This window comes from Pantoea sp. ANP04 (genome assembly GCF_041982285.1).
Classification (GTDB): Bacteria; Pseudomonadota; Gammaproteobacteria; order Enterobacterales; family Enterobacteriaceae; genus Pantoea; species Pantoea eucalypti.
Genome location: NZ_JAUTYS010000021.1, coordinates 1 through 42188, shown reverse-complemented (window position 1 = coordinate 42188; position 42188 = coordinate 1). Strand labels below are relative to the sequence as shown.

Annotated in this window: 37 protein-coding genes and 1 tRNA gene; 22 read left to right on the top strand and 16 right to left on the bottom strand. The window is 54.0% G+C overall.

All coding sequences use genetic code 11. The features are described 5' to 3' along the window. Window position 1 precedes the first annotated feature (1 nt). Window positions 2-77 (bottom strand) — tRNA-Gly (locus Q7C21_RS21420). 154 nt (window positions 78-231) lie between these two features. Next, on the bottom strand, window positions 232-780 hold the full coding sequence (orn, locus tag Q7C21_RS21415) for an oligoribonuclease (RefSeq protein ID WP_003855299.1): 549 nt from the start codon (window positions 778-780) through the stop codon (window positions 232-234). A 101-nt stretch (window positions 781-881) separates the two neighbouring features. On the opposite strand from orn, the gene rsgA reads away from it, so the two are divergent. The 3 genes from rsgA to mscM all read left to right on the top strand — a co-directional run bounded on the left by rsgA (window position 882) and on the right by mscM (window position 6346). Then, window positions 882-1931, top strand: a complete 1050-nt coding sequence (rsgA, locus tag Q7C21_RS21410) for a small ribosomal subunit biogenesis GTPase RsgA (protein WP_008925804.1) — start codon at window positions 882-884, stop codon at window positions 1929-1931. Window positions 1932-2102: 171 nt separating this feature from the next. Then, the gene (asd, locus tag Q7C21_RS21405) at window positions 2103-3002 is read left to right on the top strand and encodes an archaetidylserine decarboxylase (RefSeq protein ID WP_039659441.1); all 900 of its coding nucleotides are present in this window, start codon (window positions 2103-2105) and stop codon (window positions 3000-3002) included. A 14-nt stretch (window positions 3003-3016) separates the two neighbouring features. Beyond that, window positions 3017-6346, top strand: coding sequence for a miniconductance mechanosensitive channel MscM (mscM, locus tag Q7C21_RS21400; protein WP_039659456.1), 3330 nt, complete (start codon window positions 3017-3019; stop codon window positions 6344-6346). A 49-nt stretch (window positions 6347-6395) separates the two neighbouring features. Here the strand turns inward: mscM and mdh are convergent, their stop codons facing one another. Further along, on the bottom strand, window positions 6396-7334 hold the full coding sequence (mdh, locus tag Q7C21_RS21395; protein WP_003855294.1) for a malate dehydrogenase: 939 nt from the start codon (window positions 7332-7334) through the stop codon (window positions 6396-6398). A gap of 440 nt (window positions 7335-7774) precedes the next feature. Between mdh and argR the strand changes: the two genes are divergently transcribed. The 4 genes from argR to yhcN (Q7C21_RS21375) all read left to right on the top strand — a co-directional run bounded on the left by argR (window position 7775) and on the right by yhcN (Q7C21_RS21375) (window position 9691). Then, window positions 7775-8245, top strand: coding sequence for a transcriptional regulator ArgR (argR, locus tag Q7C21_RS21390; RefSeq protein ID WP_003855293.1), 471 nt, complete (start codon window positions 7775-7777; stop codon window positions 8243-8245). Between the two features lie 474 nt (window positions 8246-8719). Continuing rightward, window positions 8720-8983: a peroxide/acid stress response protein YhcN gene (yhcN, locus tag Q7C21_RS21385; protein ID WP_003855290.1), complete on the top strand. Its 264-nt coding sequence runs from the start codon at window positions 8720-8722 to the stop codon at window positions 8981-8983. 85 nt (window positions 8984-9068) lie between these two features. Further along, window positions 9069-9335, top strand: a complete 267-nt coding sequence (locus Q7C21_RS21380) for a YdgH/BhsA/McbA-like domain containing protein (protein ID WP_003855289.1) — start codon at window positions 9069-9071, stop codon at window positions 9333-9335. 92 nt (window positions 9336-9427) lie between these two features. Then, window positions 9428-9691, top strand: a complete 264-nt coding sequence (yhcN, locus tag Q7C21_RS21375) for a peroxide/acid stress response protein YhcN (protein ID WP_003855286.1) — start codon at window positions 9428-9430, stop codon at window positions 9689-9691. Between the two features lie 53 nt (window positions 9692-9744). On the opposite strand, the gene Q7C21_RS21370 is transcribed toward yhcN (Q7C21_RS21375), so the two are convergent. The 5 genes from Q7C21_RS21370 to aaeX all read right to left on the bottom strand — a co-directional run bounded on the left by Q7C21_RS21370 (window position 9745) and on the right by aaeX (window position 14742). Continuing rightward, window positions 9745-10014 carry a hypothetical protein gene (locus Q7C21_RS21370; RefSeq protein WP_003855285.1) on the bottom strand — a complete coding sequence of 90 codons (270 nt, stop codon included), beginning with the start codon at window positions 10012-10014 and terminating at the stop codon, window positions 9745-9747. A 57-nt stretch (window positions 10015-10071) separates the two neighbouring features. Then, window positions 10072-11523 carry an NAD-dependent succinate-semialdehyde dehydrogenase gene (locus tag Q7C21_RS21365; RefSeq protein WP_003855282.1) on the bottom strand — a complete coding sequence of 484 codons (1452 nt, stop codon included), beginning with the start codon at window positions 11521-11523 and terminating at the stop codon, window positions 10072-10074. Window positions 11524-11636: 113 nt separating this feature from the next. Further along, window positions 11637-13589 (bottom strand): p-hydroxybenzoic acid efflux pump subunit AaeB, encoded by a 1953-nt coding sequence (gene aaeB / locus Q7C21_RS21360; protein ID WP_039659442.1) that lies wholly within the window; start codon window positions 13587-13589, stop codon window positions 11637-11639. Between the two features lie 9 nt (window positions 13590-13598). Further along, window positions 13599-14531 carry a p-hydroxybenzoic acid efflux pump subunit AaeA gene (gene aaeA, locus Q7C21_RS21355; protein WP_008925808.1) on the bottom strand — a complete coding sequence of 311 codons (933 nt, stop codon included), beginning with the start codon at window positions 14529-14531 and terminating at the stop codon, window positions 13599-13601. A 7-nt stretch (window positions 14532-14538) separates the two neighbouring features. Further along, window positions 14539-14742, bottom strand: a complete 204-nt coding sequence (gene aaeX / locus Q7C21_RS21350) for a p-hydroxybenzoic acid efflux pump operon protein AaeX (protein WP_003855277.1) — start codon at window positions 14740-14742, stop codon at window positions 14539-14541. 232 nt (window positions 14743-14974) lie between these two features. On the opposite strand from aaeX, the gene aaeR reads away from it, so the two are divergent. Then, window positions 14975-15892 carry an HTH-type transcriptional activator AaeR gene (gene aaeR / locus Q7C21_RS21345; protein WP_003855274.1) on the top strand — a complete coding sequence of 306 codons (918 nt, stop codon included), beginning with the start codon at window positions 14975-14977 and terminating at the stop codon, window positions 15890-15892. Window positions 15893-15925: 33 nt separating this feature from the next. Here aaeR and tldD read toward each other — a convergent pair whose 3' ends face one another. The 8 genes from tldD to csrD all read right to left on the bottom strand — a co-directional run bounded on the left by tldD (window position 15926) and on the right by csrD (window position 28443). Beyond that, entirely contained in the window at window positions 15926-17371 is a 1446-nt protein-coding gene (gene tldD / locus Q7C21_RS21340) for a metalloprotease TldD (RefSeq protein ID WP_008925809.1), read from the bottom strand. Between the two features lie 64 nt (window positions 17372-17435). Beyond that, a complete protein-coding gene (yhdP, locus tag Q7C21_RS21335) occupies window positions 17436-21275 on the bottom strand; it encodes an AsmA2 domain-containing protein YhdP (RefSeq protein WP_375151082.1) in 3840 nt (1279 codons plus the stop codon). A 150-nt stretch (window positions 21276-21425) separates the two neighbouring features. Continuing rightward, window positions 21426-22895: a ribonuclease G gene (gene rng / locus Q7C21_RS21330; protein ID WP_008925811.1), complete on the bottom strand. Its 1470-nt coding sequence runs from the start codon at window positions 22893-22895 to the stop codon at window positions 21426-21428. Next, window positions 22885-23478, bottom strand: a complete 594-nt coding sequence (locus Q7C21_RS21325) for a nucleoside triphosphate pyrophosphatase (protein WP_003855266.1) — start codon at window positions 23476-23478, stop codon at window positions 22885-22887. The genes rng and Q7C21_RS21325 overlap by 11 nt, the downstream gene beginning before the upstream one ends. A gap of 8 nt (window positions 23479-23486) precedes the next feature. Next, entirely contained in the window at window positions 23487-23975 is a 489-nt protein-coding gene (mreD, locus tag Q7C21_RS21320) for a rod shape-determining protein MreD (protein ID WP_003855265.1), read from the bottom strand. Then, entirely contained in the window at window positions 23972-24991 is a 1020-nt protein-coding gene (gene mreC, locus Q7C21_RS21315; protein WP_003855263.1) for a rod shape-determining protein MreC, read from the bottom strand. Before mreC ends, mreD begins: the two co-directional genes overlap by 4 nt. Before the next feature lie 148 nt (window positions 24992-25139). Next, window positions 25140-26183: a rod shape-determining protein MreB gene (gene mreB, locus Q7C21_RS21310; protein ID WP_003855260.1), complete on the bottom strand. Its 1044-nt coding sequence runs from the start codon at window positions 26181-26183 to the stop codon at window positions 25140-25142. Between the two features lie 310 nt (window positions 26184-26493). Further along, complete coding sequence (csrD, locus tag Q7C21_RS21305) at window positions 26494-28443, bottom strand: RNase E specificity factor CsrD (protein WP_003855254.1); 1950 nt, start codon at window positions 28441-28443, stop codon at window positions 26494-26496. A gap of 284 nt (window positions 28444-28727) precedes the next feature. Between csrD and msrP the strand changes: the two genes are divergently transcribed. The 14 genes from msrP to Q7C21_RS21235 all read left to right on the top strand — a co-directional run bounded on the left by msrP (window position 28728) and on the right by Q7C21_RS21235 (window position 41875). Beyond that, complete coding sequence (gene msrP, locus Q7C21_RS21300; RefSeq protein WP_003855250.1) at window positions 28728-29732, top strand: protein-methionine-sulfoxide reductase catalytic subunit MsrP; 1005 nt, start codon at window positions 28728-28730, stop codon at window positions 29730-29732. Beyond that, a complete protein-coding gene (msrQ, locus tag Q7C21_RS21295; protein ID WP_003855248.1) occupies window positions 29733-30338 on the top strand; it encodes a protein-methionine-sulfoxide reductase heme-binding subunit MsrQ in 606 nt (201 codons plus the stop codon). 232 nt (window positions 30339-30570) lie between these two features. Beyond that, on the top strand, window positions 30571-31023 hold the full coding sequence (gene aroQ, locus Q7C21_RS21290) for a type II 3-dehydroquinate dehydratase (RefSeq protein ID WP_008925813.1): 453 nt from the start codon (window positions 30571-30573) through the stop codon (window positions 31021-31023). 25 nt (window positions 31024-31048) lie between these two features. Further along, window positions 31049-31510 carry an acetyl-CoA carboxylase biotin carboxyl carrier protein gene (gene accB, locus Q7C21_RS21285; protein ID WP_003855242.1) on the top strand — a complete coding sequence of 154 codons (462 nt, stop codon included), beginning with the start codon at window positions 31049-31051 and terminating at the stop codon, window positions 31508-31510. An 11-nt stretch (window positions 31511-31521) separates the two neighbouring features. Next, window positions 31522-32871 carry an acetyl-CoA carboxylase biotin carboxylase subunit gene (gene accC / locus Q7C21_RS21280; protein ID WP_003855240.1) on the top strand — a complete coding sequence of 450 codons (1350 nt, stop codon included), beginning with the start codon at window positions 31522-31524 and terminating at the stop codon, window positions 32869-32871. A gap of 71 nt (window positions 32872-32942) precedes the next feature. Further along, window positions 32943-33185, top strand: a complete 243-nt coding sequence (locus tag Q7C21_RS21275) for a YhdT family protein (RefSeq protein WP_003855238.1) — start codon at window positions 32943-32945, stop codon at window positions 33183-33185. Further along, entirely contained in the window at window positions 33175-34620 is a 1446-nt protein-coding gene (panF, locus tag Q7C21_RS21270; RefSeq protein WP_003855236.1) for a sodium/pantothenate symporter, read from the top strand. Before Q7C21_RS21275 ends, panF begins: the two co-directional genes overlap by 11 nt. Window positions 34621-34636: 16 nt before the next feature. Beyond that, entirely contained in the window at window positions 34637-35518 is an 882-nt protein-coding gene (gene prmA / locus Q7C21_RS21265) for a 50S ribosomal protein L11 methyltransferase (protein WP_003855234.1), read from the top strand. A gap of 367 nt (window positions 35519-35885) precedes the next feature. Then, window positions 35886-36851 (top strand): tRNA dihydrouridine synthase DusB, encoded by a 966-nt coding sequence (gene dusB, locus Q7C21_RS21260; protein ID WP_008925814.1) that lies wholly within the window; start codon window positions 35886-35888, stop codon window positions 36849-36851. Window positions 36852-36874: 23 nt separating this feature from the next. After that, complete coding sequence (gene fis, locus Q7C21_RS21255; protein ID WP_003855228.1) at window positions 36875-37171, top strand: DNA-binding transcriptional regulator Fis; 297 nt, start codon at window positions 36875-36877, stop codon at window positions 37169-37171. Between the two features lie 546 nt (window positions 37172-37717). Then, window positions 37718-38743 carry an amino acid ABC transporter substrate-binding protein gene (locus tag Q7C21_RS21250; protein ID WP_003855224.1) on the top strand — a complete coding sequence of 342 codons (1026 nt, stop codon included), beginning with the start codon at window positions 37718-37720 and terminating at the stop codon, window positions 38741-38743. Window positions 38744-38810: 67 nt separating this feature from the next. Then, window positions 38811-39989 carry an amino acid ABC transporter permease gene (locus tag Q7C21_RS21245; RefSeq protein WP_008925815.1) on the top strand — a complete coding sequence of 393 codons (1179 nt, stop codon included), beginning with the start codon at window positions 38811-38813 and terminating at the stop codon, window positions 39987-39989. A gap of 15 nt (window positions 39990-40004) precedes the next feature. After that, window positions 40005-41105, top strand: a complete 1101-nt coding sequence (locus Q7C21_RS21240; RefSeq protein ID WP_003855220.1) for an amino acid ABC transporter permease — start codon at window positions 40005-40007, stop codon at window positions 41103-41105. 8 nt (window positions 41106-41113) lie between these two features. Next, window positions 41114-41875, top strand: a complete 762-nt coding sequence (locus tag Q7C21_RS21235; protein ID WP_003855214.1) for an amino acid ABC transporter ATP-binding protein — start codon at window positions 41114-41116, stop codon at window positions 41873-41875. The last annotated feature ends 313 nt before the right edge of the window (window positions 41876-42188 follow it).

Here is a 42188-nt window from a genome sequence, read left to right as displayed (position 1 = left end):
CTGGAGCGGGAAACGAGACTCGAACTCGCGACCCCGACCTTGGCAAGGTCGTGCTCTACCAACTGAGCTATTCCCGCGCCTTGTACCGTTAATAAATTCTTCACCGGTACGGGGTGCGCATTATACGAGAAATCGTTGCTGCTGCAAGCGTCTGAAAGCAAATATTTTCGCTTTCAGCGCGTTTGATGATTAAAACAGCAAACTGGTGATTTCATGCGCACCCTCAGTGGATTAAAGCTGCAAAAAGTGTTCGCGGTAGTAAGCCAGCTCCGCGACAGACTCACGGATATCATCCAGCGCCTGGTGCGTACCGCCTTTTTTGAAGCCAGGCAGGATCTCCGGTTTCCAGCGACGTGCCAGCTCTTTCAACGTACTGACATCCAGATAGCGATAATGGAAATACGCTTCCAGTTCAGGCATGTACTTAAACAGGAAGCGACGATCCTGCCCGATACTGTTACCACAGATAGGCGACGTGTTCGCCGGAACCCACTGTTTCAGAAACTCAATGGTCGCCAGCTCTGCTGCGCGATCGTCAATCTGACTCTCCTTCACCCGCGCAACCAGACCGCTGTTGGTATGGGTGCGGACATTCCACTCATCCATCAGCGCCAGCTGCGCATCGGACTGATGGACCGCCATGACCGGCCCTTCTGCCAGAATGTTCAGGTTGGCGTCAGTCACCAGGGTTGCAATCTCAATAATGCGATCGTGCGTCGGATCCAGTCCGGTCATCTCAAGATCAATCCAGATCAGATTCTGTTCATTTCCAGTAGCCATGCTTTTTCCTGCGGTTGCTGTAGTCGTCATTCACGATGAATAAGGTGTATCATAGACGTTTTGCCCAGCCGGGCGAAATCTGGCTAACGCTGTGAGGGTGAGTGAGTAAAAATAAACTGTCGAAGGGCCAACAACGTCGCGTAAGCGCTAACCACGATCGCCGTCTCAACCAACGCAGAGAGCGTCCGGAAGCGGATGACAACATGTTTGGTGAAGCTGCAGATGGGGTCGTTGTCAGTCGTTTTGGCATGCATGCTGATGTTGAGGATAGCGCAGGCGTCACCCACCGCTGCAATATCCGCCGCACGATCCGTTCTCTGGTAACGGGCGACCGGGTGATGTGGCGTCCGGCCACCAGCGGCGGCAAAGGCATTGTTGAAGCGGTGCATGAGCGCACCAGCGTATTAACCCGCCCCGATTTCTACGACGGCGTGAAGCCCATGGCGGCGAATATCGATCAGATCATTATCGTCTCTGCGATCCTGCCGGAACTGTCGCTTAACATCATCGATCGCTATCTGGTCGCCAGCGAAACGCTGGACATCGAACCGTTACTGGTCCTGAACAAAACCGATCTGCTGGATGACAAGGCGCGCGCCTTTGTCGATCAACAGATGGATATCTATCGCAACATTGGCTACCGCGTAGTGATGGTCTCCAGCCGGGCAAAAAACGGCCTGGACGATCTGAAAGCGGCCCTGACCGACCGCGTGAGTATCTTTGCTGGTCAGTCCGGTGTGGGTAAATCGAGTCTGTTGAATGCCCTGCTCGGCTTCGACAAAGAAGAGCAGGTCGCGATTCTGACCAACGAAGTGTCGGATGGCTCTGGCTTAGGCCAGCACACCACGACCGCATCGCGGCTGTATCACTTCCCGCACGGCGGCGACGTGATCGATTCTCCTGGCGTCCGTGAGTTTGGTTTGTGGCATCTGGAGCCGGAACAGGTAACACGCGGCTTTGTCGAATTCCGACCCTTCCTGGGCTATTGCAAATTCCGCGATTGTAAACATGACAGCGATCCGGGATGTGCCATTCGTGAAGCGGTCGAACAGGGAAAAATCAACCGGTCCCGTTTCGCTAACTACCACCGCATCCTGGAGAGCATGGCGCAGGTAAAAACGCGTAAAAATTTCCCTGATAGCGAAAATTAATCGGTATAACCGCGTCTGAACGGATAAGCCGGCGCTTTTTGCGAAGTGCGTTCCAGTGGTGCGTTCAGGCCGTGCAGCGTGCCGGAAATCGCGTATAGTCGCCATCTGAACGGGGCGCTGCTACAATCCGTCCCCTTTTTTACAACGTCCTGAAATAGCCAGGAGGCTAAGGTGTTTGATCGTTTAAAACTCGGCTTGAATCATATTCTCCCGAAGAAATGGCTGACTGAACTTGCCGGTTGGGGCGCCAGTCGCCGCGGTGGTTGGTTGACCAAACTGGTCATTGACATCTTTGTCTGGTTTTACAAAGTCGATATGGCGGAAGCGCGTAAGCCTGATACCGCAAGCTATCGCACGTTTAATGACTTTTTCGTTCGTCCGCTCAAAGACGATGCGCGTCCGCTGGATGCTGACGCCAGCCTCATTGCCCTGCCTGCGGATGGTGCGATCAGTCAGCTCGGCCATATTCATGGCGATCAGATTTTCCAGGCTAAAGGTCATCACTACACCATTGATGCCCTGCTGGCCGGCGATGAGCGGATGGCCGCTCAATTTGTGGAGGGTGAGTTCGTCACTACCTATCTGGCTCCACGCGATTATCACCGCGTCCACATGCCGTGTAACGGTATCCTGCGTGAGATGATTTACGTGCCCGGAGACCTCTACTCTGTAAATCCGCTGACCGCGCGTAACATTCCTAACCTGTTTGCCCGTAACGAGCGCGTTATCTGCTACTTCGAAACCGATATCGGCCCGATGGTGCAGATCCTGGTGGGTGCCACCATTGTCGGCAGTATTGAGACCGTCTGGGCTGGCACGATAACGCCGCCTCGTGAAGGCGTAATTAAGCGCTGGCATTATCCGGCTGCGGACGACGAAGGCGCCGTGGTGTTGCTGAAAGGTCAGGAAATGGGCCGCTTTAAACTCGGCTCTACCGTCATCAACCTGTTCGCGCCCGGTCGCGTCAAGCTGGCGGAAAGCCTGGAAGCAGAAAGCAAAACCCGTCTGGGTCAACCGCTGGCGATTGCGCTGCCGGTCTCCACAGACATTTCCGACGTCATTGTCGATTAAATTGAGTGTCCTCTGTGCGTTCGATTCTCCTCCTGCTGCTGAGCCTGTGGCTCAGCAGCCCGGCCTTTGCGGCCAGCCTTCCTGACGCCAGCCAGCTCAAACAGCAGCTGGAAGAGATAAAATCGGCCAAAAGTTCTCCGGCTCAGGCCGAACAGATCCAGACAATTGAAGCCGCCTTAAACTTCCTCTCAGAACGTGATGATTCCCTGGAGCGCGCGGCGCAATATCAGCAGGTGATTGATGACTTCCCGCGTCTGGCGCGCGAATTGCGTCAGCAGATTGCTGCGCTGAGTGACAACGGAAAAACGGTGCGAAGCAACATGAGCAGCGCCGAGCTGGATCAGGAGATCCTGCAGGTTAGCAGCCAGTTGCTGGAAGAGGGCCGTCAGGCGCGCCAGGAGCAGGATCGTGCGCGGGAGATCAGTGATTCATTGTCGCAGCTTCCACAGCAGCAGACGGAAGCGCGTCGGGCGATGACGGAGAGTGAACGCCGGCTGCAGGGCGTCAGCAGCAGTTCACCGCAGGGCCAGTTGCAGCTGGCAGCGCGTCAGGCTGAAAGTGCCGCGAATAAAGCACTCGTCGATGAACTTGAGCTGGCACAGCTCTCTGCCAATAATCGCCAGGAACTGGCGCGGATGCGGGCTGAAGCCCACCAGCGCAAAGCCACTCAGCTCGACAACTATCTGCAGGCACTGCGTAACCAGCTCAACGATCAGCGGCAACGCGAAGCGGAAGTTGCACTGGCCCGTACCGAGCAACTGGCGGAAAACAGTGGCGATCTGCCCCCAGAGATTAGCGATCAGTTTCGGGTTAACCGTGAACTCTCGGTTGCCCTGAATCAACAGGCGCAGCGCATGGATCTGGTGGCATCGCAGCAGCGGCTGGCGACTAATCAGATTATTCAGGTCCGTCAGGCGCTCTCTACACTGCGCGAGCAGTCCCAGTGGCTGGGGGCTTCTAATCTGCTGGGCGAAGCGCTTCGGGCACAGGTTGCGCGCCTGCCGGAGATGCCTAAGTCGCAGCAGATTGACAATGAGATGGCACAGCTTCGCGTACAGCGTCTCTATTATGAAGATCTGCTGGAGCGCCAGGAGACGCTGCGCAAGGGACGACAGGCCGATGGTCAACCCTTTACTGCTGAACAGAAGCGTATTCTTGATGCACAGCTACGCACCCAGCGGGAGCTGCTTAATTCGCTGATATCTGGCTGTGACACGCTGATTCTGGAGATTACCAAGCTCAAAGTCGGCAACACCCAGTTGCAGGATGCGCTGACGGAAGTCAAAGACGCGACCCACCGCTATCTTTTCTGGACCGCCGATGTCAGTCCGATCGGTTTAAGTTATCCGCTGGATCTGGCCAAAGATCTTTCCCGTCTGCTGTCGCTGGATACGCTGGGTCAGCTTGGCAAAGCGATGGCGATGATGTTTACCAGCCGCAATTCGGTGATCCCCATTATGGGTGCCTTGCTGCTGGTCGGCTTCAGCATCAGTTCTCGTCGTCACTTCAATGCTTTCCTTGATCGCTCCGCCAGCAAAGTCGGCAAGGTCACCCAGGATCGTTTCCGCCTGACCATCCGCACCGTGTTCTGGTCGATCCTGGTGGCGCTACCGCTACCGGTATTGTGGGGGGCATTGGGTTATGGTCTGCAGAACGCCTGGCCCTACCCTATCGCCGTGGCAATTGGTGATGGTATTACCGCCACGCTGCCGCTGCTGTGGGCGTTTATGATCAGCGCCGCCTTTGCCCGTCCCAACGGACTCTTCATTGTGCATTTCCGCTGGCCGCAAAATCGGGTGGCGCGCGCCATGCGCTACTACTCGCTGAGTATCGGCCTGATTGTGCCGCTTATTATGCTGCTGATCGCCTTTGGCAATCTGGAGGATCGACAGTTCTCCTCGTCACTGGGCCGTCTCTGTTTCATCCTGATTTGCGGGGCAATCAGCATTGTTACCGTCAGCCTGAAACGTTCCGGCATTCCGCTTTATCTCGATAAAGAAGGAAATGGCGAGAACATGGTGAACCGGATGCTGTGGAACCTGATGATCGCCATGCCACTGATGGCTGCCCTCGCCTCTGCTGTGGGTTATCTGGCTACTGCGCAGGCGCTGCTGGCGCGACTGGAGACCTCCGTCGCCATCTGGTTCCTGCTTCTGGTTATCTATCACATCATCCGCCGCTGGATGCTGATTCAGCGCCGCCGTCTTGGCTTTGATCGCGCCCGTCAGCGCCGTGCCGATATGCTGGCTAATCGTGCGCGCAGCGAAGAAGAGAAGGAGCAAGGCTCTCTCAATACCGACGCGATTGAGATCGAAGAGCCTGTGATCGATCTGGATGCGATCAGTGCGCAGTCGCTGCGGCTGGTGCGCTCGATCCTGACGCTGATCGCTCTGGTCTCTGTGATTGTGCTGTGGTCAGAGATCCACTCGGCCTTCGGCTTCCTGGAGAATATTCAGCTGTGGGATGTCAGTACGTCCGTACAGGGCGTCGAGTCGATTCAACCCATCACGCTGGGGTCAGTCCTGATCGCTATTCTGGTGTTTATTATCACCACGCAGCTTGTGCGTAACATGCCCGCACTGCTTGAACTGGCGTTGTTGCAGCATCTCAATCTGACGCCTGGCACAGGTTATGCCATCACCACACTGACCAAATATCTGCTGCTGCTGATTGGCGGACTGATTGGTTTCTCAATGATCGGCATTGAGTGGTCGAAACTGCAGTGGCTGGTTGCCGCACTGGGTGTAGGACTGGGGTTTGGTCTGCAGGAGATTTTTGCCAACTTTATCTCTGGCCTGATTATCCTGTTCGAAAAGCCCATTCGTATCGGCGATACCGTGACGATCCGTGACCTGACCGGCAGTATCACGCGGATTAATACCCGTGCGACCACCATTACCGACTGGGACCGCAAAGAGATCATCGTGCCCAACAAGGCCTTTATCACCGAGCAGTTTATTAACTGGTCGCTGTCAGATTCCGTCACGCGCGTGGTACTGACTATTCCGGCACCGGCGAAAGTGAGTAGTGAACAGGTCACAACCATTCTGATTCAGGCGGCTGAGCGCTGCAGCTATGTGCTGGACACGCCGCAGCCAGAAGCCTTCCTGGTCGATCTGCAGCAGGGAATTCAGTTGTTTGAACTCCGTGTGCATGCTGCGGAGATGGGACACCGAATGCCGCTGCGCCACGAGCTGCATCAGTTGATTCTGAGCGGATTTGACCAGCACGGTATTGAGATGCCGTTCCCGCCATTCCAGATGCGTATGGAGACCCTGGGCAAGAAGGTGCCTGCCAGCAACGGGGCACCTGCAGCCCGCGCCTATAAATCTGGCGGCCTGTAATGCAAAACGCCCGGCAAAGCCGGGCGTTATTACAACTCTGAGCCGTCAGTTACTGCTTAACGAACTCTTCGCCCTGAGCGATATCTTTCTTCAGCGTGTCCAGCATGCCTGACAGCGCCTGCTGTTCGAACGCGCTGAGAGTACCAATTGGCATGCGTTCAGCAATGCCGTTTTTACCTAACAGCAATGGCTGAGAGAAGAAGCGGGCATGTTCACCCTCACCTTCCACGTAAGCACACTCCACCACATTCGCCTCACCCTTCAGTGCACGAACCAGTGATAAACCGAAACGTGCAGCTGCCTGGCCCATCGACAGCGTGGCCGAACCGCCACCCGCTTTGGCTTCCACCACTTCGGTACCGGCGTTCTGAATGCGTTTGGTCAGATCAGCCACTTCCTGATCGCTGAAGCTGACACCTTTGACCTGCGACAGGAGCGGCAGAATGGTTACACCAGAGTGACCGCCAATGACCGGTACTTCAATCTGATCTGGCTGTTTGCCTTTCAGCGCTGCCACGAAGGTATTGGCACGGATGATGTCCAGTGTGGTGACACCGAACAGGCGATTTTTGTCGTAAACGCCATGCTTTTTCAGCACTTCTGCCGCAATCGCAACGGTGGTGTTAACCGGATTGGTAATAACACCAATCAATGCTTCAGGCGCCGTGGTAGCGACCTGTTCGATCAGGTTCCGAACAATACCAGCGTTAACGTTAAACAGGTCTGCGCGATCCATACCAGGTTTACGTGCGACACCCGCGGAAATCAGTACCACATCTGCACCTTGTAAGGCGGGGGTGGCATCTTCTCCACTGAACCCCTGGATAGACACTGCAGTAGGAATATGGCTGAGATCGACGGCAACGCCCGGTGTAACCGGCGCGATGTCATACAGTGAGAGTTCTGAACCTGCGGGAAGCTGGGTTTTGAGCAGAAGTGCGAGCGCCTGGCCTATGCCGCCAGCGGCACCGAGAACGGCAACTTTCATTCTTAACTCCTTATTAAGGTGGGGCAGAGATGGGCCGAAATTCTATCTGTGTCAGACCTTAATCAACTGCTCAGGCGATGATAAATATCCGCTGTTAATTCTACGTGTTTTCACAGTTAATCGCCGGATTCAAAAGTTACTTATCATTGCGCCTGAATGACCGACAACTTTGCCGTCGTCAGACAGAGAACGGCTGTGAGCGTTTTCTGTTGCTATTTCTGTTACTACACCACCAATAATATAACAACTTTGCAACCTTCGCCTTCCGGGGCTGTGACGGGGGTTTTGGTCTGAGCGTATTTATTTGCTATTATCGCCGCCCGCTAGCCGCCCGAACCCTGCTCATCAATCGACCGATTGCATAAAAATGCATTAAAATGCATAATCACCACTCTGCCGCAGGCGGCTGCGCGGTTATTCTCTCTATTTATTGGTAACCTATGCGAAACCCATCGAAACAAGACGATCTGATCAAGGCTTTTAAAGCCTTATTAAAAGAAGAAAAATTCAGTTCCCAGGGCGAAATTGTTCAGGCGCTTCAGGATCAGGGCTTTGAAAATATCAATCAGTCCAAAGTCTCGCGCATGCTAACCAAGTTTGGCGCTGTGCGCACCCGCAATGCCAAGATGGAGATGGTCTATTGCCTGCCTGCTGAGCTGGGTGTGCCGACCACGACAAGTCCGTTAAAAAACCTGGTACTGGATATCGACTACAACGATGCCCTGGTGGTAATTCATACCAGCCCGGGCGCAGCACAGCTGATTGCACGCCTGCTGGATTCACTGGGTAAGTCGGAAGGAATTCTTGGCACCATTGCTGGCGATGACACGATCTTTATCACCCGTGCGCGCGACTTCACGGTTAAGCAACTGCACAGCGCAATCCTGAACCTGTTTGAACAGGAACTGTGATTGCTGACTGACGGCCTGCACTCCCGTGCCAGGTCGTCAGTTTGTTTTCTCTTCTCACCGTGTTACATCACACTGTTCCGCTGCTTAATATGTCATAAGCCCGCTTTCATGCGCCTGACCGTCAGACATATCGCTTACTCTGCTTCACTATTTGCGCTATTTTACACTGCTTTACATCACCGATCCGGTAACATTGCCCGGATCCAGATCAAACTCCAGTCCAATCCCCGCCAACTTTCGCACTAAACGTTAAAGTGATCTATCTCACTGTTTTTGTGATTATAAAACCCTCAAAGGCTACTTTTTAACCCGTTTTTATAACGTTAAGTTATTAAAAGTAGCCATAAGGATAAAGAATCACAAAAAAACATTATTAGCGGAGTATTAATTTCTGTCGTTATTAGTTCTATACTTCTTTTCGTGATGCAAATCACACTAACTAAAAAGATAAAAATAGACGACGAGGAAATATCTATGAACGTAAAAACTACCATCGCTGCCCTGAGCATTCTCTCTGCCCTTTCATTTGGTGCAGTTGCCGCAGAATCTATCGATGCCTCTCAGGCACAGGATCTGCAGGCAGTCGGCACCATCAGTGTCAGCGGCGTTGCCGGTTCACCGATGGATATTAAGCAGCAACTCAGTGACAAAGCCGATCAGCAGGGCGCAAAAGCCTATCGCGTGATTGAGGCTTACAACAACGGCAATTATCACGCTACCGCCGCACTATATAACTAAGGCGTAGCCCGATAATGCCAGTGGTTCTCCGTCTGACGCGCCCTTTGCGCTCCGGAGTGAAGCAAATAATTCAGGAGATTTGACCATGAAAACGAAATTAGCGATTGCCGCACTGAGTCTGGCTTCACTGTTCTCAGTAGGTGCCAGTGCTGCAAGCCTGGTGTCCAATGAGCAGGCACAGGGCCTGCAATCAATGAATCAGACCATCAGTATTGGTGGACGCAACGGTGACCAGACGCATGTCCGTCAGGTCCTGTCTGAGAAAGCGGACGCACAGGGTGCAAGCCACTATCGCATCATCGAAAACAACCAGGATAACACCTGGCATGTCACCGCTGAGCTTTATAAATAATTAACCGTGATGGCGCCTGAAGGCGCATGAAAATATCGACGACCCGCCTTTATGAGTAACCGCAGGTTGTTGATTGTATTGAGGAGATAATCATGAATATCAAAACAACCATCGCTACAGTCAGTCTGCTTTCCGTTATGGCGTTTGGCGCATCTGCTGCGCAGCTGGTAACCGGCGATCAGACGCAGAACCTGCAGCCTGCGGGCACCGTAAGCATCAGTGGAACCGCGGGTGCACCAATGGATTACCGTGCAGCGCTTTCACAGAAAGCGGATGAACAAGGTGCCAGCGCCTATAAAGTCATTGAAGCGCGCACGGGTGATAACTACCACATCACCGCACAGCTTTATAAGTAATTCCTCGTCAGATTTATGACGAACCCTTTGGCCCCGCTCGCCGGGGCCTTTTTTTATCTGACGTTAAAGTGCAGCCTGCCTTCCAGCTCCTCTTCCGCTTCATCAAATAACAGAATCAGCGCACCATAGCGACGCCGCTGTCCCCTGCCGAGATTTATAAATTCAATCTCCAGTGGCATGGGTAACAGATCGCTCGTCACGACATCCCATAATCCATCCAGGTCGCAGATGCGGCGTTCCTCCAGCGTAAAACGCTCGCTGAACTGGCGGAAAAAATGGGCCTGATCGACAATTTCATTAAAATCAAAACGCTCGATTTTCATGCTGACGGCTCCCATGCTCCGTCTGCGGGCGGCCTTTGCCGCCCCCGTTCATGTCCGCTAGTCCAAGCCGCCCAGATGCAGCGCTTTGACCTCCAGATACTCCTCCATGCCAAGTACCGAGCCTTCCCGACCCAGACCCGACTCTTTAACACCACCAAAGGGTGCCAGCTCGGTTGAAACAGCACATTCATTAATACCGATCATGCCACTTTCCAGCGCCGCTGAAACACGGAACACCCGTTGCAGATTTTGAGTGTAAAAGTAAGCGGCAAGACCAAACGGCGTATCGTTGGCCCGGCGGATGACATCCTCTTCGTCATCAAAGCGGAAACAGGCGGCCACCGGACCAAACGTCTCTTCCTGGGCGAGTTGCATACCTTCGTGTGCCTCGGTAATTACGGTCGGCTGCCAGAAGTTGCCGCCCAGTGCATGACGTTCGCCGCCCGCCAGTAATTTGCCACCTTTCGCTACCGCGTCTTTAACGTGTTGCTCAACCTTCTCCACTGCTGATGCTTCAATTAAGGGGCCGACAATGACGCCCTCTTCCATCCCGTTGCCCACCTTCAGCGCGTTCACTTCGGCGGCCAGTTGTTGTGTGAAGCGGTCATAGACGGCGTTGTGAATGTAAAAGCGATTAACGCTGACGCACACCTGGCCCGCATTGCGAAATTTGTTGGCAATCGCACCCTGAACGGCAGCCTCAATGTCGGCATCGTCGAACACGATATAAGGGGCATTCCCGCCAAGCTCCATCGATACTTTTTTCATGGTTTCGGCGGCATTGCGCATCAGCAGCTTGCCCACCTGGGTAGAGCCGGTAAACGAGATTTTGCGCACCCCTTTGCTGGCCATGATTGCATCGCTGATAGCATGAGTATCACCCGCGACCGCGTTCAGTACGCCATCTGGCACGCCTGCCTGCTTCGCCAGTGCCAGCAAGGCAAAGGCGGAAAGTGGCGTGTTGTTGGCGGGTTTAATAATGCCGGTACAGCCTGCTGCCAGAGCCGGGCCCAGTTTGCGGGTCAGCATTGCCATCGGAAAATTCCACGGCGTGATGGCAGCCACTACGCCAATCGGCTCGCGAGTGGCCAGAATACGGGAGCCTGGTTTTGCGGGTGGAATGATCTCTCCATTAGCTCGTTTCGCCTGCTCGGCAAACCACTGGATAAAACTGGCGGCATACTCGACTTCCCCTTCCGCCTCTTTCAGGGGCTTGCCTTGTTCGGTCGTCATTAGCTGTCCAAGCCAGCGCTTATTCTCAATGATCAACTGATACCAGCGAGTAAGAATGTCAGCGCGCTCTTTCGCCGTCTTCGCCCGCCAGGCAGGAAAGGCACGTTCTGCGGCGGCGATTGCCTGTTCCGTTTCAGCTTTCCCTGCTTTTGCAACCTGCGCAATCACCTCACCGGTTGCCGGGTTAGTGACGTCAAAAGTGGAGGCAGCCTGATGCCACTGACCGTCCGCTAAATAGCCGGTCCGGAACAGTTCGCTCTCTTGCAGTGATTTCATTGATTCGCTCCTGTCAGTTTTACGCTTCCGTCTGAAGAGTATAGTTGGCAAAAGCGACAGATTTTGTGTCGGGCGGGGATTGCGCCGGCCGCTGCAGGTGACAGCGGCCAGTTTCAGATTTGGATGAGCGTGTTCTGATACTTATCCAGCATCATCGCCAGTCGTTTTACGGGTTCTGTTACGCTGACGGGTGCATCGTAATGGACCAGTTTCTCCTGATAGACATCCAGCTCCTTCAGCAGACGCTCAAAGTAGTAACGGCGCTTGTCGTCGCTGCTGGCGGAGATCACCCGATCTGCGGTGTAACGCAGTTGTCGGTGATACGCAGAGAGGTCTGCGTTAACCGGCACGTCTGCATCACGTAAGCGCTGATGGCCAATGATCAGTGTCAGCGCGATGCGATATTTATTGATATCGCCTGGAAACAGATTCAGCAGCAAAAACAGTTGCTGATAGAGCGCTGGCAAATGGTTTTCACGTCGCCGCGCCTGATTGGTGGTCATGGCGGAGACGGCCGCATACATAAAGCGATTCAGCAGCTTGCGTCCGGTACGCGCCTTTGATTTATCACGAATTAACAGGATCACCATCATCGCCACAAAGCAGCCGATAACCTGTCCGAGCACGTTGTCCAGAAAGACATTGGTGTGAAATTGCATCGGATTATCAAGAACCACGACGTTGAGAGTACCAATTAAGGCGCCCAGCGTGCCGATCTGACGCCGCTGAATAAAGATGCCAGCGATAAAGCCCAGCACGCCAATTGCGATGCAGAGCAGCAATGCGCTCTGCTGAGTAGCAGGGAGAACATACATAAAGTAGAGCGCACCCAGCGGAACCGCGACTGTCATGCCGTAGAGAAAATCTTTGGCCATCATCAGTGGATTAGGCATACGCATTGCCAGTGCGGTGATTACCGCCAGCATCACCATACAGCCACTGCCTGAGGTCCAGCCGGTATAAAGCCAGAACAGTGAACCCAGCGCAGTCGCAACGAAGGTACGAATACCGTTGATCATCGCATGATGTGTTTCAGCGGAACGCGCCTGAATCACCACTTCCCGCTGTAAAATCTCCTCTTCCAGCGAGGTGATTCGGCTGTTGCTTTTGATACCATTGAGCAGCAGGAGATATTCGGTGGCAGTGCTAACCCAACTGGCCAGCGTGACCGGCGTCGATTTGCCACTGGCACCGATCACCCGCCGCATCACTTTCATCCGCTTGTGCACCTCTTCAACCGTCGACGCGGGCTTTTCAACCATCAAACGATATTGAGGCGGAATGTAGTCAGGGCGAGAATTCTGAATGAGGAAGGTTTCAGCAGCCTGCGTAATCAGCGTCAGCGACAACGTGTTCAGCATCTGCAAACGGCGGTGACTGTTCTTCCAGCGTGACGACTCCATCATCAGCTGGCTGCGCATGCTGTTCAGGGCTGAAGTGCGACGCACCAGGGCTCCCCATGCTTTGTCGACCTCTTCTTTATCACCATGTGCGACGCAGAGTTGCAGCAGGTGATAATGCGCCACCAGCAGCGAATCCACTTCGGCGTCGATCACTTTTTTGATTGAACGTGGCGAGAAGATCATGTCGGCCAGAATGGCACACAAAATACCGAGAACGATTTCACTGCAACGCTCAACGGCGTATTGCGGTACCAGTGTCAGACCGCCGCTGGCGTTGGCCGTGACCACAATAATGAGCGCCGTGTAGCCCGCCAGTCCCAGTGCGTAAGAGTTTTCAACTTTGATCAGCGACGAGAGCCAGACGCAGAGCCCTGCCCAGATGCAGCACAGCAGCAGCATCACGACCGGCGCACGAACGGTGGCAATCATGATGGTCAGCGCGGCAATACACCCAATGAATGTCCCGATAATACGCAAAACACCGCGATAACGCAGCGCCCCGGAATAGGGATCACCACCGGCCGCAAACGCGGTGCCGCCCGCCACGATCCCGGCGGTCATCACTGCCCAGCGTGGCGTTTCAAGGTTCAGGTGGAACCCCACCATCAGCGCTAATACCAGCGCAAAGGTGAGTTTTACCGGGAAACGCAGAAACTGGATCATATCGCCCTCTTAACCAAACTCACGCAGGCGATTAAACAGTCGGATCATCGGTGACACCTGTTCAGGCTGACGATCGACCTGGCCCGTTATCACCACCGTTGCCGTGGTTCCTGCCGGGAAGCGATTACCTGGCTGGTCATCCAGCCGAATTCGCACAGGCACACGCTGCGCCAAACGGACCCACTCCAGGTTGGAGTCCACTGTTGCCATACCTTTACTGTCGACCGAGCTGCTGCTATTGGTCACGCCAGCCGCCACACTATCGACCGTGCCACGCAATACAATGTTGCTGCCAAGCGGCGTAACTTCCGCGCGGTAACCCTTCTCAACACCGTGCAGTTTGGTCTCTTCCAGGTAAGCCAGTACATAGAAGGAGTGCTGCTGAACCAGCGCTACTGCCACAGAACCGCGGGTAATAAACTCACCCTGGTAGACATTAAGGTTAGTGACCCAGCCGTCGGATGGCGCTTTTACAGTGGTGCGTTCAAGGTCAATCGCCGCCAGATCGCGTGTTGCCACCGATTTCGCCAGCTGATGCTCGCTGGTTTGCAGATCGTTATTGGATTGCTCGATAGCCTCGCGCGACATCGCGGAGGTGCCAAGCTGATTTCGTCGTCCGGCTTCGCGACGTTTCTCACTCACCAGTGCCTGATAGTACTCAACATCCGCCTGTGCCTGATCAAGCGCTTTCTGATAGCGCGGCCGATCAACCACAAACAGCGTATCGCCCTTTTTAACCAGCTGATTGTCGTGTACCGGAACATCGGTAATGAGGCCGGTGACGTCAGGCGAAATCGCCACCACGTCTGCCGCGAAACGTGCATCCCGGGTCCAGGGCGATTCGGTGTAGAACACCCAGGCGCGGAAAATGATTACCACAGCGATGATGACCAGCAGAATAGTGATCGCGTAGCGCGCGATTTTTCTTATGAGTGCTTTCACTTCAACCTCAGACTAATAAACGGGAGACAAGGTAAAACACACAGCAGTAAAGCGCTGTATTAAAAAGTGCCGGATGCCAGACAAGATCGTAGATACCGCTCGGCGTGAGCACACGTTTCACTAACCAGAACAGCATCAGTGAAATAATAAGTTCGATGAAAACGGGCGGAAAAGAGAGCCCAAACATGACAAATACCGGAAGCACACTCATCAAAAATCCTTAGTTCGACCTTGCCGGGATACTCCTTTGCCTTTTCAGATTTCGCGGGAAACCCATCTGGCAGCGCTATCCGAACCGCAGCTGGCTTAATAATAGCGTATCATCGAAGGGTATCAGGCAATGAAGAATCACCGGGAAATACCCCGGCGCGCATATAGTAACGCGCCTGACTATACGTTTTCTACAGAATGTGATCTAAATCACTTTTAAGCCAGAGTAAATAATGGAACGACTGAAAGGCATGTCTGTCTTCGCCAGAGTGGTCGAACTGGGTTCGTTTACCGCCGCGGCACGCCAGCTTCATCTTAGCGTCTCATCAATTAGCCAGATTGTCGCGAAACTGGAAGATGCATTGCAGGTTAAGCTGCTGAATCGCAGCACCCGCAGTATCGGGCTGACCGAAGCGGGTAAAATCTATTATCAGGGTTGTCGCCGTATGCTGGCCGAAGCGACGCAGGTGCACGAGCAGCTCTACGCGTTTAACAACACGCCCATTGGCGAGCTGCGAATCGGCAGCTCCTCAACCATGGCGCAGAATGTGTTAGCCGGCATGACCAGCGACATGCTGCGGGAGTACCCGGGACTGAGTGTGAATCTGGTTACCGGTGTACCGGCGCCGGATTTGATTGCGGATGGTCTGGATCTGGTGATTCGGGTGGGCGCACTAAAAGACTCCAGCCTCTTTTCACGTCGTCTTGGTGCCATGCCAATGGTGGTGTGCGCTGCAAAAAGCTATCTGACGCAGCATGGCACGCCCGAGAAACCAGCTGACATCGATAATTTTTCCTGGCTGGAATATAGCGTACGGCCCGACAACAATTTCGAGCTGATTGCGCCGGAAGGCCTGGTGACCCGCCTGTCACCGCAGGGACGGTTCGTGACGAATGATTCACTGACGCTAATCCGCTGGCTGAAGTCGGGCAATGGCATCGCCTATGTGCCAATGATGTGGGTGATTAATGAGATCAACGCGGGTGAGATCGATATTCTTTTTCCGCAGTATCAGTCCGATCCGCGGCCGGTCTACGCACTCTATACCGAGAAAGATAAGTTGCCGCTTAAGGTGCAGGTTTGTATCGATTACCTGACCGGCTATTTTGAACAGGTGGCTGAACAGTATCAGCAGCACCGTAAAAGCTAACAACCCGCCAGGTGGCGGGTTGTTGAGGTCACATCAGGCGGTGCCGCCGATGGTCAGTTTATCCAGCTTCAGCGTAGGCTGACCGACACCGACCGGCAGGCTCTGGCCCTCTTTACCGCAGACGCCCACGCCTTTATCCAGCGCCAGGTCGTTACCCACCATCGAGATCTGCTGCATCGCTTCAATGCCGGAGCCAATCAGCGTGGCACCTTTGACCGGTTTGGTGATTTTGCCGTTCTCAATCAGATAAGCCTCTGAGGTTGAGAAGACAAATTTGCCGGAGGTGATATCCACCTGACCGCCCCCAAAGTTTGGCGCATAGATGCCGTACTCAACGCTTTCAATAATATCCTGCGGTGATGATTTGCCTGCCAGCATGTAGGTGTTGGTCATGCGCGGCATCGGCAGATGGGCGTAGGATTCGCGGCGTCCGTTACCGGTCGGGCTGACGCCCATCAGTCGCGCATTGAGCTTGTCCTGCATGTAGCCTTTCAGCACACCATTCTCAATCAGCATGTTGTACTGGCCGGGAACACCTTCATCATCCACCGCCAGTGAACCGCGCAGCCCTTCAAGGGTGCCGTCATCCACCACGGTACAGAGTTCAGACGCAACCTGCTGACCGATTTTACCGCTGAACACTGAGGTGCCACGGCGGTTAAAGTCGCCTTCCAGACCGTGACCAACTGCTTCATGCAACAGGACGCCAGGCCAGCCCGCACCCAGCACCACCGGCAATGCGCCGGCAGGTGCCGCTACAGCAGAGAGATTAACCAACGCCATGCGCACCGCTTCACGCGCCCAGGCATCAGCGCGCACTTCGCCATTTTCATCTTCAAGGAAGAACGTATAACCGGTACGCGCACCGCCGCCGCTTGCGCCGCGTTCACGCTTGCCCTGATCTTCAACCTGAACGCTGATAGAGAGGCGAACCAGCGGACGAACGTCAGCCGCCAGTGTGCCGTCAGTCGCGGCCACCAGCACCTGCTCGTAAACACCGGTCAGGCTGGCATTGACTTCCTGCACGCGCGGGTCAGCCGCACGGGCCACTTTATCAACGCGATGCAGCAGGGCAATTTTATCTTCACGTGTCAGGCTGCTCAGCGGATCGACCGCAGAATAGAGCGAACGGTTCATTACGGCAGAGAGCGTATGTGCCTTGCCATTTCCCTGTTCACGTACGATGCTACGTGCCGCTTCAGAGGAGAGACGCAGTGCATTCAGTGTGATCTGGTCTGCATAGGCGAAGCCGGTTTTCTCACCACTGACCGCGCGAACGCCCACACCCTGATCGATATGGTATGAGCCATCTTTAATAATTTTATCTTCCAGCACCCAGGATTCGTGAAAGCTGGATTGAAAATAGAGATCGGCATAATCCAGACGACGTTCTGAAAGCTGCCCTAACAGGGAAAATAGGTCCTGCTGATTAATGCCGTTAGCAGTCAGTAACTGCTCACTTACCAGGTTCAGAGTCATCGTTTCTCACTCATTATGTGCTCAGATAATCATAGCCTGCGGTAATTCCGGTACGGCGTCAAATTCACTTGTTGTCAGTTTCACGCGGTTTACGCAGTACTTCATTGATTTCCGGCTTATCCAGTGGGCCACTGATGTGATAACGCAGCAGCGATATCTTGTTCCAAAGGGGTCCCAGAACTTTACTGGCGGCAAACACCGCGGCACCAATCACCGGATTGATGGCAAAGGCGGTTGCCACGCCGACTGAAGCGGATATTTCCGGCGCCACCACCGCTTCCATGTCAATCTGACGTTTTACCAGGTCGAGATTGCCCTGCATGGCGATATCGGCTTCCAGCCCATCCACCAGCAGGTTATCGGTGCGCATCCTGCCGTTTTCGATCCAGGCGGTGCCGTTAATCGAATCGAAATAGAACGAGTTGGTAAAGGTGTCGCTGAAGTCGAAGCGCAGCTTGCGCAGCAGCGCATCAAAGCTCACCAGTCGCAGGATTTTTCCCGCTGTGCCTGTGTTGACATCCGCAATCTGGCCTTTGCCAAAGTGGGTCTTCAGGGTACCGCTCAGCGTCTCTGCGGAGGGCTGCCAGGGGGCAGAGCGCCAGTGCAGGTCGTAAGAAATATCAAATGGCGCATCGCGCAGCGGCGTGTTGACACCAAACCAGTTGGTCGCGTTATTGATATTCGGGCCTTTAAGCGTCCCCTTCAGAGAGGTACGCTGGTCATCGGGACGGTTAATCCACTCACCGTTAATTTTAAGCTGCGAACTGCCGGTATCCACTTTACCATTAGTAAGCGCTAACTTATCTCCTTCAGGTTGCAGCGCCGCGGATACCTGACCATATTTCTGGCCGAGCACCCAGCATTCTTTACAGCGTAATTGCAGGGCGGGCCACTGGCTGAAATTAATGTTTTTGGCTTGCTGAGGAGGCGCTTTGCTGCCTTTATCAGCATCACCTGCATCATTGCCCCACTGCGGATTGTAGTAGAGGTAATCCAGGTTCACTTGCCACGGCGCTTTAGGTGCCATTAGCAGCGCACCACGCAACTCTTTCGCCTTGACGCTGACCTGGCTATTGCCGCCTGAACCCTGCGCCAGCGTCGCCTCAACATCATGCCATTGCTGCCCGGCCAGCGTGACTGCCGGACTGCGCAGCGTGATGTTACCCGGCAGCGTGACGCCACCCGTCTGGAAATCGCTACCGCCGCCTGATGCACGTGTCCCGGAAGAACCTCCGGCAGCCATCATCGCCACCCAGGCCTCGCCATCCAGCGCAGGCAGGTTCAGCACCATGCCAGCATGATCGGGCAGAGCCGGCGTTTTCCGGGCATCATTCAGCCAGATGCCGCGGTCAACACGCAACGTCGGCTCCAGCAACCAGCGGCTGTTAAAACGGTGGTCTTCATCAATGCTGCCACTGAGATCGAAATGGTTCAGGTCACCGCTGGCCTGAATGGCAATCGGCATTGCCTCACCGGCATTTTTATCGAGCGGTGCAGGTAAGTGACTACTTACTTCTTTGGCATTACCGTTCAGTACCACGTCATAACGCGCCCCGCCATGATGGGGCAGCGTGATATTCACGTCGCCCTGCCAGGGGAGATGCCCGCCCAGTTGCTTACTGACAGCTGCCGGGACCTCGCTGATTTTAGCGGGTTGCCAGTCGCCCTGAAGTTTGACGTTCACGCCAAAGTCGTCCGGGTTCTCTTTGGTGCTGAAACGGACGCCCATCGGCTGACCAAACCAGTTTGCCCGCAGATCCTCACTCTCCAGATTGCCATTATCGTAACGGAAGCGGCCTGAAAGGTTGTTGATCGTGGTTTTTAACGGCTTGATAAACAGTGAATTATTGTTCAGATCGACATTGCCGCGGGCGTGCACCTGCTCTCCATCCAGTGGAATATCCAGATTCAGATGGCCACCGACGCGGCCTTTGATTTCCAGCTCCGACAGCGCGGCACCCAATGAAGGTTTCAGCGGCGTCTGATCGAAATAGTCAGCGATCTGCGGACCTTCGCCGCTGATATCCCCGTCGATGATCAGTTTTTCTTTAAGATAGTCCGGGATCACCGCCGTGACATTATGCGCGTCCACCTCGCCCAGTCGGGCAATGGGTGCTTTCATCCACAGACCGTCGTTCAGGAAGTTAAGGTCAATATCGAGATTGCTCAACGCCGGCCATTTGGGCTGAAACGCATAGGTCGCCTGGCGAAGCGGCACCCAGACCTGGAACATGCCATCATTGTGCTTGAACGGGAACAGCGCCGGGTTACCTGCAAACAGCAGCGTGGCATTGTCCACCTTGCCACCCTTCACTGCCCCACTCAGATAGTGCGTCAGGCTATTACCCATCAGCGGTACCGGGAAGTAGCGCCAGGCATCGCCCGCATCGGTAAGCCGGATACCGGCCAGAATATCCAGACGGGGTTCACCACCGCTATTCTGCTGATAGCTGAAATCCCCACGCGCCCAGAGCGAGCGAGCCTGCAGGTCAAGGTTTTCACCCGCCAGCGTGAGGCCATGTTCATCACGCAGCCACCGCACCGCACCGGTCACGCGCTTAATCTCTAAAGGGGCCTGGAACATATCGCCATAGGGAACGGTTGCCGCCCCCATATCTACACTGACCTGACCATTGCTCAGGCTGCCGCGCGCTTCACCGCTTAAATGGCTGATGCCCGGCAACAATTTCCAGTGCTGCCAGCTGAAATCACGCCACTTTACCTGGACGCGGGTTTTTTCAGGCTGCTGTAAGGGAATATCCAGCGCCAGGCCATCGACGGTGCCTTGTGGCTGCAGCGTCTGCCAGTTTTCAAACAGCGCCGGAGAGAGCGGCGCAAACAGCGGAACGATAGGTGCAATATGGCTCAATACCAGTTGTGTCGCGCGAACACGTACTTCCGGCTGACCTTCCGGCCCCAGCAGCTGTTTATCCTCAGGACGCCATAACAGAGAGAAGTGGCCGGCGGGCCATGACTGGCCGTCAGTGCTGAGCCGCGTGTGCGGCACATTGACGACCCAGCCATTCTGGAAGCGTGACAAATGCGCGGTCAGCCCATCGACGTCTATGCGGTGTCGGCCGGTCTCGCCCTGCCAGCTGGCGCCCCCCTTGCGCAGCAGCAGATCACCGGCATAAATGTCGCCATCACGCAGGTTGACCCAGGCTGCCAGGCTGAAGCGGGCGCTGTCCAGGCGGGTGTTATCGCGCACCCAGCGGCCCAGCCATGGACGCATGTCGACGTCGTCGGCCTGCATCCAGATGCGACCATCATTGAGTACGCCGTTGCTGTCATTGAGATCGAGCCGCACCTGAACTACGCCGTGCTGGCCGGTAAAGCTCGACAGACTGACTTCACCCTCGGCCCGGTGGCGGTTGTCTTCGTTGACCCAGGAGAGTCGCGGAATCGCCAGTTCAGCATGCTGGCCGGAAGGGGTGCGGAAACGGATGGTGCTATCCCGCAGGTCGAAGTGGTCAAACTGACGCAGAAAGAGTTCATTAATCTGCGCCGGACGGAAGCTGTTTTTCTCTTTGTCGTTGTCGAGTAAAGGACGATTAGTCTCGAGGTGCAGCTGCCAGAAGGTCAGATCGCGAAACTGCCAGCGCCAGTGCAGCAGGGATTGCCAGACGTCGAGCGCCAGGTTGATGCGATTGATCGAGAGTTTACCGTTCTCATTAAGATCAACGTTGAGATCGCGTACCTGCAGAGTCGGGCCAAAGTTCTCCCACTTGCCCTCTAACTGGCTGGCGTTAACCGGCACACCTGTGCGGTCAGAGATGAATTGCAGAAGGTTGCTGCGATAGCTGTCGAGATGCGGCATCACCAGACGCAATCCGCTGACCAGCAGCGCGACAATCACGATGATTGCCGCGACCAGCAATAACAAAATCCTCGGCAACTGCCTCACGCACGCCTCTCCTTGTGTTCCGTAAACGACGGATAGTTGGTTCTTAATACCCGACCGTCTTCAGATGAAAGCGTTAAAAGCGCGCATTTTATCTCAAACAAGGGCGATTTTTCAGCCCGATTTCCGAAGAAACCGGTATTCGGACTGGTGTTACATCATCACCACGTCGAACTGCTCCTGAGTGTAGAGCGCTTCGACATGGACTTTGACCTGCTTGCCGACAAAGATTTCAACTTCAGCCAGTGCATGAGACTCGTCGGTTTTTAACGCTTCACCGACCGTCGGTGAAACATAGACCAGGAAACGGTCAGAATCATAGGCGTGGTGAACCCGGACAATTTCACGCATGATCTCATAGCAAACCGTTTCAACGGTTTTCAGCGTGCCGCGCCCTTTGCAGACCGGGCAATCCTGACATAGAACGTGCTCAATGCTTTCACGGGTACGCTTACGCGTCATTTCCACCAGACCCAACGTCGAGAACCCATTGATACCGGTTTTAACCCGATCTTTACTGAGTGCGCTTTCCAGCGAATGCAGTACCCGGCGCCGGTGGTCTTCATTGCTCATGTCAATGAAGTCGATAATGATAATGCCTCCCAGATTACGCAGTCGCAGCTGACGCGCGATCGCCTGAGTGGCCTCAACATTGGTATTAAAGATCGTCTCATCCAGATTGCGATGGCCGACAAACGCACCGGTGTTGATATCGATAGTCGTCATCGCTTCGGTCTGATCGATGATCAGATATCCGCCTGACTTTAGTTCAACTTTGCGATCCAGCGAACGCTGAATCTCATTTTCGACATCAAACAGGTCGAAAATAGGCTGTTTACCGTTGTAAAGCTCCAGCTTGCCGGCCATTTCCGGGATATATTCACCGGTAAATTCCACCAGCATGTCGCAGGTCAGACGGGAGTCGACCCGGATGCGATCCAGCGCAGCGCCGGCAAAATCACGCAGAATACGCTGGGCCAGCGCCAGCTCGCCGTAAAGCAGGCAGCGGGTCTGGTTGCGCTTTTTACGTTCGCTGACTTTGGTCCAGAGACGTTTGAGAAAAGCCGCGTCCTGCGCCAGCTCCTCTTCTCCAATTCCCTCTGCGGCGGTGCGGATGATAAAGCCACCGAGGTCGTCGCAGTAGTCAGCCACCACCGCTTTAAGCCGATCGCGCTCTTTCTCACTCTCAATGCGCTGAGAGACACCAACATGCGATGCGCCCGGCATAAAGACCAGGTAACGCGAAGGCAGGGTAATGTCCGTCGTCAGCCGGGCACCTTTAGTACCCAGTGGATCCTTGACGACCTGAACCACCAGATCCTGTCCCTGACGCACCAGCTCAGCGATATCACGCACGATGAAGTTTTTCTTTTCGTCGCCCGCCACACATTCAGTATGCGGCATGATGTCAGAGGCGTGCAGAAAGGCCGCTTTTTCCAGACCGATATCGACAAAGGCGGCCTGCATGCCGGGCAGAACACGACTGACACGTCCTTTGTAAATATTGCCAACAATGCCGCGCCGCGCTTCACGCTCAATATGTATTTCCTGAAGGATGCCGCCGTCAATATAGGCAACACGCGTTTCAGAAGGCGTGACGTTAACCAGTAATTCAGCCGTCATGTTGACCTCTTACAGCACGCAGTGACTGGAAATGGCTGATCAGCTCCGCTGTCTCAACCAGAGGTAATCCGACCACTGCATGGTAGCTTCCATTAATTTTTCGGACAAAGTTTCCTCCCCTGCCCTGAATACCGTATGCACCCGCTTTATCCATCGGTTCGCCGGTAGCGATATAGTCGTCGATGTCGGTCTCCGTTAAGGTGCGGAATGTCACATCAGTGGTCACAACGCAATCCAGCGCCTGCTGGCTGTCGGCCAGCGCTACCGCCGTCATCACCTGATGTGTATGGCCCGAGAGTTTGCGCAGCATCGCGTGGGCATGGGCGGCATCGCGTGGTTTTTCCAGCACGTCGCCATTCAGCACCACGATGGTATCCGCGCCCAGCACCGGCAGATCCTGCGCGGCCAGTCTGACACCTGCCTGCGCTTTGTCGTTTGCCAGACGGCGGACATAAATTTCCGCCGCTTCATTTGGCTGACGTTGCTCTTCAACGTCAGTCACGATGCGCTCAAATGTCAGGCCAAGTTGAGTTAACAGCTCACGACGACGCGGTGAACCGGAAGCAAGATAAAGGGTTACCATAAATTTCCTTATTGAACAGCGAACTGACGACGAATTTTTCTCATTAATAAGAATAGCCAGGGCCAGAGAATACCGTCGACGACACTGCTCCAGAAAATTTCAGGTCGGAATGAAACGTTGATTACCAGGAACTCTGCCCAGAAGACAATCACATCCATCGCCAGTGACAGCACCATAACCATTAACGCTTGCTGCCACAACGCTAAGTTGCGGAATAACTGGAACTTAAAGGCAATCAGGTAGGCGATGATACTGAGCGCCAGCGCACGCACGCCAAGCGTCGATCCGGCAACCAGATCCATGATGGCACCCAGCACAAATCCAGTACCGACATTGACCCGATGTGGCAGTGCGAGAACCCAATAGATGAGGATCAGTAGCAGCCATGAGGGCCGGAACATATAAATCTCTTCCGGCCACGGCATGATTTGCAGGACTAACGCAACCAGGAAAGAGAGCCAGATGACCCAGCGTCCCTGGCTACGATATCGACTCAAGGCTGGCCCCCGCGTGAACGCGAGGAGTTGCTCTGTCCGCTGCTGCTGGCAGACGGAGCAGGCGGTCCCATCTGAGCGGCTGGCGCTGGCGGGCCCATTTCACCGGCAGGCGGTAAAACCTGCGGCATCATCTGCATCAGACGCTCGTTCGCAACGCGGTGCACCTCATCCTGCGGCAGTGGCATATCGCCATTGCGGTCAGCGCCCCACAGCAACAGCAGGTAACGCAGACGCTGCAGACCGGCGGTCGGATGGGCCTGAATCACCGTGTAAGCGCGCTGGGTGTCCACTTTCACAGAGGAAACCACACCCACCGGATAACCTTCAGGGAAACGACCACCAATGCCAGACGTCACCAGCACATCGCCGACACGAATGTCAGTATTACCCGGCAGATGCTCAAGCTGAAGATCTTCATTACAGCCGTTGCCGGCGGCAATCACACGAATGTCATTACGCAGCACCTGAATCGGCAGGGCATGAGATGCATCACAGATCAGCAGAACACGGCTGGTGAGTTGTCCGACCGCGATGACCTGACCCACCACACCTTTGTCGCTGATGACCGGCTGACCTTCATAGACACCGTTAACGCTGCCTTTGTCGATCACAACCTGGTCGGTGTAAGGATCGGTGCCGGTGGAGATCACCTGCGTCACCATCTTTTGCTCATCCTGACGCAGCGGTGAACCCAGCAGTTCACGCAGACGTGCGTTTTCCTGCTTATATTGCCCCAGCATTAGCAGGTTACTGTTTTTCAGGAAGAGTTCACGACGTAACGCTTTGTTTTCCTGCTCCAGTTGCTGACGCGATGCCAGCGACTCGGACACGCCATCCAACAGCTGACGTGGTCCATTGGCCAGGAAGTAAAACGGACTGACCGACGTATCCAGATAGTTGCGTATTTGGGTAAAAGAACCCACACGGCTGTCGGCAATAATAATGGCAATCGCCACAATTACCGCCAGAAAAAGACGCAACTGCAGGGAAGGCCCCCTGCTAAAAATCGGCTTCATATAATCTGCGTGATCCTCGACAACAGGAGAGGAAGCGACGGCAAAAAACCGTGCTTCCCTGGGCTGAACGCACTGTACCGGCACAGATATCGCCGGTTCACATGCCACTCCCTCGCATGATCATTGCGTTCGCAGCCGGTTGAGGCAATTATTCTTCGCTGAACAAATCGCCGCCATGCATGTCGATCATTTCCAGCGCCTTGCCGCCACCGCGAGCCACACAGGTCAGCGGATCTTCAGCAACCACCACCGGAATGCCCGTCTCTTCCATCAGCAGGCGATCCAGGTTACGCAGTAATGCACCACCACCGGTCAGCACCATGCCACGTTCCGAGATATCTGAAGCCAGCTCAGGCGGACACTGCTCAAGGGCAACCATCACCGCGCTAACGATGCCGGTTAATGGCTCCTGCAGCGCTTCCAGAATTTCGTTGGAGTTTAGCGTAAAGCCGCGCGGTACACCCTCTGCCAGGTTACGACCACGGACTTCAATTTCGCGGACTTCATCGCCCGGGTACGCTGAACCGATCTCATGCTTGATGCGTTCTGCGGTCGCTTCGCCAATCAGTGAACCGTAGTTACGACGCACATAATTAATAATAGCTTCATCGAAGCGATCACCACCAATACGGACTGATGAGGAGTAGACCACACCGTTCAGGGAGATCACGGCCACTTCTGTTGTACCACCACCAATGTCGACGACCATTGAACCGGTTGCTTCAGAAACGGGCAGACCTGCACCAATCGCCGCAGCCATCGGTTCTTCAATCAGAAAGACTTCACGCGCGCCTGCGCCCTGAGCCGATTCACGAATCGCACGGCGTTCTACCTGGGTTGCGCCAACGGGCACGCAGACCAGCACACGTGGGCTGGGACGCATAAAGCTGTTGCTGTGAACCTGCTTGATGAAGTGTTGCAGCATTTTTTCGGTCACGAAGAAGTCAGCGATAACGCCATCTTTCATCGGGCGGATAGCTGCGATATTGCCTGGCGTACGGCCGAGCATCTGTTTGGCGTCATGACCCACGGCCGCGACACTTTTCGGCGAACCGGCACGGTCCTGTCGAATAGCGACCACGGAAGGCTCGTTCAGCACGATGCCCTGTCCTTTTACGTAAATCAGGGTATTCGCGGTACCCAGGTCAATGGACAAGTCGTTGGAAAACATGCCACGAAATTTTTTAAACATACTAAGGGATAATCCTGCAAGCTGGGGGCGGAAAATAAAATCCGCTTACTTTACCAACCACACGAAGCTGCCACAAGGCGCAAAAACGTTCTGCTTCGGTGAAAAAAGACGCCTGATTGCGTTTAAGTCATCTGAACCGACGATCTGCAACAGCAGAATGCCGACCAGACGCCATCAGCACTGCTTTTCCCGCGTTTTCCCTGCGCCATGCCCGACATAAAATCTAACATTTCCGGCAGCAAGGTCAGGGATTCAGATGCGGCTAAACATTAAAAAAACCGCAAATTGTCGTTGTTACGACGGCAATTCATTAAATACGGTAACGTTGAGAATATTTCTTCACGTTACTGTTTACCGGAAGCGAAGAGGCAAAAAAGTCTCCCTGTCCGCCTGCGACACCCAGCGCCACTAATGTCTGCCACTCCGCCTTTGTACGAACACCCGTTGCAAACACCTGAATGCCAGTACATTTACAGACTTCAAGCAGGCTCTGCACAAACAGCTGGTTTTCTGTTCGCCGCTCAATATTACGGACCAGACCCGCATCAAGCTTGATCAGTTCCAGCGGCAGCTGTCGTATATAGGCGCTGCTGACCACAGTCAGACCCGCCTGATTGACGGCAACCCGGCAGCCAAAGGCTTTAAGTGCGCGGAATACTGGCGCTAAACGGTTGATGTGTTGACATACATCTGCCTCGGCAAGTTCAAATAAAAATCGTTTTCTTTGTGCTTTCGGACACTGCAACAGCATATTCTGTAGCCAGACGACAAATGGACGCTGCAGGAGCGAGGTTATTGTCACCGGGATGACCAGCGTCTCTTCCGGCCAGAGTTCTGAGAGTGCGGCAATGCGGGTCATCAGTTGGCGATCCCAGGCATCAGCCATCCCCAGTTGCTGAACCAGCGGCATATATTCTGCGGCCAGCACCTCTTTATCGCCATCGAAGATGCGGGTCAGCATCACCCGATGCTGAACTTTACCTTCAATATTAACGGTGGGTTTGTGGTAAAGCCTTGGGCCACCCCGGCTGAGTGTGTTCTCCAGCAAGGTTCGCCAGCGCACACTTCCGCGTCCGGCATCCTGAGGATTTCCAGCACCGTTAGTCCAGTTGTTACCGCCCAGCAGTGCCGCTCGTCGGGTGGCCATTTCAGCATTTTCAATTACCTGCGGCACGGTCTGTCCGCTGTGCCAGGCACTGATACCGATGTGAATCAGATCATCACGATTCACCATGCGCATCGGCGGCAGAGAATCGACAGCATTAATAAGTTGATCAGCAATACTGTTAGCCTCTTTGAGGCTGCGATGCGGCAGTAATACGGCAAAATCACTGCGGAAATAGCGTGCCAGTAAAGCGCCAGGGTAGCGCAGCACAAAAGTAGAGAGCATGTTGACGAAATTAAACAGGTACTCCTCAACCAGTCCCTGCTCCAGCCTGTCTTTCAGTGTGTCCAGATCGGGCAGACGCACCATCATCACAACACCGTGAGTGCCGACATTTTCCTGATCCTCCAGCAAAGTCGCGAGCTGGTTGTCAAAGAAAAGTCGGTTATTAAGACCGGTACGCCCGTCCTGTGCGGCAAAGGTACGGATTAGCGTGTCGATACGCAGGCGCTGTTCGCCCGCTTCCTGCAGATCCGCCAGCAAGAGATCCATGGCACGGCTCGCCCTGGGAGGCCACTCATCCGCACCACGGTCTGGCATGATTCCACGCTCACCGTTAATAATCGCCTCTGCCCGTGCTTCAAAATTTTCCATGCCGCGCCACTGCCGACTGAGCCAGCGATGCATCATCAGCAACAACAGACTCATCACCAGCACAACGGTAAACAGAATGCCCAGCGTGTAAGTTCCGGTGATAGAACGTAGCCAGGTTTTAGCAGGATCAAGGGTAACGACCCGCAGCTGTAAGCCGGTTTGATGCATTAAAGGCACATCGACCTGAAAAAAACGATTGGGCTCGTCTTCCAGCATCTGATTTTCGTGTCGGGAGAGAGTGAGAAAAGTCTGTTTGCCGTCGTGAAGAGAAATCTGCTCAGCATTCATTATCGGCATCATACGCGTAAGCCAGCCGTGCAACGCTGCAGGCGACTCAGTGAACATCGCCTGATCGACCTCCGTCGCCAGCACCTGCGCCCGATGCTCAACCCGCTGATGGCTGAACCAGAAAACACTTAATGCGCAGCCAGCCAGCATCAACGACATTGCCAGCAAACTTAAAAAGGTAATAAACGCAGATAATTTTGTGGTTAATCGCATCCCTGTGCCTGTATTACTGCGGTGATAACCGGATCATCCGACCTTGTACCCTTAGCCTGACGAAAACGCGAGCAAAATAGCATAATTTGCCCCTGCCGACAGCGCCTGGACGCATGAAGCCGAAGTATATCCCCGGGATATCATCGCAGGTGTTAATCCCGGCAACTTTCAGTGCATTCTCATCGCCGTGCTCAGCCAGGAAATTTCACATTTTCACAGCGAAACTGGCTGATATCAGCGATAGTCATCATGCTGGATGATGACATCCTGTCTGGAGAAGCCAAATGAAACGCATATCCCACCTGACCGAAGCCGACGTAACGCCGGAAAGCATTTTTAACCTGAAGCGCCGCCAGGTGCTGAAAACGCTGGGACTGAGCGCGGCGGCAATGGGTATGCCGGGCGTGGCGAATGCCGATATTCTCAGTTGGTTTAAAGGTAATGACCGTCCACCCGCGCCCGCTGGCCGGGCGCTGGACTTTACTAAACCGGCGAAATATCAGGCCGATCTGACCTTAACACCTGAGGATAAAGTCTCTGGCTACAACAACTTCTATGAGTTCGGGCTGGATAAGGCCGATCCGGCTGCCAATGCAGGTACGCTAAAAACTGCCCCCTGGAAGCTGACCATTGATGGCGAAGTGGCTAAGCCTGTGACGCTGGACATGGATGACATCTTTAAGCGGTTTGCTATGGAACAGCGAATCTATCGCATGCGCTGCGTAGAGGCCTGGTCGATGGTCGTGCCCTGGATAGGCTTTGAGCTGAATAAGCTTCTTTCGCTGGCGGAACCCACCAGCAAAGCGCGCTTTGTCGCCTTCCAGACGTTGTACGACCCGGAGCAGATGCCCGGCCAGAAAGATCGCTTTATTGGCGGCGGACTCAACTATCCTTATGTAGAAGGTTTACGCATTGATGAAGCGATGCACCCGCTGACGATACTGACCACCGGTGTCTATGGCAAAGCGTTGCCGCCGCAAAATGGCGCACCGATTCGTCTGACGGTACCGTGGAAATATGGTTTTAAAGGCATCAAGTCGATTGTGAAAATCACGCTGACCGACAAACAGCCGCCAACGACCTGGAATCAGATTGCTGCCGACGAGTATGGCTTTTATGCCAATGTGAATCCCCATGTTAATCACCCTCGCTGGTCGCAGGCGACAGAGCGATTCATTGGCCCTGGCGGCAGTCTGAAGGTCGAACGCCAGCCAACGCTGTTGTTTAACGGTTATGCCGAACAGGTAGCGTCACTCTACCGAGGCATGGATTTACGGGAGAATTACTAGGTGGTCCGCCTGTCGCTAAAACAGATCACATGGCTCAAGGTGATCCTGCATCTGGCGGCCCTGTTGCCGCTGGTTTATCTGATTCTGGCCGCAATGCAGGGTGGACTGAGTGCGGATCCGGCAAAAGATATTCAGCATTTTACCGGCCGCATGGCGCTGAAACTGCTGCTGGGGACGCTACTGGTTTCACCGCTGGCACGTTACGGCAGGCAGCCGCTTCTTATCCGCACGCGTCGTCTGCTCGGCGTATGGACCTTTGTCTGGGCGTCCCTTCATCTGCTGAGCTATTACCTGCTGGAGCTGGGCGTGGACAATCTGCGTCTGCTGGGCAGCGAACTGATCTCCCGTCCCTACCTGACGCTGGGTATTATCAGCTGGCTGATATTACTGGCCCTGGCGGTAACCTCTTTCCAGCGCGCTCAGCGCAGACTCGGTAAGCGCTGGCAAACCCTGCACAACGCGGTCTATCTTGTCGCGATCCTTGTGCCGATTCACTATATCTGGTCGGTGAAAATCCTGTCACCCCAGCCACTTATCTATGCCCTTCTTGCTGCGATACTGTTAGCGTGGCGTTACAAAAAATTTCTCAAATGGTGGTCCCGCTAGCGCTTCACCCGTTGTTTTCCTCTGCCGTTTTCTGATAAAAGATGTGGCCCGCAGGCTACATCCGATCATCTTCGCAGATAAGACCAGTATTTTGCTGCGAAATGACACGAAACGGATATAATGCCCGGCTTTATTGCTCGTCGGATCTTCTTTTTAGCCCCGAAAGGTGACAAATGAAGATTCGCAAGGTATTTTACGCGATGCCTCAATGATTGCGGGAGATGGCAGCACGATGGCGCATAAATTACATATTCTGCTTTTGAACGGGCCCAACCTTAATCTGTTGGGAACACGTGAACCTGAGAAATATGGTCATACCACGCTTAGTCAGATCGTGGACGATTTGACGCGTCAGGCAGACCAGCTGAATGTGGAGTTGAGCCACCTGCAGACCAATGCTGAATTTCAGCTGATTGATCGCATTCATGAGGCCAAAGGCAATGTGGATTACATCATCATTAATCCTGCCGCGTTTACCCATACCAGTGTCGCATTACGTGATGCCCTGCTGGCGGTAGAAATACCGTTTATCGAGGTTCATCTCTCTAATGTGCATGCCCGCGAGCCCTTCCGCCATCACTCCTATCTTTCTGATGTTTCTGCTGGCGTGATCTGTGGGCTTGGCGCTGACGGCTACACATGGGCTTTACAAACGGCAGTAAAACGCCTGTCTCAATCTCATTAATCAAACTGAGTACGGAACCCCACTCATGGATATTCGTAAAATTAAAAAACTGATCGAACTGGTTGAAGAGTCTGGCATTTCTGAGCTGGAAATCTCTGAAGGTGAAGAGTCCGTTCGCATCAGTCGTGCCCCTGTCAATACGGGTTACCCGATGATGCAGCAGGCTTACGCTGCGCCGGTTCAACAGCCTGCTCTGGCAACCGCTGTAGCCCCTGTTGCAGCGGCTGCCGAAGCGGCACCGGCTGAAATCAGTGGTCACATCGTGCGTTCACCGATGGTAGGGACCTTCTACCGTACGCCGAGCCCGGATGCGAAAGCCTTTGTGGAAGTTGGCCAGAAAGTGAATGCTGGCGATACCTTGTGCATCGTCGAAGCCATGAAAATGATGAACCAGATCGAAGCTGATAAGTCGGGCGTAGTGAAAGCTATCCTGGTTGAAAGCGGTCAGCCGGTCGAATTTGACGAGCCACTGGTTATCATCGAGTAACGGGGCAGATCATGCTGGATAAAATTGTTATTGCTAACCGTGGTGAGATCGCACTGCGCATTCTGCGTGCCTGTAAAGAGCTGGGCATTAAGACTGTCGCGGTACACTCAAGCGCGGATCGTGACCTGAAGCACGTGCTGCTGGCAGACGAAACTGTCTGCATCGGCCCGGCGCAGTCAGTTAAAAGTTACCTCAATATCCCGGCGCTGATCTCTGCTGCAGAGATTACCGGCGCGGTGGCGATTCACCCAGGCTACGGCTTCCTCTCTGAGAATGCCGATTTTGCCGAGCAGGTTGAGCGCTCCGGCTTTATCTTTATCGGCCCGAAAGCAGATACTATTCGCCTGATGGGCGACAAAGTCTCTGCGATCAATGCGATGAAGAAAGCAGGCGTCCCAACCGTACCGGGTTCTGACGGTTCACTGACCGATGATATGGACAAGAACCGTGCCTTTGCTAAGCGCATCGGTTATCCGGTCATCATCAAAGCCTCGGGCGGCGGTGGCGGTCGTGGTATGCGCGTCGTGCGCAGCGACAAAGATCTGGAACAATCCATCAACATGACGAAAGCGGAAGCCAAAGCGGCATTCAGCAACGACATGGTTTACATGGAGAAGTATCTGGAGAATCCACGCCACATCGAGATTCAGGTACTGGCTGATGGTCAGGGTAACGCGATCTATCTGGGCGAACGTGACTGCTCAATGCAGCGTCGTCACCAGAAAGTGGTTGAAGAAGCGCCAGGCCCAGGTATTACTGAGGAACAGCGTCGCTTTATCGGCAATCGCTGTGCTAAAGCCTGTATTGAGATTGGCTATCGTGGCGCAGGTACGTTTGAGTTCCTGTATGAAAACGGTGAGTTCTACTTCATTGAGATGAACACCCGTATTCAGGTGGAACATCCGGTGACCGAGATGATCACCGGTGTTGATCTGATCAAAGAGCAGCTGCGTATCGCCGCAGGCCAGCCGTTGTCGATCAAACAGGAAGATGTGATCATTCGCGGACATGCGGTCGAGTGCCGTATCAACGCCGAAGATCCCGTGACCTTCCTGCCAAGCCCGGGTAAAATTACTCGCTTCCACGCGCCAGGCGGTTTTGGCGTGCGCTGGGAGTCGCATATTTATTCAGGCTATACCGTGCCGCCTTATTACGACTCCATGATCGGTAAGCTGATCACTTACGGCGAATCACGCGACGTGGCCATCGCCCGCATGAAAAATGCACTGGCGGAACTGATCATCGACGGTATCAAAACCAACGTTGAACTGCAGATGAAAATCATGTCCGACGAAAACTTCCAGCACGGTGGAACCAATATCCACTATCTGGAGAAAAAACTCGGCCTGCACGAGAAGTAATCGCAACGCTGAGTAGTCAGAGGCCGGTTAATCCGGCCTTTTTCTTTTTCCGCTGGCGTTAAGGTTGAATCATGGACGCTCGTTTTATACAGGCTCATAAAGAGGCGCGCTGGTCGCTCTGGCTCACGCTGCTCTGGCTCGCGGCCTGGGGGCTCTCTGCCTGGCTGGGTGGCAGTGAAATCGGTGTCACCGGTCTGCCGCGCTGGTTCGAACTCTCCTGCCTGTTTGCTCCCCTGTTGTTCATTTTCCTGTGCTGGATGATGGTGCGGGTCATTTTCCGCGACATGCCGCTGGAGGATAAAAGTGAACAGTGAAATTATCCTGCCATTGCTGATTTATCTTGTCGTCATTGCCGCGCTGTCGGTATTTGCCGTTCGTAAAAGACGTGAAGGCAGTTTCCTGACGGAATACTTCCTTGGCAGCCGCTCCATGGGCGGGTTTGTGCTGGCAATGACGCTTACTACCACCTATATCAGCGCCAGCTCGTTTATTGGTGGCCCCGGTGCTGCCTATAAATATGGGCTGGGATGGGTATTGCTGGCGATGGTACAGGTGCCCGCCGTCTGGCTGTCGTTAGGTGTGCTGGGGAAGAAGTTTGCCATTCTGGCGCGTAAGCATAATGCGGTGACGCTGAATGACATGCTCTACGCCCGCTATCAGAGCCCGCTGCTGATCTGGCTGGCGAGCCTGAGCCTGCTGATCGCCTTTATCGGTGCCATGACAGTGCAGTTTATTGGCGGGGCGCGGCTGCTTGAAACCGCCGCAGGTATCCCCTATGACACCGGTCTGCTGATTTTTGGCGGCACTATCGCGCTTTACACTGCGTTCGGCGGATTCCGTGCCAGCGTGCTGAATGACGCGATGCAAGGCATTGTGATGCTGATTGGCACCTTTCTGCTGCTGTTCGCGGTGATTCATCAGGCTGGCGGCCTGAGCACGGCCGTGCAGAAACTGCATGACATCGATCCTGCTCTGCTGTCGCCGCAGGGGCCAGGCGAAATCATTACACCCACCTTCCTCAGCTCGTTTGTCGTGCTGGTCTGCTTTGGCGTGATTGGCCTGCCGCATACTGCGGTGCGCTGCATCTCATATAAAGACAGCAAAGCCGTACATCGGGCCATTATTCTCGGCACTATTGTGGTGGTGATTCTGATGCTGGGAATGCATCTGGCCGGTGCGCTGGGCCGGGCAATTCTGCCTAACCTGACTGTGCCGGATAGTGTTATTCCTGTCCTGATGATTACCGTACTGCCTCCGTTAGCCGCCGGATTGTTTCTGGCAGCACCGATGGCCGCGATCATGTCGACCATTAATGCCCAGCTGTTACAGGCCTCGGCCACGCTGATTAAAGATCTCTATCTGCGTGTCGCACCGCAACAGCTGGAAAATGAGACACGGCTGCGACTGTTATCTGGCACCATTACCTTCGCACTGGGTCTCCTGCTGCTGATGGCGGCATGGAATCCACCCGATATGATTATCTGGCTCAACCTGCTGGCATTTGGCGGCCTTGAGGCGGTTTTCCTGTGGCCGCTGGTTCTGGGCCTCTACTGGGAGCGCGCTAATGCCGCTGGGGCCATCACCGGCATGGTGGTGGGGGGAGGCTGCTACGCTTTTCTGGCGAGCCTTAACCTGCAGATACTGGGTTTTCACCCCATCGTGCCCTCACTGCTTTTGAGCCTGCTGGCATTTTTAGTGGGCAACCTGTTTGGACGCGCGCCGCAAGCGGTCGACGCGCCGCAACACTGACGGAAAGAGAGACGTTATGCCGTGGATTCAAATCAAAATTAACAGCTCAGGTGAACATGCGGAAACGCTGAGCGATGCGCTGATGGACATCGGTGCGGTTTCAGTGACTTTTCAGGATACCCATGACACGCCGGTGTATGAGCCACTGCCAGGCGAAACGCGTCTGTGGGGTGATACTGATGTGATCGGCCTGTTCGATGCTGAAACTGACATGGCTGTCATTACTGCCGAACTGGAGCAGCATCCGCTGCTGGGCGCCGGTTTTCGCCACCGGATCGAGCAGATCGAAGACAAAGACTGGGAGCGCGAATGGATGGAAAACTTCCACCCAATGCGCTTCGGCGAACGTCTCTGGATCTGCCCAAGCTGGCGTGACGTGCCGGATCCCGATGCCGTCAACGTGATGCTTGACCCGGGTCTGGCGTTTGGAACGGGTACCCACCCCACTACCTCACTTTGCCTCACCTGGCTTGACGGTCTGGATCTGGACGGCAAAACAGTGATCGATTTTGGCTGTGGATCGGGGATCCTGGCGATCGCCGCATTGAAGCTGGGTGCAGCTCAGGCAATTGGCATTGATATTGATCCGCAGGCCATTCAGGCCAGCCGGGATAATGCAGAGCGCAACGGCGTCTCTGACCGCCTGTCACTTTATCTGCCCCACCAGCAACCCGACAACCTGCAGGCTGACGTGGTGGTCGCGAATATTCTGGCCGGTCCGCTACGTGAGCTGGCACCGCTGATCAGTGTACTGCCCAAGTCTGGTGGACACCTGGGCCTTTCGGGCGTTCTGGAGAGCCAGGCTGAGAGCGTATGTGAAGCATACGCCGGCGAGTTCACACTCGACCCGGTTGCCGTTAAAGAGGAGTGGTGCCGAATTACCGGGATTAAATCCTGAATCTGGCGCCTGTCTACCCCTTCTGATATCGCACTGGCCGGCCCGCAGTGCCTTAACAGAACATTCAACCAGCCCGCAGCGTAAGCTGCGGGATTTTGCGATTTGAAATGGATGCTTGTATCGTTAATCACGTTATGTGACGTTTTTTATCTGGTGAATTGACGTACTTTTCTGGAAAAACTTTTGTTCACAATTTCAGCATAAAAAATTAACTGACTGATATTTAAGGTGAATAATCATAATCCCCGATCATCATCCGGATTTCATTGATCTTTCTTGCTGATTGTTCAAAGTTTGGCCTTTCATCTTCCTGCAAAAATGCGTAATATACGCCGCCTTGCAGACACAGTATGGCCATTCTGACTTCATGCGTATTGGAAACCTCCAGCTGAGAAATCGACTGATTGCAGCACCGATGGCCGGTATTACCGACAGGCCGTTCAGGGCGCTGTGTCACGAAATGGGTGCAGGTATGGCAGTTTCTGAGATGTTGTCTTCTAACCCGGAAGTGTGGGCTAGCGACAAATCCCGATTACGCATGGTTCACAGTGATGAGCCAGGCATTCGCGCCGTGCAAATTGCCGGTTGCGATCCCAGTGAAATGGCGCAAGCTGCACGCATTAATGTTGAGGCTGGTGCACAGGTCATCGACATTAATATGGGATGCCCTGCCAAGAAGGTTAACCGCAAAATGGCGGGTTCAGCCTTGCTGCAATATCCCACCGTGGTGGAGTCTATCCTCTCCGCAGTGGTTAATGCAGTGAATGTGCCGGTTACGCTGAAAATTCGTACTGGCTGGGATCCTGAAAACAGGAACTGTGTCGCGATTGCCCAATTGGCTGAACGCTGCGGTATACAGGCTCTGACGATACATGGTCGCACTCGTGCCTGCCTGTTCAACGGAGAAGCTGAATATGACAGCATTCGGACAGTTAAGCAGAGTGTCTCCATTCCGATTATCGCGAATGGAGACATAACTGACCCGCATAAAGCCAGAGCGGTGCTCGACTATACAGGGGCCGATGCTCTGATGATAGGACGCGCTGCTCAGGGAAGACCGTGGATCTTCCGGGAAATCCAGCATTATCTGGACACTGGGGAGTTGCTTGCCCCGCTGCCAATGGCAGAGGTCAAGCGCTTGCTTGTTTCGCATATACGTGAGCTGCACGACTTTTACGGTTCAGGCAAGGGATACCGTATAGCGCGAAAGCACGTCTCCTGGTACCTGCAGGAGCACGCCCCGAATGACCAGTTTCGGCGCACATTCAACGCCATTGAGGATGCCAGCGAACAGCTGGAGGCGTTGGAGGCATACTTCGAAAATCTTGCGTAACGAAATAAAGAGCTGAAAGAACTATGTTCGAACAACGCGTAAATTCTGACGTACTGACCGTTTCTACCGTTAACTCACAGGATCAGGTAACTCAAAAACCTTTGCGTGATTCGGTTAAACAGGCACTGAAGAACTATTTTGCTCAACTGAATGGTCAGGATGTGAGCGACCTGTATGAGCTGGTTTTGGCTGAAGTCGAGCAGCCTCTGTTGGACATGGTGATGCAGTATACCCGTGGCAACCAGACCCGTGCTGCCCTGATGATGGGTATCAACCGCGGTACGCTGCGTAAGAAATTGAAAAAATACGGCATGAACTGATTTTTAGTTCTGTCTGTTAATCACGCCAGCCTTCGGGCTGGCGTTTTTATTTGTGCCTGTTCACACAAATTCATCGCCAGACCAGTGAAACATTTGCGGGTAATATGGTAACTATAGTTGCAATTGCTGGCGTGATATTTCACCTTCTCGCTTTTGCTTGTGCTGATTTGACTTAATCTCTCTTCTGAAAATCACCCAGCCCAAACCCCTGCCAGTGCTGGGGATGTGACTTTCTACGCATTAAAAAAGCAATACTATCCCTTCGTACATATATGCATGAGCGATTGCTCACACTGCTCCCATATAGTGAAACTATTTGCACTAATTGTGATCGAGTCGACTCGCATTGCTTCCTTTTGGTGCGCCATATTAGCGAAACTTTCTAAGTACTTCCGAATATTAACCGTTCTTTCATATGAATTCAGGATTCTGCAAAACTGGCATCAGCTTTGCAAAGTCGTGGATGGCTGACCGCCACAGACAGGAAAAAAACGCACATTAAAGTGCGCAAACATAACAACATGATCCCGCCACACAGGATGCTTTATGAAAAAGATGATGCTCTCTACGCTGATCGCCGCCGCCTCACTGGTTGGCCTTGCTCAGCAAGCACACGCAGGCACCACTCTGGATGCGATAAAGAAAAAAGGTTTTGTTCAATGTGGTATCAGTGACGGCCTGCCGGGCTTCTCCTACGCCGATGCGGGTGGCAAGTTTACCGGTATCGATGTAGATGTGTGTCGTGCGACGGCTGCCGCTGTGTTTGGCGATGCGACCAAAGTGAAATATACCCCGCTGACTGCGAAAGAGCGCTTCACCGCGCTGCAGTCAGGCGAAGTGGATGTGCTCTCACGCAATACCACCTGGACTTCATCGCGCGATGGCGGCATGGGCTTTCTGTTTGCGGGCGTGAACTATTATGACGGTATCGGCTTCCTGACTCACAAGAAAGCCGGCCTGAAAAGTGCGAAAGAGCTGGATGGCGCGACGGTCTGTATTCAGTCAGGTACCGATACCGAGCTGAACGTGGCGGACTATTTTAAAGCCAACAAAATGCAATATACGCCAGTGACCTTTGACCGCTCTGATGAATCTGCGAAAGCACTGGATAGTGGACGCTGCGATACGCTGGCATCTGACCAGTCTCAGCTTTACGCCTTACGCATTAAGCTCGGCAAGCCTGACGACTTTATTGTTCTGCCAGAAGTGATCTCCAAAGAGCCGCTGGGGCCATTGGTACGTCGTGGTGATGATGACTGGTTCACCATCGTCAAATGGTCGCTCTATGCCATGCTGAATGCGGAAGAGATGGGTATTAACTCGAAAAACGTCGACCAGATGACAGCCAAACCAACGACACCAGACATGGCACACTTCCTGGGTGCCGAAGGTGATTTTGGTAAAGATCTGAAGCTGGATAATAAGTGGGCCTACAACATCGTTAAGCAGGTAGGTAACTACCAGGAAAGCTTCGATCGTAACGTCGGTAAAGATAGCGCACTGAAGATCGCACGTGGCCAGAATGCGTTGTGGAATCAGGGCGGTATCCAGTACGCACCACCGGTACGTTAACAGACCTCACCAATCGGGCACCGTATTCTGCGGTGCCCTGCCCCAGCTCTCGTATTGAGGTTTCAACATGTCACAACGCCCAACCGTGAAAAGGGATTTTTCATTTGGTAATCCCACGGTTCGCGCCTGGATTTATCAGCTCATCGCCGTCGTCGCGGTGCTTGGTGTGGTGGGTTATCTGGTGCATAACACCATTATTAACCTGGACAATCGCGGCATTACATCGGGGTTTGGATTTCTTGAACGCACTGCCGGTTTCGGCATCGTTCAGCATCTTATTGAGTACACGGAGGGAGATACCTACGCGCGCGTGTTTCTGGTTGGATTAACCAACACGCTGCTGGTCTCTGCGCTCTGTATTGTTTTTGCGTCGATTCTCGGATTCGCGGTCGGTCTTGCCCGCCTGTCTGACAACTGGCTGCTGCGGAAGCTCTCAAATATCTATATTGAAACTTTCCGTAATATCCCGCCTTTGCTTCAGATTTTCTTTTGGTACTTCGCGGTTTTACGCAATCTGCCAGGCCCACGCCAGGCGCTGAATGCGTTTGATCTGGCGTATGTCAGTAATCGCGGACTTTATGTGCCGTGGCCGACCTATGCACCTGGCAGCTGGCCGTTTGTTATCGCACTGCTTCTGGCGGTAGCGGTGAGCTATGCTCTGTACCGCTTTAACCGCCAGCACCAGTTAAAAACCGGTGAGTTACGTCGCACCTGGCCCGCAGCCGTTGGAATGCTGATTCTCTTTCCTTTGCTTGCGCATCTTGGGTTTGGCGCAGCGATGCACTGGGATGTGCCGCAACTGCGTGGATTCAATTTCCGCGGCGGCTCGGTGATGATACCGGAGCTGGCGGCACTGACGCTGGCACTGTCGATCTATACCTCGTCGTTTATCGCTGAAGTGATCCGCTCAGGAATTCAGTCTGTGCCGCATGGTCAGCATGAAGCCGCCCGGTCGCTGGGTCTGCCGAATCCGGTAACGCTGCGCCAGGTCATCATCCCTCAGGCCATGCGCGTCATTATTCCGCCGCTGACCAGCCAATATCTGAACATCGTAAAGAACTCCTCACTCGCCGCCGCTATCGGTTATCCCGATATGGTGTCGCTGTTTGCCGGATCGGTGCTCAATCAGACTGGTCAGGCCATTGAGACGATCGCTATCACGATGGGCGTTTACCTGATTATCAGTCTGCTGATATCGATGCTTATGAACTTCTATAACCGCAAAATTGCGCTGGTTGAGCGTTAAGAGAACGGGATAACTATGTCTGTGACTACGCATGAAACGCCCCCCGTCCCGACGACGCCTGTCAGTCGCGCCTGGCTTTGGGCTCGTAAAAATCTATTTTCCAGCTGGTTTAACACGTTACTGACGCTGTTCTGCATCTGGGTAATCTGGCACGTTATTCCGCCCGCGCTGAACTGGCTGGTCTTTCAGGCAAACTGGATTGGTACCACGCGCGCCGATTGCACCAAAGAGGGAGCCTGCTGGGTGTTTATCCATGCGCGTTTCGGCCAGTTCATGTATGGGCTTTATCCGCATGAGTTGCGCTGGCGTATTAATCTGGCGCTGGTGATCGGCCTGGTGTCGATTGTGCCGATGTTCCTGAAGAGCCTGCCGTATCGTGGACGCTACATTGCGGCATGGGCCGTGATCTATCCGGTGATTGTCTGGTTCCTGCTGTATGGCGGGTATCTGGGGCTGGAGCGTGTCGAAACACGTCAGTGGGGAGGATTAACGCTGACGTTGATTATCGCGTCGGTCGGTATTGCCGGTGCGCTGCCGCTGGGTATTTTGCTGGCGCTTGGCCGTCGTTCACGTATGCCGGTGGTCCGCACGCTGTCGATTATCTTTATTGAGTTCTGGCGTGGCGTGCCGCTGATTACGGTGCTGTTTATGTCATCAGTGATGCTGCCGCTGTTTATGTCTGAAGGTACTAACATCGACAAGCTGGTGCGCGCACTGGTGGGCGTCATTCTGTTCCAGTCCGCCTATGTGGCCGAGGTGGTTCGCGGTGGTCTTCAGGCACTGCCTAAAGGCCAGTATGAAGCAGCCGAGTCTCTGGCGCTGGGGTACTGGAAGACGCAGATGCTGGTGATTCTGCCGCAGGCGCTGAAACTCACCATTCCCGGTCTGGTTAACACCATTATTGCACTGTTTAAAGATACCAGCCTGGTCATCATCATTGGTCTTTTCGATCTGTTCAGCAGCGTCCAGCAGGCAACGGTCGATCCGACCTGGCTGGGGATGTCGACTGAAGGTTATGTCTTTGCTGCACTGGTCTATTGGATTTTCTGTTTTAGCATGTCGCGCTACAGCCAGTATCTGGAAAAGCGCTTTCACACCGGGCGTACATCGCACTGAGGTTTTACATGACTGACTCTATGACACACACTTCCGACGCGTTGATGATTTCGCTTGAGAACGTGAATAAATGGTACGGGCAGTTTCACGTACTGAAAGACATCAACCTGCAGGTCAAACCCCGTGAACGCATCGTGCTGTGCGGGCCTTCCGGCTCCGGCAAATCGACGACGATCCGCTGTATTAATCATCTGGAAGAGCATCAGCAGGGTCGCATTGTTGTTGACGGTATCCACCTCAACGATGATGTGCGTAACATTGAGCGCGTGCGCACCGAAGTAGGCATGGTATTTCAGCACTTTAACCTCTTCCCGCACCTGACCGTATTGCAGAACTGTACGCTGGCACCTTCGTGGGTGAGAAAGATCCCTAAGAAGGAAGCAGATGAACTGGCCATGCATTATCTGGAACGCGTGCGCATTGCCGAGCATGCGCATAAATTTCCAGGCCAGCTCTCTGGTGGACAGCAGCAACGTGTCGCCATCGCCCGCTCACTCTGTATGAAGCCTAAAATTATGCTGTTTGATGAGCCAACGTCAGCACTGGATCCTGAGATGGTTAAAGAGGTGCTGGATACGATGATTGGTCTGGCTGAAGACGGGATGACCATGCTGTGCGTCACCCATGAGATGGGCTTTGCCCGCACCGTGGCTGACCGGGTGATCTTTATGGATCGGGGTGAGATCGTCGAAGTTGCGCCACCGCAGGAGTTCTTTGCGAATCCTAAATCGGAGCGTACCCGGGCGTTTTTATCGCAGGTTATTCACTGATTACTGGCTCAGTGATCTTACAACCCGGCCTGGTGCCGGGTTTTTTATGGCCTGAAAACTGTCTGAATGCGCTCATTGCGTGGATGCACTGATGCACTGATGCACTGATGCACTGATGATGAACGCGAAGAGTGATGGACTGCTATGAGGGTGTTTTATTGCGGACTTCCACAATGAAAGTGGATTGCCGCAACGAAAAAAGCCCTTCGCATACGCGAAGGGCTCTCTCTTATTTGATGCCTGGCAGTTCCCTACTCTCGCATGGGGAGACCCCACACTACCATCGGCGCTACGGCGTTTCACTTCTGAGTTC

Bases quoted from the DNA above. Each gene is read 5' to 3' on its own strand.
- mreC (WP_003855263.1), bottom strand. From the start codon at position 24,991: ATGAAGCCGATTTTTAGCAGGGGGCCTTCCCTGCAGTTGCGTCTTTTT.
- aaeR (WP_003855274.1), top strand. From the start codon at position 14,975: ATGGAACGACTGAAAGGCATGTCTGTCTTCGCCAGAGTGGTCGAACTG.
- msrP (WP_003855250.1), top strand. From the start codon at position 28,728: ATGAAACGCATATCCCACCTGACCGAAGCCGACGTAACGCCGGAAAGC.
- Q7C21_RS21325 (WP_003855266.1), bottom strand. From the start codon at position 23,478: ATGGTAACCCTTTATCTTGCTTCCGGTTCACCGCGTCGTCGTGAGCTG.
- Q7C21_RS21365 (WP_003855282.1), bottom strand. From the start codon at position 11,523: ATGAAATCACTGCAAGAGAGCGAACTGTTCCGGACCGGCTATTTAGCG.
- argR (WP_003855293.1), top strand. From the start codon at position 7,775: ATGCGAAACCCATCGAAACAAGACGATCTGATCAAGGCTTTTAAAGCC.
- yhcN (WP_003855286.1), top strand. From the start codon at position 9,428: ATGAATATCAAAACAACCATCGCTACAGTCAGTCTGCTTTCCGTTATG.
- Q7C21_RS21250 (WP_003855224.1), top strand. From the start codon at position 37,718: ATGAAAAAGATGATGCTCTCTACGCTGATCGCCGCCGCCTCACTGGTT.
- mdh (WP_003855294.1), bottom strand. From the start codon at position 7,334: ATGAAAGTTGCCGTTCTCGGTGCCGCTGGCGGCATAGGCCAGGCGCTC.
- fis (WP_003855228.1), top strand. From the start codon at position 36,875: ATGTTCGAACAACGCGTAAATTCTGACGTACTGACCGTTTCTACCGTT.
- Q7C21_RS21240 (WP_003855220.1), top strand. From the start codon at position 40,005: ATGTCTGTGACTACGCATGAAACGCCCCCCGTCCCGACGACGCCTGTC.
- yhcN (WP_003855290.1), top strand. From the start codon at position 8,720: ATGAACGTAAAAACTACCATCGCTGCCCTGAGCATTCTCTCTGCCCTT.
- accB (WP_003855242.1), top strand. From the start codon at position 31,049: ATGGATATTCGTAAAATTAAAAAACTGATCGAACTGGTTGAAGAGTCT.
- aaeX (WP_003855277.1), bottom strand. From the start codon at position 14,742: ATGAGTGTGCTTCCGGTATTTGTCATGTTTGGGCTCTCTTTTCCGCCC.
- accC (WP_003855240.1), top strand. From the start codon at position 31,522: ATGCTGGATAAAATTGTTATTGCTAACCGTGGTGAGATCGCACTGCGC.
- tldD (WP_008925809.1), bottom strand. From the start codon at position 17,371: ATGACTCTGAACCTGGTAAGTGAGCAGTTACTGACTGCTAACGGCATT.
- Q7C21_RS21380 (WP_003855289.1), top strand. From the start codon at position 9,069: ATGAAAACGAAATTAGCGATTGCCGCACTGAGTCTGGCTTCACTGTTC.
- Q7C21_RS21370 (WP_003855285.1), bottom strand. From the start codon at position 10,014: ATGAAAATCGAGCGTTTTGATTTTAATGAAATTGTCGATCAGGCCCAT.
- aroQ (WP_008925813.1), top strand. From the start codon at position 30,571: ATGGCGCATAAATTACATATTCTGCTTTTGAACGGGCCCAACCTTAAT.
- dusB (WP_008925814.1), top strand. From the start codon at position 35,886: ATGCGTATTGGAAACCTCCAGCTGAGAAATCGACTGATTGCAGCACCG.
- Q7C21_RS21235 (WP_003855214.1), top strand. From the start codon at position 41,114: ATGACTGACTCTATGACACACACTTCCGACGCGTTGATGATTTCGCTT.
- orn (WP_003855299.1), bottom strand. From the start codon at position 780: ATGGCTACTGGAAATGAACAGAATCTGATCTGGATTGATCTTGAGATG.
- aaeB (WP_039659442.1), bottom strand. From the start codon at position 13,589: ATGATCCAGTTTCTGCGTTTCCCGGTAAAACTCACCTTTGCGCTGGTA.
- Q7C21_RS21275 (WP_003855238.1), top strand. From the start codon at position 32,943: ATGGACGCTCGTTTTATACAGGCTCATAAAGAGGCGCGCTGGTCGCTC.
- mreB (WP_003855260.1), bottom strand. From the start codon at position 26,183: ATGTTTAAAAAATTTCGTGGCATGTTTTCCAACGACTTGTCCATTGAC.
- Q7C21_RS21245 (WP_008925815.1), top strand. From the start codon at position 38,811: ATGTCACAACGCCCAACCGTGAAAAGGGATTTTTCATTTGGTAATCCC.
- rng (WP_008925811.1), bottom strand. From the start codon at position 22,895: ATGACGGCTGAATTACTGGTTAACGTCACGCCTTCTGAAACGCGTGTT.
- prmA (WP_003855234.1), top strand. From the start codon at position 34,637: ATGCCGTGGATTCAAATCAAAATTAACAGCTCAGGTGAACATGCGGAA.
- csrD (WP_003855254.1), bottom strand. From the start codon at position 28,443: ATGCGATTAACCACAAAATTATCTGCGTTTATTACCTTTTTAAGTTTG.